The sequence below is a fragment of the Pseudonocardia sp. GCM10023141 genome, assembly GCF_042653605.1.
In genome coordinates this window covers 111,749-152,886 of the sequence record NZ_JBHSIR010000036.1, presented here as the reverse complement: position 1 = coordinate 152,886, position 41,138 = coordinate 111,749, and the positions used below count along the sequence as shown (strand labels likewise).

At 72.6% G+C, this 41,138-nt stretch carries 40 protein-coding genes (1 of these 40 cut by a window edge); 20 read left to right on the top strand and 20 right to left on the bottom strand.

Features of this window, described 5'->3' with window-relative positions; all coding sequences use genetic code 11:
* Positions 1-164: 164 nt before the first annotated feature.
* Entirely contained in the window at positions 165-1,502 is a 1,338-nt protein-coding gene (locus tag ACFPFQ_RS22940) for an alpha/beta hydrolase (RefSeq protein WP_379622109.1), read from the bottom strand.
* 117 nt (positions 1,503-1,619) lie between these two features.
* Between ACFPFQ_RS22940 and surE the strand changes: the two genes are divergently transcribed.
* Both surE and ACFPFQ_RS22930 read left to right on the top strand, forming a co-directional pair.
* On the top strand, positions 1,620-2,399 hold the full coding sequence (gene surE, locus ACFPFQ_RS22935; protein ID WP_379622107.1) for a 5'/3'-nucleotidase SurE: 780 nt from the start codon (positions 1,620-1,622) through the stop codon (positions 2,397-2,399).
* 51 nt (positions 2,400-2,450) lie between these two features.
* Entirely contained in the window at positions 2,451-2,627 is a 177-nt protein-coding gene (locus tag ACFPFQ_RS22930) for a hypothetical protein (protein ID WP_379622105.1), read from the top strand.
* An 18-nt stretch (positions 2,628-2,645) separates the two neighbouring features.
* Here the strand turns inward: ACFPFQ_RS22930 and ACFPFQ_RS22925 are convergent, their stop codons facing one another.
* The 4 genes from ACFPFQ_RS22925 to ACFPFQ_RS22910 all read right to left on the bottom strand — a co-directional run bounded on the left by ACFPFQ_RS22925 (position 2,646) and on the right by ACFPFQ_RS22910 (position 7,868).
* On the bottom strand, positions 2,646-3,035 hold the full coding sequence (locus ACFPFQ_RS22925) for a hypothetical protein (RefSeq protein ID WP_379622103.1): 390 nt from the start codon (positions 3,033-3,035) through the stop codon (positions 2,646-2,648).
* A gap of 65 nt (positions 3,036-3,100) precedes the next feature.
* The gene (locus ACFPFQ_RS22920) at positions 3,101-4,246 is read right to left on the bottom strand and encodes an acyl-CoA dehydrogenase family protein (RefSeq protein ID WP_379622101.1); all 1,146 of its coding nucleotides are present in this window, start codon (positions 4,244-4,246) and stop codon (positions 3,101-3,103) included.
* Between the two features lie 2 nt (positions 4,247-4,248).
* Complete coding sequence (locus ACFPFQ_RS22915) at positions 4,249-6,261, bottom strand: acetyl/propionyl/methylcrotonyl-CoA carboxylase subunit alpha (protein WP_379622099.1); 2,013 nt, start codon at positions 6,259-6,261, stop codon at positions 4,249-4,251.
* 5 nt (positions 6,262-6,266) lie between these two features.
* Positions 6,267-7,868 carry a carboxyl transferase domain-containing protein gene (locus ACFPFQ_RS22910; RefSeq protein WP_379622097.1) on the bottom strand — a complete coding sequence of 534 codons (1,602 nt, stop codon included), beginning with the start codon at positions 7,866-7,868 and terminating at the stop codon, positions 6,267-6,269.
* A gap of 119 nt (positions 7,869-7,987) precedes the next feature.
* Here ACFPFQ_RS22910 and ACFPFQ_RS22905 point away from each other — a divergent pair, with 119 nt between their 5' ends.
* Both ACFPFQ_RS22905 and ACFPFQ_RS22900 read left to right on the top strand, forming a co-directional pair.
* A complete protein-coding gene (locus ACFPFQ_RS22905; protein ID WP_379622095.1) occupies positions 7,988-8,452 on the top strand; it encodes a hypothetical protein in 465 nt (154 codons plus the stop codon).
* Between the two features lie 2 nt (positions 8,453-8,454).
* A complete protein-coding gene (locus ACFPFQ_RS22900; RefSeq protein WP_379622093.1) occupies positions 8,455-9,129 on the top strand; it encodes a response regulator transcription factor in 675 nt (224 codons plus the stop codon).
* Here the strand turns inward: ACFPFQ_RS22900 and ACFPFQ_RS22895 are convergent.
* A complete protein-coding gene (locus ACFPFQ_RS22895) occupies positions 9,105-11,414 on the bottom strand; it encodes an ATP-binding protein (protein ID WP_379622091.1) in 2,310 nt (769 codons plus the stop codon). The two genes, ACFPFQ_RS22900 and ACFPFQ_RS22895, sit on opposite strands and share 25 nt — an antisense overlap.
* Positions 11,415-11,504: 90 nt before the next feature.
* Between ACFPFQ_RS22895 and ACFPFQ_RS22890 the strand changes: the two genes are divergently transcribed.
* The 3 genes from ACFPFQ_RS22890 to ACFPFQ_RS22880 are packed head-to-tail and all read left to right on the top strand — an operon-like array spanning position 11,505 to position 14,442.
* Positions 11,505-12,083, top strand: a complete 579-nt coding sequence (locus ACFPFQ_RS22890) for a TetR/AcrR family transcriptional regulator (RefSeq protein WP_379622089.1) — start codon at positions 11,505-11,507, stop codon at positions 12,081-12,083.
* A 48-nt stretch (positions 12,084-12,131) separates the two neighbouring features.
* Complete coding sequence (locus tag ACFPFQ_RS22885; RefSeq protein WP_379622087.1) at positions 12,132-12,887, top strand: LamB/YcsF family protein; 756 nt, start codon at positions 12,132-12,134, stop codon at positions 12,885-12,887.
* Positions 12,888-12,903: 16 nt separating this feature from the next.
* Entirely contained in the window at positions 12,904-14,442 is a 1,539-nt protein-coding gene (locus tag ACFPFQ_RS22880; protein ID WP_379622113.1) for a 5-oxoprolinase/urea amidolyase family protein, read from the top strand.
* Here ACFPFQ_RS22880 and ACFPFQ_RS22875 read toward each other — a convergent pair.
* From ACFPFQ_RS22875 to ACFPFQ_RS22865, 3 genes are all read right to left on the bottom strand, one after another.
* Positions 14,420-15,346, bottom strand: a complete 927-nt coding sequence (locus ACFPFQ_RS22875; RefSeq protein WP_379622085.1) for a DMT family transporter — start codon at positions 15,344-15,346, stop codon at positions 14,420-14,422. The two genes, ACFPFQ_RS22880 and ACFPFQ_RS22875, sit on opposite strands and share 23 nt — an antisense overlap.
* 9 nt (positions 15,347-15,355) lie before the next feature.
* Positions 15,356-16,936 carry an adenylate/guanylate cyclase domain-containing protein gene (locus ACFPFQ_RS22870; RefSeq protein ID WP_379622083.1) on the bottom strand — a complete coding sequence of 527 codons (1,581 nt, stop codon included), beginning with the start codon at positions 16,934-16,936 and terminating at the stop codon, positions 15,356-15,358.
* Between the two features lie 84 nt (positions 16,937-17,020).
* A complete protein-coding gene (locus tag ACFPFQ_RS22865; protein ID WP_379622111.1) occupies positions 17,021-17,389 on the bottom strand; it encodes a winged helix-turn-helix transcriptional regulator in 369 nt (122 codons plus the stop codon).
* Positions 17,390-17,494: 105 nt separating this feature from the next.
* Here ACFPFQ_RS22865 and ACFPFQ_RS22860 point away from each other — a divergent pair, with 105 nt between their 5' ends.
* From ACFPFQ_RS22860 to ACFPFQ_RS22850, 3 genes are all read left to right on the top strand, one after another.
* Positions 17,495-18,310 carry an NAD(P)H-binding protein gene (locus ACFPFQ_RS22860; protein ID WP_379622081.1) on the top strand — a complete coding sequence of 272 codons (816 nt, stop codon included), beginning with the start codon at positions 17,495-17,497 and terminating at the stop codon, positions 18,308-18,310.
* A gap of 67 nt (positions 18,311-18,377) precedes the next feature.
* Positions 18,378-18,998 (top strand): TetR/AcrR family transcriptional regulator, encoded by a 621-nt coding sequence (locus ACFPFQ_RS22855; RefSeq protein ID WP_379622079.1) that lies wholly within the window; start codon positions 18,378-18,380, stop codon positions 18,996-18,998.
* An 87-nt stretch (positions 18,999-19,085) separates the two neighbouring features.
* Entirely contained in the window at positions 19,086-20,633 is a 1,548-nt protein-coding gene (locus ACFPFQ_RS22850) for an FAD-dependent monooxygenase (RefSeq protein WP_379622077.1), read from the top strand.
* A gap of 209 nt (positions 20,634-20,842) precedes the next feature.
* On the opposite strand, the gene map is transcribed toward ACFPFQ_RS22850, so the two are convergent.
* On the bottom strand, positions 20,843-21,628 hold the full coding sequence (gene map / locus ACFPFQ_RS22845; protein ID WP_379622075.1) for a type I methionyl aminopeptidase: 786 nt from the start codon (positions 21,626-21,628) through the stop codon (positions 20,843-20,845).
* A gap of 32 nt (positions 21,629-21,660) precedes the next feature.
* Here map and ACFPFQ_RS22840 point away from each other — a divergent pair, with 32 nt between their 5' ends.
* Positions 21,661-21,936 carry a helix-turn-helix domain-containing protein gene (locus ACFPFQ_RS22840; protein WP_379622073.1) on the top strand — a complete coding sequence of 92 codons (276 nt, stop codon included), beginning with the start codon at positions 21,661-21,663 and terminating at the stop codon, positions 21,934-21,936.
* Between the two features lie 33 nt (positions 21,937-21,969).
* The gene (locus ACFPFQ_RS22835; protein WP_379622071.1) at positions 21,970-22,935 is read left to right on the top strand and encodes a zinc-binding dehydrogenase; all 966 of its coding nucleotides are present in this window, start codon (positions 21,970-21,972) and stop codon (positions 22,933-22,935) included.
* Between the two features lie 5 nt (positions 22,936-22,940).
* Here the strand turns inward: ACFPFQ_RS22835 and ACFPFQ_RS22830 are convergent, their stop codons facing one another.
* A complete protein-coding gene (locus tag ACFPFQ_RS22830; protein WP_379622069.1) occupies positions 22,941-23,846 on the bottom strand; it encodes an NADP-dependent oxidoreductase in 906 nt (301 codons plus the stop codon).
* Between the two features lie 10 nt (positions 23,847-23,856).
* A complete protein-coding gene (locus ACFPFQ_RS22825; protein WP_379622067.1) occupies positions 23,857-25,011 on the bottom strand; it encodes a pyridoxal phosphate-dependent aminotransferase in 1,155 nt (384 codons plus the stop codon).
* Positions 25,012-25,208: 197 nt separating this feature from the next.
* On the opposite strand from ACFPFQ_RS22825, the gene ACFPFQ_RS22820 reads away from it, so the two are divergent.
* Positions 25,209-26,471 carry a multidrug effflux MFS transporter gene (locus ACFPFQ_RS22820; RefSeq protein WP_379622065.1) on the top strand — a complete coding sequence of 421 codons (1,263 nt, stop codon included), beginning with the start codon at positions 25,209-25,211 and terminating at the stop codon, positions 26,469-26,471.
* A 76-nt stretch (positions 26,472-26,547) separates the two neighbouring features.
* Here the strand turns inward: ACFPFQ_RS22820 and ACFPFQ_RS22815 are convergent, their stop codons facing one another.
* Positions 26,548-27,171 (bottom strand): YczE/YyaS/YitT family protein, encoded by a 624-nt coding sequence (locus tag ACFPFQ_RS22815; protein WP_379622063.1) that lies wholly within the window; start codon positions 27,169-27,171, stop codon positions 26,548-26,550.
* 115 nt (positions 27,172-27,286) lie between these two features.
* On the opposite strand from ACFPFQ_RS22815, the gene ACFPFQ_RS22810 reads away from it, so the two are divergent.
* The 4 genes from ACFPFQ_RS22810 (at position 27,287) to ACFPFQ_RS22795 (ending at position 31,817) form a co-directional block, all read left to right on the top strand.
* The gene (locus ACFPFQ_RS22810) at positions 27,287-29,287 is read left to right on the top strand and encodes a TPM domain-containing protein (protein WP_379622061.1); all 2,001 of its coding nucleotides are present in this window, start codon (positions 27,287-27,289) and stop codon (positions 29,285-29,287) included.
* A gap of 83 nt (positions 29,288-29,370) precedes the next feature.
* Complete coding sequence (locus ACFPFQ_RS22805; RefSeq protein ID WP_379622059.1) at positions 29,371-29,823, top strand: MarR family winged helix-turn-helix transcriptional regulator; 453 nt, start codon at positions 29,371-29,373, stop codon at positions 29,821-29,823.
* Positions 29,820-31,091, top strand: coding sequence for an MFS transporter (locus ACFPFQ_RS22800; protein ID WP_379622057.1), 1,272 nt, complete (start codon positions 29,820-29,822; stop codon positions 31,089-31,091). Before ACFPFQ_RS22805 ends, ACFPFQ_RS22800 begins: the two co-directional genes overlap by 4 nt.
* Positions 31,092-31,118: 27 nt before the next feature.
* Positions 31,119-31,817 carry a class I SAM-dependent methyltransferase gene (locus ACFPFQ_RS22795; RefSeq protein WP_379622055.1) on the top strand — a complete coding sequence of 233 codons (699 nt, stop codon included), beginning with the start codon at positions 31,119-31,121 and terminating at the stop codon, positions 31,815-31,817.
* Positions 31,818-31,836: 19 nt separating this feature from the next.
* Here the strand turns inward: ACFPFQ_RS22795 and ACFPFQ_RS22790 are convergent, their stop codons facing one another.
* The 4 genes from ACFPFQ_RS22790 to ACFPFQ_RS22775 all read right to left on the bottom strand — a co-directional run bounded on the left by ACFPFQ_RS22790 (position 31,837) and on the right by ACFPFQ_RS22775 (position 36,892).
* Positions 31,837-32,832, bottom strand: coding sequence for a sigma-70 family RNA polymerase sigma factor (locus ACFPFQ_RS22790; RefSeq protein WP_379622053.1), 996 nt, complete (start codon positions 32,830-32,832; stop codon positions 31,837-31,839).
* Positions 32,833-32,943: 111 nt separating this feature from the next.
* Complete coding sequence (locus ACFPFQ_RS22785; protein WP_379622051.1) at positions 32,944-34,719, bottom strand: AMP-dependent synthetase/ligase; 1,776 nt, start codon at positions 34,717-34,719, stop codon at positions 32,944-32,946.
* Positions 34,716-36,149 carry a WS/DGAT/MGAT family O-acyltransferase gene (locus ACFPFQ_RS22780; RefSeq protein ID WP_379622049.1) on the bottom strand — a complete coding sequence of 478 codons (1,434 nt, stop codon included), beginning with the start codon at positions 36,147-36,149 and terminating at the stop codon, positions 34,716-34,718. The genes ACFPFQ_RS22785 and ACFPFQ_RS22780 overlap by 4 nt, the downstream gene beginning before the upstream one ends.
* On the bottom strand, positions 36,149-36,892 hold the full coding sequence (locus ACFPFQ_RS22775; RefSeq protein ID WP_379622047.1) for a lipase family alpha/beta hydrolase: 744 nt from the start codon (positions 36,890-36,892) through the stop codon (positions 36,149-36,151). Before ACFPFQ_RS22775 ends, ACFPFQ_RS22780 begins: the two co-directional genes overlap by 1 nt.
* Before the next feature lie 128 nt (positions 36,893-37,020).
* On the opposite strand from ACFPFQ_RS22775, the gene ACFPFQ_RS22770 reads away from it, so the two are divergent.
* Positions 37,021-37,641 carry a TetR/AcrR family transcriptional regulator gene (locus ACFPFQ_RS22770; protein WP_379622045.1) on the top strand — a complete coding sequence of 207 codons (621 nt, stop codon included), beginning with the start codon at positions 37,021-37,023 and terminating at the stop codon, positions 37,639-37,641.
* Here ACFPFQ_RS22770 and ACFPFQ_RS22765 read toward each other — a convergent pair.
* Positions 37,627-38,139 carry an Lrp/AsnC family transcriptional regulator gene (locus ACFPFQ_RS22765; protein ID WP_379622043.1) on the bottom strand — a complete coding sequence of 171 codons (513 nt, stop codon included), beginning with the start codon at positions 38,137-38,139 and terminating at the stop codon, positions 37,627-37,629. The genes ACFPFQ_RS22770 and ACFPFQ_RS22765 overlap by 15 nt on opposite strands.
* A 91-nt stretch (positions 38,140-38,230) precedes the next feature.
* Between ACFPFQ_RS22765 and ACFPFQ_RS22760 the strand changes: the two genes are divergently transcribed.
* The gene (locus ACFPFQ_RS22760; RefSeq protein WP_379622041.1) at positions 38,231-39,409 is read left to right on the top strand and encodes an MFS transporter; all 1,179 of its coding nucleotides are present in this window, start codon (positions 38,231-38,233) and stop codon (positions 39,407-39,409) included.
* A gap of 34 nt (positions 39,410-39,443) precedes the next feature.
* Entirely contained in the window at positions 39,444-40,448 is a 1,005-nt protein-coding gene (locus ACFPFQ_RS22755) for a zinc-binding dehydrogenase (RefSeq protein ID WP_379622039.1), read from the top strand.
* 69 nt (positions 40,449-40,517) lie between these two features.
* Here the strand turns inward: ACFPFQ_RS22755 and ACFPFQ_RS22750 are convergent, their stop codons facing one another.
* Positions 40,518-40,721 (bottom strand): cold-shock protein, encoded by a 204-nt coding sequence (locus tag ACFPFQ_RS22750; protein ID WP_379622037.1) that lies wholly within the window; start codon positions 40,719-40,721, stop codon positions 40,518-40,520.
* Positions 40,722-40,937: 216 nt separating this feature from the next.
* Positions 40,938-41,138, bottom strand: partial view of an SDR family oxidoreductase gene (locus ACFPFQ_RS22745; RefSeq protein WP_379622035.1) — the final stretch only. Its footprint extends 543 nt past the window's final position; the window shows 201 of its 744 coding nt (coding positions 544-744); the start codon falls outside the window, past its right edge; it ends in the stop codon at positions 40,938-40,940.

Sequence of the window (41,138 nt, the reverse complement as noted above, 5' to 3'; positions counted from 1 at the left end):
CGAACTCATCATCGCCGCGATCGTGTTATGGCTGCGCACCGGCTTACAGGACACGCCCTAGTAGACCGTGCCGCGGGCCACTCCGGACCGCAGCATGGTGGCCATCCCAGCGTCAGATCGCAGGATGGCCACCATGCTGCGATGTGGGAGGGCGGGCGGGGCGCTCAGTGCGGCAGCGGCGGGGCCGGGACGAGGCCGGCGCGGTCGGCGATCCACGGCAGCGCTGCCGTGAGCGAGTCGATGGCCATCGGCCAGGAGTGACCGCCGGGCAGGCTGATGAGCTGCACCGGCAGGCCTGCCTCCGCCGCGGCGTCACGCACCCGGGCGGCCTCCGGCCCGTAGAGGGCGTCGTCGCGGCCGGTGGTGAGGATGCCGGCGCTGGCGACGTACCGGCCGGGGGCGGCCGTCTTCAGCACGTCCAGCGGGTTGACCAGGCGGAACGCGTCGTCGTCCCCACCGAAGGCGGCCTGCACGGTCTGCGCGCGGTCCCCCAGCGTCGGCTCGGCCTGCCCGGCGATGTCGAGGAAGGTCGGGTAGACCTCGGGCCTGCGCACCGCCAGTTGCAGCGAGCAGGTGCCGCCGAAGGAGAACCCGCCGATCGCCCGGTGGTGATGGCGGACCTGCAGGTGCTCGGTCTCCCACGCCGGCACGTCGACGGCGAGGTAGGTCTCGGCGTTGCCGAGCCTCGAATCCAGGCACAGCGGGTTGCCGAACGACGAACCGGTGGTGTCGGGGACGATCACCACCGGCGCGAGCCCGTGGTGCGCGGCCGCGAAGCGGTCCAGGACATTGGCGAGCTGGCCGGCGAGCAGCCAGTCGTCCGGGCCGCCGGGCTGGCCGGGGATCAGCACCAGCACCGGCAGCTCGGCGCGGATGCTGCCGAGGTAGGCGGGCGGCAGGTAGAGCCAGGCCGGGCGGGCCGCGAATCCCGACGCCGTGCCGGGGATCGAGACCTGCGCGACCTGCCCCGTGGCCGGCATGTCCGGCGGCGGCGTCCAGCCGGCCGCGAGCGACATCCCGGCCGATGCGGTCACGAGTTCCACCTCGCGCGGCAGGTCGGCGAAGGTGGTCTGGTCGGATGCCTGCAGCCCGACGGCCGACGCGAGCGTCGGGCGGTACCCGTAGAACGCGTTGACCTTGACCGCGCCCATCAGCAGCACGGCGACCACGGCGAGCACGGTCACCGCGACGCGCAGCCGGCCGCTCCCGCGAGGGGCCCACGCGAGGGCGCACCCGGCGGCGGTGACCGCGATCCAGAACAGCACGCGCAGCGGGAGCGGATCGGGGAACGGACGCAGGAGCGCCACGCCCACGGCGGAGAGCGCGGCGACCAGCACCCCGATCCCGATGCAGGTCGAGACGGTGCGCAACCACCACCGCCGACCCCGGCGCACCAGCAGGTACACCAGCGCGAGCCCACCGACCACCGAGATCGTCGAGGGCAGCACACCGGCGATCAGCGGGGCGTCCAGCAGTGGTGACGCGATCAGGGCTTCCTCCAACCGGGCCGTTGTGAGGCTAACGCCGCCCGGATCATGGGGATGCGGCGGGCCGACGCATCCACGGGACGGTCATCACGACGCCCCCTACCGTTCGTCCGGCACACCTACGGTGGAGTCGTGGCTACCTCCCGGCGCATCCGAGCACTGATCACCAACGACGACGGCATCGACTCACCGGGGCTGTGGGCCCTCGCAGCGGGCGCGCGCGACGCCGGACTGGACGTGGTCGTGGCCGCACCGCACATCGACGCGAGCGGCGTTGGCGCCTCCGTCGCGGCCGTGCGGGAGGACGGGCGGGTGCTGGTGCACACCCGCGAGATCGAGGGACTGCCCGGCATCCCCGCGTTCGCCGTTGAGGGCCACCCGGCGTTCATCGTGCACGCCGCGGGGCGGGGCTGGCTCGACCCGGAGCCCGACATCGTCCTGTCCGGGATCAACGCTGGTGCGAACACGGGCCACTCGGTGCTGCACTCGGGGACGGTCGGCGCGGCGCTCACCGCGACGCTGCACGGCTGGCGGGGCCTCGCCGTGTCGCTGGACTGCGTGTGGCCACCGCAGCAGCCGCACTGGGAGGCGGCCGTGCACGTGCTGCCCGAGGTGCTCGACATCCTGCTCGCCGCCCCCGAGGGCACGGCGCTGTCGCTGAACGTCCCGGACCGCCCCGTCGCGGAGCTTGGCGGGCTGCGCGAGGCGCGGCTCTCCCGGTTCGGGCAGGTCCAGATCCTGGTCGAGCACAGGGTCGGCGACGACGGCCGGGCCGGCCTGCACGCCACGCTGGCGGAGTCGGGAGAGCCGGAGCCGGGCACCGACTCGGCGCTGCTGGCGGCCGGTCACCCCGCGCTCACCGAGCTCCGCTCGATAGGGGAACGGGCCGGCGTGCTCACCCAGGCCGGGTGAGCCACCACCCCCAGAAGGAGTGTGACCCGGACCACAGTGCACGATCTCACGATGGGTGACGGGGACATTCGCGCTGAGTGGTCGACGGGTTTCGCGCGCACGATGGCGGAGGAGATCCGGTCGGGGCTGCGATCGGGCGCGTTGACCTGGGGCGAAGCCGATCAGCTCCTGGCGAGGCTGCGCATGGTCGTGGACCAGGCGCTCGACCTGGCGCCGCAGTTCAGCTGATCACGGGCGCCGACGGACTCAGTGCTCGTCGGCGCCGGTGAGCTCCAGTTCGAGCTTGTCGGCCACGTCGACGACGAGCCGGAACGACCGGTCGAAGCCGTCCAGCTCGGTGTCGCCGAGCGGGATCGAGTGCCGGAACAGCACCAGCCCGTTCTCGGAGACGGCACCCCCCGCGATCGACTCGCCCGCGCGCTCGAGCATCTTGCCAAGGTCGATCTGCTCGAGCCGGCCGATGGGCGAGGTGATCTGCGCCCACGGGTGGTTGTCCTCCCCCGTGACCTGGCGCACCAGCACGATCTGCGTGCGATCGCCGGGCGTGGGCAGGTTGAACCAGAGCTCGCCCTCGGCCTGCCGCATGATCTCGTAGCGAACCCGCACGAAGGACATGAGGTCGTCCCAGCTGGCCACGCGCCACCTCCCGATCGTCGAGGCGGACCGTACCGCGATCACGGTCTCGCAGGGGCACCGCCCGGCTACAGACCCAGCTGCCGGGCGATCAGCATCTTCTGGACCTCGCTGGTGCCCTCGCCGATCTCCAGGATCTTGGCGTCGCGGTAGAACCGCCCGACCGGGTACTCGTTCATGAAGCCGTAGCCGCCGAAGACCTGCGTGGCGTCGCGGGCGTTGTCCATCGCCGCGTTGGACGCCACGAGCTTCGCGATCGCGGCCTCCTTCTTGAACGGCTCGCCGCGCAGCATCTTCGCCGCCGCCGCGTAGTAGGCCAGCCGCGCTGTGTGCGCCCGCGCCTCCATGTCGGCGATCTTGAACTGGATGGCCTGGTAGCTACCGATCGGGTGGCCGAACGCCTCGCGTTCGTGGGCGTAGCGCACCGACTCGTCGACGCAGCCCTGCGCGAGCCCCACCGACAGCGCCGCGATCGCGACGCGGCCCTCGTCGAGGATCGAGAGGAACTGCGCATAGCCGCGGCCCCGCTCGCCGACCAGATTGGCGGCCGGCACGCGGACGTCGTCGAAGGAAAGCTCGTGGGTGTCGGAGGCGCACCAGCCGACCTTCGAGTACTTCGGCGCGACCCGGAAGCCCGGTGTGCCGGCCGGGACGAGGATCGCCGAGATCTCCTTGCGCCCCTCCCGCTCGCCGGTGACGGCCGTGACGGTGACGAGCGAGGTGATGTCGGTGCCCGAGTTCGTGATGAACGCCTTCGAGCCGTTGATCACCCACTCGTCGCCGTCGAGGCGCGCGGTGGTGCGGGTGGCGCCTGCGTCCGAGCCGCCGCCCGCCTCCGTCAGCCCGAAGGCACCCAGCCGGGTGCCCGCGGCGATCTCCGGCAGCCACTGCTCCTTCTGCTCGTCGGTGCCGAAGCGGTAGATCGGCATCGCGCCGAGCGATACACCCGCCTCCAGCGTGATCGCCACCGACGAGTCGACGCGGGCCAGCTCCTCCAGCGCGAGGCAGAGCGCGAAGTAGTCACCGCCCATCCCGCCGTACTCCTCGGAGACGGGCAGGCCGAACAGGCCCATCGCGCCCATCTTCGCGACGATGTCGTAGGGGAACTCGCCACGCTCGTAGAAGTCGCCGATGACCGGCGCCACCTCCTTGCGGGCGAACTCCTCGACGGTCGCGCGCAGTGCCTCGTGCTCCTCGCTCAGGGTGAGGTCCATGATCAGTCCTTGGTGGTGGGTTCGACGATGAGGAGCGCGGCGTCGCGCGCCACGGTGGCGCCGACGCGGGCGCGGAGTTCCCGGACGATCCCGTCGACCGGGGCCGTGAGGACGTGCTCCATCTTCATGGCCTCGACGACCACGAGCCGGTCGCCCGCGGCAACCTGCTGGCCGTCGGTGACCTCGACGACGGTGACGGTGCCCGGCATCGGCGAGAGGACGGGCCCGCCCGCTCCCGACTGGGCCGCCGCGGCGGCGTCGACGGGTGCCTGCTCCCGCACGCCCCATGCGCCGCCGTCCCGGCCGAGCCACAGCGTCGACCCGTCCTGCGCGCAGGTGTAGCGACGCGTGATGCCGCCGGCCGTGACGGTCAGCGTCGCACCGTCGCCACGGGCCGACACGCGCTGCGGTTCGCCATCACCGACCACCACCTCCGCGTCGGCGGCCCGGCCGCGGATGCGCACGGCGACGGGCTCGGAGCCGGCCACGATCATGTTCCAGGTGGTCCAGGCCGGTTCCCCGACGCGCCAGCCGCCGGGGACGTCGAACGGGTCGACGATCGCGCCGGTGGGCTCCAGTTCCAGCAGCGCGTGCGCCGCCGCAGCGGGCAGCACGTCGGCGGGCAGCGCCGCCGCCGTCCACTCGTCGAGCCTGCGGCCGACGAGCCCGGTGTCGAGGCGGGCGGCCCGCACGTCGGCGTCGGCGAGCAGTGCGCGCAGGAAACCGATGTTGGTGCCGAGCCCGAGCAGCACGGTCTCGCGCAGCGCGGCGTCGAGGCGGCGGATCGCCTCGTCGCGGTCGGCGCCGTAGGCGATGATCTTGGAGAGCATCGGGTCGTAGTCCGAACCGACGACCCCGCCTGCCACCACACCGGAGTCCACGCGGACGCCGGCGGGTTCGCGCAGCGCGAGGATGGTGCCGCCGGTCGGCAGGAAGCCCGCCGCGGGATCCTCGGCGTAGACCCGCACCTCGATCGCGTGGCCGGTCAGCACCACGTCGTCCTGCGTGATCGGCAGGGTCTCGCCCGCCGCGACCCGCAGCTGCAGCTCGACGAGGTCGAGTCCGGTGACCAGCTCGGTGACGGGGTGCTCCACCTGCAGCCGGGTGTTCATCTCCATGAAGAAGAACTCGTCCGGACGATCAGCGCCGACGATGAACTCGACGGTGCCGGCACCGGAGTACCCCACCGAGCGGGCCGCCTCGACGGCCGCGGCGCCCATCGCGGCGCGCTGCGCGGGCGTCAGCAGCGCGGACGGCGCCTCCTCCACGATCTTCTGGTGGCGCCGCTGCAGCGAGCACTCGCGCTCGCCCAGGTGCACGACGTTGCCGTGCTGGTCGGCCATGACCTGGATCTCGATGTGGCGCGGGGTGGTGACCAGCCGCTCGACGAGCAGCGTGTCGTCGCCGAACGAGCTGCGGGCCTCCCGGCGCGCTGTGGCCAGCGCCGCGGCGAGGTCCTCGATCCGGTGCACCTCGTGCATGCCCTTGCCGCCGCCACCCGCGCTGGGCTTGAGCAGCACCGGGAAGCCGATCTGCTCGACCGCGAGCGTCAACGCCTCGTCGTCGAGCCCGGCCCCGTCGGAACCGGGGACGACCGGGACGCCCGCCTTCGCCACCGTCTGCTTGGCGCGGATCTTGTCGCCCATGGCCTCGATGGCTGACGCCGGCGGGCCGACGAACGCGATGCCCGCCGCCTCGCAGGCCGCGGCGAACGCCGTGTTCTCGCTCAGGAAGCCGTAGCCGGGGTGGATGGCCTGCGCGCCGGTGGCGCGGGCGGCATCGAGCACGGCGTCGATGGACAGGTAGCTCTGTGCAGCAGAGCTACCTGCGCCGAACCGCGAGCTCCCGGCGGCGGCCGGCCCGATGCGCACGGCGACATCGGCGAGCGCGACGTGCGGCGCGCCCGCGTCGGCATCGGAGTGGACGGCGACCGACCGGATGCCCAGCGCGCGCAGCGTCCGGATGACCCGGACGGCGATCTCGCCCCGGTTGGCGACAAGAACGGTGTCGAACATGTCCCTCACATCCGGAAGACGCCGAAGGCCGGGTCGGCCAGTGGCGCGTTGGCGGCGGCGGAGAGGGCGAGCCCCAGCACCGTCCTGGTGTCCTTCGGGTCGATCACGCCGTCGTCCCAGATCCGGGCGGTGGAGTAGTACGGGTGGCCCTGGCGCTCGTACTGGGCGCGGATGCGGTCCTTGAACTCCTCCTCCGGCTCCGGGTCTCCCGCGCCGCGGACGGTGGCGAGCACCATCGCGGCCTGCTCGCCGCCCATCACCGAGATCCGGGCGTTGGGCCACATGAACAGGAACCGGGGCGAGTAGGCCCGCCCGCACATCGAGTAGTTGCCGGCGCCGAACGAGCCGCCGATCACCACCGTGAACTTCGGGACGCGTGTCGAGGCCACCGCAGTGACCATCTTGGCGCCGTTCTTGGCGATGCCGCCCGCCTCGTACTCGCGCCCGACCATGAACCCGGAGATGTTCTGCAGGAACACGAGCGGGATACCGCGCTGGTCGCACAGCTCGACGAAGTGCGCACCCTTCTGCGCCGACTCCGAGAACAGGATCCCGTTGTTCGCGACGATCCCCACCGGGTGCCCGTGCAGGCGCGCGAAGCCGGTGACCAGCGTGGTGCCGTACTCGGCCTTGAACTCGTGGAACCGGGAGCCGTCGACGATCCGGGCGATGACCTCGCGCACGTCGTAGGGCGTGCGGGAGTCGGTGGGGACCACCGCGTAGAGCTCGGCGGGGTCGGCGAGCGGCTCCTCGACGGGCCGCACGTCCCACGGGCGCGGGGTGCGCTGCCCGAGCGTGCCGACGATCGAGCGGACGATCTGCAGCGCGTGGGCGTCGTCCTCGGCGAGGTGGTCGGTGACGCCGGAGATCCGGGAGTGCAGCTCGCCGCCACCCAGCTCCTCCGCCGTGACGACCTCACCCGTGGCGGCCTTCACCAGTGGCGGGCCGCCCAGGAAGATCGTGCCCTGGTTGCGGACGATCACGGCCTCGTCGCTCATCGCGGGCACGTACGCGCCGCCCGCGGTGCAGGAGCCGAGCACCGCGGCGATCTGCGGGATACCCATGCCCGACATCTGCGCCTGGTTGTAGAAGATGCGGCCGAAGTGCTCGCGGTCGGGGAACACGTCGTCCTGCTCTGGCAGGTACGCGCCGCCGGAGTCGACGAGGTAGAGGCACGGCAGGTGGTTGTGCAGCGCCACCTCCTGCGCGCGCAGGTGCTTCTTGACCGTCATCGGGTAGTACGTGCCGCCCTTGACGGTGGCGTCGTTGGCCACGATCACGCACTCGCGACCGGACACCCGTCCGACACCGGTGATCATCCCGGCACCGGGCGCGTCGCCGTCGTAGAGACCGTGGGCGGCGAGCGGGGACAGCTCGAGGAACGGGCTCGACGGGTCGACGAGCGAGTCGACGCGGTCGCGCGGCAGCAGCTTGCCCCGCTCGACGTGCCGCGTGCGGGCCCGCTCCGGCCCACCCAGGCGTGCCGTGGCGAGCTCGGCACGAAGGTCATCGACGAGCTCCCGGTGTGCGGCATCGTTGCGCGCACCGGCCTCTCCGGTCGGATCGGCGCTGGCGTGCAGCACCGGGCTCGACGTGGCGACGCCCATGGTTCTCCCTCGCATCGGCTGGACGGGACCGAGGTTAACGTTCATTAACCTGGGACGCCACCACCAACAGGTGTGACGCCGCTCTGGATGTTTCCGGCGGTCTCCCGGACACTGGTGGGGTGCAGCAGGATCCGACGACCACCGAGCGACCCCTGCTCGGGCTCGTGCCACTCGGCCTGATCGCGCTGACCACCGTGCTGCTGGTGGGAGTCGCGTCCCGGCTCGTCGCGTACGACGACCTCCCGTTCCTGTCGTGGGTCGGGGTCGCCGCGCTGGCCGCCGCCATGCTGCTCGTCATCGCGCCGGGCAGGCGCTGGCTGTTCTGGGCGCGGGTCCTGTGCGTCGTCGTGCTGATCGCCGCGGTGTCCTACGTGGTGCAGCGGCTGGTGGTCGCGGCCGACCCGGCCAGCATCAGCGAACGGATCGGCAGCTACTGGTCGAGCCTGTTCCCCCTCACCCGGCCGCTCTACGACGCCGGCGGCGTGGGCCTGCACACGCCCCGCACGCCCGGCATGCTCGGGCAGGCCGCACTGCTGCTGCTCCTTGCGACGATCGGCACCCGTCCGGCGCCCGCTACCGTCTGAGGGTGCGCGTACTGCTGGTCGAGGACGAAGTCCCACTTGCCGAGATGGTGCGTCGGGGCCTCGTCGCCGACGGCCACACGGTCGAGGTGGTGCACGACGGGCCGGCCGGGCTCGCCGCGGCCTCCACCGAACAGCACGACGTCGTCGTGCTCGACATCATGTTGCCCGGCCTGTCCGGCTACCGGATCCTGCAGCGGCTGCGGGCCGCCGAGATCTGGACACCCGTGCTGATGCTCACCGCGAAGGACGGCGAGTACGACGAGGCCGACGCGTTCGACCTCGGCGCCGACGACTACCTCGTCAAGCCGTTCTCCTTCGTCGTGCTGCTCGCACGGCTGCGGGCGCTGCTGCGACGGTCCGGGGAGGCGCGCCCGACCGTGCTCACCGTCGGCACGCTGTCACTGGACCCGGCGCGACACCGCGTGTTCCGCGGTGACACCGAGATCACGCTGACCCCACGCGAGTTCGGCGTGCTCGAACACCTCATGCGCTACGCGGGCGAGGTCGTGACGAAGACCGACATCCTGCGGGCCGTCTGGGATGCCCACTACGAGGGCGAGGTCAACGTCGTCGAGGTCTACGTCGGCTACCTGCGCCGCAAGATCGACTCGCCGTTCGGGACGCGCAGCATCGAGACGCTGCGCGGTGTGGGCTACCGGATGGTGGAGCCCGGCTGATCGCTGCGCACCGCCGGGATCCCCTCGGGGTCGGTGTCGGTCATGGTCGACGGGATGCGCCACGGCGCGGTCGGCGGGTCGACCTTCGCCTCGGCGTCCGTGACCGGGGCCTGCAGCCACGGTGAGCGCCCGGCCCGCACCGGCTGCACCGGGTTCGGGGCCGTCGGCGGGGACACGGACTGGGACACGGACGGGCCTGCGTACGGCCGCGGCGCCACCTGCCAGCCGGAGGCGGGCGGGATCGGCGGCGACCCGTAGGGCGGGGTCGGCGCCGGGCGCGGACGGCGCTGCTGGCGCGGGACCCCGGTCGGCGGCGTCACCGGCGGCACCCGACCGTAACCGGCAGGCGGCGTGCCGGTCGGGCCCGGCCGGGGCCGGACGGCGTTGGCCGGGAGCGGCTGGACGGTATTGGCCGCGAGCGGCTGTGGCCGCGACGCACCGGGGGGAACCGCGTAGGGGGCCGTCGGCTCGTCGGGCGGGTCGGCCGGACGACCGGGCACGGGAACTCCTTGCTGCGCTGCATCGGATGCGGAAGTGGGCGCTGTGGACGCTGCCGGCTCGGCGATCTCGGGGCCGCCGGCCTCGAGTTGGACGGTCGCAGGCTCAGCGGTCGCAGGCTCAGCGGTCGCGGGCTCAGCGGTCGCGGGCTCAGCGGTCGCGGGCTCAGCGGTCGCGGGCTCAGCGGTCGCGGGCTCAGCGGTCGCGGGCTCAGCGGTCGCGGGCTCAGCGGTCGCGGGCTCAGCGGCCTCAGCGGCCTCAGCGGCCTCAGCCTGAGATAGTGCGGGCGGGGCCGGTTCGGGTGCGCTCTCGGCACTCGGGACCACCGCGGGCAGCCCCGGGTAGGACAGCTCGACATCACCGTGTTCGAACTGCGGTGCGGCCGGGAGCGACACCCGGAACAGCGCTCCTCCCGCCGGCGCCTCGCGTACCTCCACCGTGCCGCCGTGGGCCGCGACGACCTCCGCGACGATGGCGAGGCCGAGGCCGGATCCACCGTCGGCACGGGCCCGGGCGTCGTCGAGCCGGACGAAGCGCTCGAAGATCCGCGCCCGGTCCGACTCCGGCACGCCGGCGCCGTCGTCGCTGACCTCGATCAGGGCGAAGTCGCCGTCGCGGGCGACGGTGACCCCGACCTGCGAGCGGGCGTGGCGTCGGGCGTTGTCCACCAGGTTGCGCAGCACGCGCACGAGCTGGCCCCTGTCGCCGATGACCCGCACGGGCTCGGCCCGCACCTCGATCGGCACGCCCTCACCGCCGGGACGGACGCGCTCGGCCTCGGCGATCTCGTCGAGATCCACCTCCTCGCGGCGCGGTTGCAGGCCCCGCTCGTCGGCGCGGGCGAGCAGCAGCAGCGCGTCGACGAGCTTGCCGAGCCGGGAGGTCTCCTTGCGCAGCGCGCCCACCGTGACGGGGTCGGCCGATTCGTCCTGGAGGAGTTCGAGGCCCGCCGAGATCGTGGCGAGCGGGCTGCGCAGCTCGTGGCTGGCGTCGGCGACGAAGCGGCGCTGCACGCCCTGCGCGTTCTCGAGCCTGCCGATCATCGCGTTCATCGTCTCGGCGAGGCGGCCGACCTCGTCGTGCGACTCGGGCACCGGCACCCGCTGGGCCAGGTCCTTCTCCGTCATCGCGGCCACCTGCACCCGGATCGCCTCGACGGGGCGCAGCGCGCGACCCGCGAACAGGTAGGTGGTGGCGCCGGCCACGATGATCAGCAGCGGCACGCCGAACAGCAGGTAGAACTTGAGCGTGGAGACGGCGGTGTCGACGCTGCTCAGCGGCACCGCGAAGATCGCGACGGCGTCGGAGCCGACCGACGTGGTGGCCATCGAGGCGAGCACCACGTGCACCCGGTCACCGTCGGCCGTGGTGATGTAGGTGCTGGGCACCACGTTCACGTCGGTGCCCGTGGGCAGCAGGCTGGTCATCGGGTCGCCCTTGGGGGTGGAGTCGGTGCCACCCTCTGCCGTGATGCGGGGCGGCTGCCCGTCGCCCATGGGGTAGATCACCAGCACCTGGGCGAAATCGTCACGGGTGGCCACGTTCTTGACCGTGTTGAAGGCGTTGTCGTTGGGCGCGCCCCGGTCGTTCTGGGCGACCCGGTCGGCGAGCTGGTGCACCCGGTCGGACGCCGTCACCTCGATGTTGGCGCTCAGCGACTGCCGGACCAGCAGCACCAGCACGATGCTGGACAGCGCCGCGGTGACGGCGATGACCAGGGCGGCCGCCAGCGCGGAGGCCACGCGCACGCCGAGGCGCACTCGCATCCACCGCGGAGCCCTGGGCATGCCGACCAGCGTATCGATCCCCGCTGAGACCGCGCTGAGCCCGAACCAAGATCGGGTTAGGGCTCGTTAACGGCGGGGTAGGCTGACCGGATGGTCGGGCCCCCTGCGGTGCACACCGGGGTGAGCCGGCGTGAACAGATCCTCACGGTTGCGGCACAGCTGTTCGCCAAGCACGGCTTCCACGGCGTGAGCATCGCCGATCTCGGTGCCGCCGTCGGCGTCAGCGGGCCCGCGCTGTACCGCCATTTCCCCGGCAAGGAGGCACTGCTCGCCGAGATGCTGATCGGCATCAGCGAGCACCTGCTCGCCGGCGGGCGACAGCGGGCCGAGGCGTCCGACGACCCGCTCGCGGTGCTCGCCGCGCTCGTGGAGTTCCAGGCCGACTTCGCGATGCGCGAGCCGGAGCTGATCGTGGTGCAGGACCGCGACCTCGCCAACCTGCCGACGTTGCCGCGGCGGCGCGTTCGGCAGCTGCAGCGCACCTACGTCGAGATCTGGGCCGACACGCTGCGCCGCATCCATCCCACGCTCTCGGCCGATTCGGCGCGCATCGCCGCGCACGGGGCGTTCGGGCTGCTCAACTCCACGCCGCACACGGGCCGCGGCCCCGACGCCGTCGCACTGCTGCGCCGGATGGCGATGACGGCCCTCACCACCCTCCCCACCTGACGGGGCGCTGGATTGCGGGATTGTTGAACAATTTGTAGGGTTTGACCCGTGCGCATCGACCTCAACTCCGACCTCGGTGAGTCCTACGGCCGCTGGGTGCTGGGCGACGACGAGGCGGTGCTCGGTGTCGTGACGTCGGCGAACGTCGCCTGCGGGTTCCACGCCGGCGATCCGTCGACGCTGCGCCGCACCTGCGCGCAGGCCGCCGCCGCGGGTGTGGTCGTCGGGGCCCAGATCGGCTACCACGACCTCGCGGGCTTCGGCCGCCGGTTCATCGACGTCGACCCCGCCGAGCTCGCCGCCGACGTGATCTACCAGCTCGGAGCACTCGACGGGATGTGCCGGGTCGCGGGCACCGCGGTGCGCTACCTCAAACCGCACGGCGCGCTCTACAACGCCGCCGTGCACCACACGGCGCAGGCGCAGGCCGTGGTCGACGCCGTGCGCGACTATGACGCGACGCTGCCCGTGCTGGGCCTGCCAGGGTCGGAGCTGCTCAGACTGGCCGCCGCAGCCGGCCTGCGCACCGTCACCGAGTTCTTCGTCGACCGCGGCTACACCGCCGAGGCAACGCTGGTGCCCCGCTCCCGGCCCGGTGCCCTGCTCCACGATCCCACCGAGGTGACGGCCCGGGTGCTGCGGATGGTCACCGACGGCGTCGTCACCGCCGTCGACGGCACGGACGTGGCGGTCCGGGCCGACTCGCTGTGTGTCCACGGCGACTCGCCGGGTGCCGTAGCGATGGCGGCCGCCGTGCGGGCCGGGCTCGAGCGCGAAGGTGTCGAGCTCGGCGCCTTCGCATGAGGAGCCCCGGGTGACGATGCGGGTGCTGGCCTGCGCGGACGTCGGCTTCCTCATCGAGGTCGACGGGCTCCCCGAGGTGCTCGCGCTCGCCGCCGCCGTCCACGATGCGGACCTGCCCGGCGTCCTCGACGTCGTGCCGGCCGCCCGGACACTCCTGGTCACCACGTCGAGCGGCGCCGACCTCCCGTTCCTGCGGCGTCGGGTGCACGAGCTGGGCGAAAGCGCCCGGCCCGTCGACGCCGCGGCGGACGGCACTGCAGGCGGCACTGCGGTGACGATCGAGGTGGTCTACGACGGTCCCGACCTCGACGAGGTCGGCGAGCTCACCGGACTCGGCGCCGACGGGGTGGTGGAGGCGCACAGCGCGAGGCCGTGGCGCGTCGGCTTCGGCGGCTTCGCTCCCGGCTTCGCCTACCTCGCGGGCGGCGATCGGCGCCTGGAGGTGCCGCGCCGGTCCGAGCCGCGCACCGCGGTGCCGCCCGGCTCGGTGGGACTGGCCGGGGAGTTCAGCGCGGTCTACCCGCGCTCGTCGCCGGGTGGTTGGCAGCTCATCGGCCGCACCGCCGCGACGCTCTGGGACGAGACGCGCGACCCGCCCGCGCTGCTGCACCCTGGCGACAGCGTGCGGTTCGTCGCGGTGCCGGATGTGGAACGGTCCGAGCGGTCGCCCGTCGGGACGCCCGAGGTCGAGCCGGGCGGCGTGCTGGAGATCGTGGCGACCGGGCCGCTGGCGCTGCTGCAGGACCGCGGACGTACCGGGCTCGCCACATCGGGCGTCGGCCGCTCGGGCGCGGCCGACCGGGCCGCACTCGGGCTCGCCAACCGGCTCGTCGCCAACCCGGAGGACGCCGCGGCCATCGAGGTGGTGCTCGGCGGCCTCGCCGTGCGCGCACACCGGCTGCTGACGGTGGCGCTGACCGGGGCGCCCGCACCCGCCGACGTCGACGGCACCCCCGTCGGTCACAACGCCGTGCTGACGCTGCGGCCGGGGCAGCTGCTGCGCCTCGGCGTGCCACCGGTCGGCCTGCGCACCTGCCTCGCCGTGCGCGGCGGCATCACGGCGGCCGCCGTGCTCGGCTCCCGCGCGACCGACGTGCTCTCGGGCATCGGGCCTGCCGTGCTGCGCGCCGGGCAGCGCCTTCCGGTGGGGTCAGAGCCGTCCGACTTCCCGATCGTCGACGTCGCACCGGTGCGGCTGCCGACGGGCGACACGGTGACGCTGCGCGCCGTTCCCGGTCCGCGCGCCGACTGGATGCAGGACGCGAGCGCGCTCACCCGCACGGTCTGGACGGCGTCGAGCCGCAGCGACCGCGTCGGGATGCGGCTGGAAGGTGACCCGTTGCAGCGTCGGGATCTGGGCGAGCTCCCCAGCGAGGGCATGGTCCGCGGCGCCGTGCAGGTGCCGCCCGGAGGCGAGCCGGTGGTGTTCCTCGCCGATCATCCCGTGACGGGCGGCTATCCGGTGGTGGCCGTGCTGCTCGACGCCGACGCCGACGTGGCCGCGCAGGTGCGACCCGGCCAGCAGGTGCGGTTCAGGTTCGTGCCGGCTCCGTAGTCGGCTGCGGACGCGCGGCCGGGCGGCGGCGGGAGAGCCCGACACCCACCAGGCAGATCGCGCCCCCGACGATCGCGAGCACGGGCGGCAGCTCGCCCAGCAGCACGGCCGACATCGCGATCGTGATCGGCGGCACCAGGTAGGTGGAGACGCCGAGGCGCCCCGCGTCCATCCGCGAGAGCGCGTAGGCCCACGTGCTGAACGCCAGCGCCGTCGGCACCAGCCCGAGGTAGGCGATCCCGACCGTGGCCGCGGTCGGTGCCACCGCGAGATCACCGATCAGGACCGGCGCGAACGGCAGGCTGACGATGACACCGATGACGCAGGCGGTGAACGTGACCTGCAGGGCGGGCAACCTGCGCAGCACCGGCTTCTGCGCGAGCACGCCGATCGCGTACGTCACGGCGGCGACCAGGCAGAGCACCACCCCGAGCAGGTCGGAACCGGCCAGCTGGGACGTGGCGGCGCCCACCAGCACCGCCCCGCAGAACGCGACGAGCGCCCCGATCACCAGCCAGCGCGGGAAGCCCTCGCCGAACAGGAGCCCGGCGAACAGCGCGATGAGGATGGGGCCGATGTTCACCAGCATCGAGGTGGTGCCGGCGTCGACACGCTGCTCGGCGGCGTTGAGCGCCACGTTGTAGACGCCGAACCAGAACACGCCGCATACGGCCATCAGCAGCCATTCGCGGCGGGTCGGCGTCACCCACCGGCGTCCGATCAGCATGAGCACCCCGAGCGCGAGCGCACCCACGAGCAGCCGGCCCAGCGTCAGTGAGCCCGGCGCGTACGAGCCACCGACGGCCCGGATCGCGACGAACGCCGAGGCCCAGGCGACCACCGTGAACAGGACAGCGGCGAGTACCACCCACCGGGTACGGGCGGAGTCCCGCATCGACGTCATGCAGCGACGCTAGCCCGCGACCTCACCCGCGATCGCGCGGTTTTCGGTCATCGCGCCACCGGATCCTGCCGAATCCATTCCGGGGAAGGCCAGCCGCGTCGGTTCGAGCCGTCCGCGCAGCGTCATCGCGTCACCGAAGGTCCACCGGGCCGCCTCGCCCGGACCGGCGAGCTCGACCGCGCCCGCCGCGGCGAGCACCCGGCCGGGCACGGCCTTCGCGAGCTCGGTGAGCCGGGCGGCCTCGTTCACCGGGTCGCCGATCACCGTGTACTCGAAGCGCCGCGGGTCGCCGACGTTGCCGGCGACGGCGTCACCGGCGGAGACCCCGATCCCCACGTCGACGTCGGGCAGCTCGAGGGCCAGCCGCTCGCCGAGGCGCCGCGCCGCGGCCAGTGCCCGGCCGGCCGGGTCGTCGACGGCGACCGGCGCTCCGAAGATCGCCAGCGCCGCGTCGCCCTCGAACTTGTTGATCCAACCCCGGTGCTCCTCGACGACGCCGATCACGACCCCGAAGAAGCGGTTGAGCAGGTCCACCACCTCGCCCGGTGGGCGGTGGGCGGCCAGCGCCGTCGAACCGACCATGTCGACGAACAGCACGGCGACGTGCCGCACCTCGCCACCGAGGCGCACCTCGGCGGTGGCCGCCGCGGCCCTGGCCACGTCACGGCCGACGTGGCGACCGAACAGGTCGCGGATGCGCTCCCGCTCCCGCAGCCCAGCGACCATCGTGTTGAACCCGGCCTGCAACTGGCCGACCTCGGTGCCGTCGTAGACCGGCACGGTGACCTCGAGATCGCCGAGCTCGACCCGCTCCATCGCCTTGCGCACGGCGTTGACCGGGTCGGCGACGGCCCGCGCGGCACCGACCGTGACCAGCACCCCGCTGGCCAGCCCGATGAGCCCGACGATCAGCACGATGACGGCCAGCCGCGCCGCGGAGATGTCGCCGTAGAACATCGCGGCGACCGAGGCCTGCAGCACCCCGCTCACCGGCACCGCGGTGCCCAGAGCCCAGAACACCAGCGAGCGGGTCACCACACCGGGCAGGAAGCGACGGCCGGGGCCCGTCGCATCGCCGAGCACCCGCTCGGCCGTGCGCCGCAGGATCCGCTCGCACAGCAGGTACGACAGTGCGCAGGTGGAGATGCCGCCGAGCAGGATCGTCTCGGCAGCCGACAGGGCGAGTCGCACCGAGAAGTTGAGGTTCAGCGCGGCGAACAGCGCCGCGCCCACGACCCACAGCACACCCTGGACCGTGACCAGGCGCAGCGGCCCGTAGAGCACCATCCGACGCTCGGTGCGGTGCTGGGCCTCCGCGTCGGCGCCCGAGCGCATCCGGAACCGGCGGCTGCCCCAGTAGAGCGCGATCGGGGCCGCGACGATCAGGTAGGCGCCGAGGAGCAGCAGGTTGAGCAGCCGCATGCGGTCCGGATCGGCGATGTCGCCGGTGGGGAGCACCAGGACGCCCAGCAGCCACACGACGACCGCACCGGCGAGGTTCGCCAGCCCGACGACGAGCACGAGCGTGATCCGGACGGACACGTCGAGCACCGATGCCTGGACCCGCCGCGTCCGCGAGGGACGTCCCATGAGCAGGTAGTTTAGGCCGTTCGGAGCAGGGAGGCGGCACCGCGGGCCGATCTCAACCGGGTTCGGCGCGGGGTGACGGCCGGATCAGGCGCTCCGCGCCGCCAGCACGTCCGGCAGGCGCTCGTCGATCCAGTTCAGCAGCCCGGTGAGGTGCCTCGTGACCTCGTGGCCGATCCCGGTGAGGCTGTAGGTGACCTGCGGCGGGGTGGTGGGCGCGACCTCGCGGTCGACGAACCCGTCGGCCTCGAGCGTGCGCAGCGTCTGGGCGAGCATCTTCTCGCTCACGCCACCGATCCGGCGCCGCAGCGCGCTGAACCGTAGCGGCCCGCCACGCAGCGCCGCGAGCACCAGGACCGCCCACTTGCTCGTGACGTGGTCGAGCACCCCGCGCGCGGGGCACTGGCTGTCGAACACGTCACCTCGGGCCGAAGCGTCCCAGCCCGGTACCTGCATGCTCACATCTGCCTCCGGCACTTACCGCCAGGTACGTACTTACCAACGGTTAGCGCCAACCCTACGGTGGTGGCGAACGTCAACACCACCCTTGAGGAGCAAGAAATGATCGCCGTCACCGGAGTCACCGGGAACCTCGGCCGCATCGTGATCGAGGACCTGCTGACCCGCATCCCCGCGAGCGAGCTCGTCGCCGTGGCCCGGACCCCCTCGAAGGCCGCCGACCTCAGCGAGCGCGGCGTCGATGTGCGAGCCGGCAGCTACGACGATCCGGCCTCGCTGCGGGCCGCCTTCGCCGGCGTCGACGTGCTGCTGCTCGTCTCGTCGCCCGACATCACCACGCCCGGGATCCGGCCGATCCACCACGGCAACGCGATCGACGCGGCGAAGGCCGCCGGCGTCGGGCGCATCGTCTACACCAGTGCCGAGGGCGCCGCGAACGGCCAGGGCTTCCTGGCCGACCACACCACCACCGAGGGGCTGCTGCGCGACGCGGGCGTGCCGCACACGATCCTGCGCAACACGTTCTACATGGAGGCCCTGGTCAACCCGGGCCTGCGTGACGTCGTGTCCGCGGGCGAACTGCCCGGCGCCGACGAGGGTCGACCGGTCAACCTCGTGACGATCCGCGACCTCGCGCTCGCCGCGGCCGCGACGCTCACCGGCCCGGAGCACACCGGCGTGATCTACGAGCTGCGCGGCGCGCTGTGGACCGTCGCCGACCTGGCCGCGACCGTGGCCGACGTGACCGGCTCGCCCGTCGCCTACCGGGCCGTGCCCGCCGCGGACCTCGGCGGGATCGCGTTCGTGCACCAGATCATCGCGAGCGGGCTGTTCGACGAGACCGCGCCCGACCTGGAGAAGCTGCTCGGGCGCCCGGCCACGACCATGCGCGAGGCCGTGCAGGGTGTCTTCTCCTGAGATCGTCCCCAGAAAAATGCGCGGCCCGCAATCTTGCGGTCCGCGCATTTTTTGCTACGGTGGGGCGGTGGCCGTCAACAGCGCTCCCGGACTGCGGGAACGGAAGAAGCAGGAGACCCGCGAGGCTCTGAGCTGGGCCACCCTTCGACTGGCCGTCGAGCACGGGATCGACAAGGTACTGGTGGAGGACATCGCGGCCGCGGCCGGCGTGTCCCCGCGCACGTTCAACAACTACTTCTCCAGCAAGTACGACGCCATCACGTTCCGCCACCGCGACCGCTTCGAACGCGCCGCCGCCGCACTGCGGGAACGGCCGCCGGGCGAGCCGCTGTGGGAGGCCATCACGGCCGCGGCGCTCCAGCAGTTCGGCGTGGACACCGACTCCACCCCCGAGACGACCTGGACCACGGGCGTCGCCACGATGATGACCGATCCGGCCTTCGTCGGATCCTTCCTGCGGGCCGCGGCCATGGGCGAGCACCGCGTCGCCGAAGCGATCGCCGAACGCACCGGCGCCGATGTCCACACCGATCTGCACCCGCGCCTGGCCGCAGCCGCGGTCAGCTCCGCCGTCCGCATCGCCAGCGAACTCTGGATCTCGGCCGATCCACCGGTCGCCATCGGACCGCTGATCCGCTCGGCACTGGCCCAGATCGCGGCCGGGCTGCCCGCGCACCCCACCACCTGACACCCACCCACCTTTCCCTTCGGCCCTGACCCAGGGCCTGGTTCGCCGCGCCCGGACACCGGGCCGCGGCCGGAACGGAGCGCAGCCATGCCCGAGAACAACCCGGTAGTGATCGTCGGAGGCGGCCCGAACGGGCTCATGACGGCGTGCGAGCTGGCGCTGGCCGGCGTCCGACCCCTCGTGCTCGAGGCGCTGCCGGAGCCCTCGACCATGCCGAAGGCCAACGGGCTGGTCGGTCGCGTCGTGCAGGCGTTGGACTACCGCGGCCTCGCCGAAGCGTTCGGTTCCGCGAGCCCACCCCGCCCGACGCCCGTCTTCCAGTTCGGCGCGCTGTGGCTGGACATGGCGCAGCTTCCCGGCAACACCTTCTTCGCGCTGCCGATCCCGCAGCTGCGCATGCAGGAGCTGCTGACCGGACGGGCGCGTGATCTGGGCGTCGAGGTGCGCCATGGCCACGAGATGGTGGCGCTGCGCCAGTACACCGACCGGGTGGAGATCGACGTCAGCGGGCCCGAAGGCGAGTACGTGCTCACCGCGAGCTACCTCGTGGGTGCCGACGGCGGCAAGAGCACCGTTCGCAAGGCCGCCGGGATCGGGTTCCCCGGCCTCACCGACCGCAGCTCCATCGGCCGCAACGGCGAGGTCGCGATCGACGCGCCGGTCGCCGTCGGCGGGGGCGAGCTGGACGTTCCCGGGCTGGGCAGGCTGCGGCCCGGGACGTTCACCCGTACCGAGAACGGGCTGTTCGCCTACGGCATGTTCCAGCCCGGCCGCTACCGCGTCGCCGTGCAGGAGTGGGGCGACGACGCCCGCACACCCGAGCAGGACGACTGGACGTGGCAGCAGATCCCGGTTGCCGAGCTCACCGCGGCCGTCACCCGCGTGCTCGGCGTCGAGCTCCCGATCCGGGAGGTCGACGGCGGCGGGGCCCGGGCCAACACCACGAGCAACTCGCGGCTGGCCGACCGGTACCGCGCCGGCCGCGTCCTCCTCGTCGGCGATGCCGCCCACGTGCAGTCCGGCATCGGCGGGCCGGGGCTGAACCTGGGCCTGCAGGACGCGCTCAACCTGGGCTGGAAGCTCGCCGCTGCAGTGCAGGGCTGGGCGCCCGACGGGCTGCTCGAGAGCTACCACGCCGAGCGCCACCCCGTCGGGGAGCGGGTGATCATGTCGAGCCGGGCGCAGACGGCGCTGCTGCGACCGGGTGCGCACGTCACGGCGCTGCGCCAGGTGCTGCAGGAGCTGCTCGGGTCACCCGACAACGTCCGGCACATCTCGGAGCTGACGTCGAGCGCCGACGTGCGCTACGACATGGGCGGCGCAGGCGACCACGATCTGATCGGGCGCTTCCTGCCCGACCTGCCGCTGGGCACGTCCCGCGTCGCCGAGGTGCTGCGCGACGGGCGTCCCCGGCTGCTCGACCTGGCCGGACGGGCGGACCTGGTGGCCGTCGCCGAGGCGTGGCACGACCGGGTGGCGGTGACGGTCGCGACGAGCCCCGACGCGCCGGCCGATGCGGTCCTCGTCCGACCCGACGGGCACGTCGCGTGGGCCGGGGCTGATCCGGTCGAGCTGGAAGCGGCGCTGCACACCTGGTTCGGGGCACCTGCACTCGTTGCGGCGGGGGTGAGCTGAGCCCTGCCCAGCCACGTTGCAGGAAAGCCCGTCATGGCCTGCGGCCGCCATGACGGATGAGAATCGGCGCTCTCGCGTTCGCCGCCGAGCGCGTACTGGCTCATGATCGAACCGGAACCTGTGGGCGTTGATCACTCACCCGGCGCGGCGGCGGGCTCTTGCGTTGCAGGAAAGTGGCTTTCCCGCAACCGGGGATACGCCCGAGCCGCCTACCGCCAGCCGGGGCGCCCCGCCGTCAGCACCCGCACCCCGTCCGCGGTGATCGCGATCGTGTGCTCGGCGTGCGCCGCCCGGCTGCCGTCTGCGGTGCGCAGCGTCCAGCCGTCGGGGTCGTGGCGGTAGTCGTCGGTGCCTCCGGCGATCAGCATCGGCTCCAGTGCCAGCACCAGGCCGGGGCGCAGCTTGAGTCCTCGCCCGGGCCGGCCCTCGTTCGGCACGTGCGGGTCCTCGTGCATCGTGCGCCCGAGCCCGTGGCCACCGTGGTCGGCAAGCATCCCGAAGCCGCTCGCGCGCCCGACGGCGCCGATCGCGCCTGCGATGTCACCCAGCCGGGCCCGGGGGCCCGCGGCCGCGATGCCCGCGGCGAGCGCAGCCTCGGTGGCGGCGATGAGCGCGACGTCGATCTTGTCGGCCGTCTCGCCGACGACCATGCTGAACGCGGCGTCGGCGCACCAGCCGTCGATGTGCACGGCGAGGTCGACGCTGAGCAGATCGCCGTCACGCAGCGGCTCGGCGGCGGGGATGGCGTGGACCACGGCGTCGTTGACACTCGCGCAGATCACCCCGGGATACGGGCAGGGCGCGAAGGCCGGGTGGTAGTCGAGGAAGGTGGGCTCGCCGCCGGCGGCCGAGATCAGGTCGGCCGCCATGGCGTCCAGTTCCTCGGGACTGGTGCCGGGCACGGCATGCTCCCCGACCGCGGTCAGGACGGCGCCCACGACCTTGCCCGCTGCCTCGATGGCGTCGATCTCACCTGGAGTCTTCAACTCGATCACGCAGATAACTATACCGGTATTAGTATTGGGTAATGGTTCGCGTCCCCCTGACCCCGTCCGACCGTGAGCGTGGCGAACGGCTCGGCAGGCTGCTGCGCGACGCGCGTGCCGGTCGCAGCATCGGCGACATCGCGGCCGCGGCCGGGATCTCGGCCGAGACCCTTCGCAAGATCGAGACCGGTCGCATCCCGACCCCCGCCTTCTTCACCGTGTCCGCGCTGGCCGGAGCGCTCGGGCTGGCGCTCGACGAGATCGTCGTCGCCATCGCTCCACCGGTGCCGGAGCAGCACGTCGCACGCGGGGCTTGACCTCAACCGAGCTTCACGTTCGACGCTGTGCACATGAAGACGGTGACAGTGCACGCGTTCGGTCCACCCGACGTCCTCCAGACCACCGAGGCGCCCGAGCCGGTCGCCGGAGCCGGTGAGGTCGTGATCGACGTCGCCGCCGCCGATGTGATCTGGGTCGAGACCATGATCCGCGCCGGTGGTGGCAAGCCCTACTTCGACACCACCCCGCCCTACGTCCCCGGCAACGCCGTAGGCGGGCGGGTCCGCGCGGTCGGGGCGGACGTCGACCCGAGCTGGGTCGGGCGCGCCGTGGTGGCCCGGGTCGAGGGTGGGTACGCCGAGCAGGTGGTGGCCCCCCTCGATCAGGTCTCCGCCGTTCCGGACGGCCTCGACCTGCAGGTGGCGGCCGCGCTCATGCACGACGGCCCCACGGCGCTCGCGCTGGCCGAGCTCACGGCCATCGGTGCCGATGACGCGGTGCTCGTCGTCGGCACGAGCGGCGGGCTGGGCATCACGTCGGTGCAGCTGGCACTGGCGGGCGGCGCACGGGTCGTCGCCGTCGCGCGCGACGAGCGCAAGCTCGCCCGCATCCGGGAGCTCGGCGCCGTTGCCGTCATCGACTCCGAGTCCCCCGGCTGGGTCGAGCGGGCCCGCACGGCACTCGGCGGCTCCGGCGCCGACGTCGTGCTGGACAACATCGGCGGGTCGCTCGGCGAGGCCGCGTTCGACCTGGTGGCACCCGGCGGCCGGTTCTCCGCGCACGGCACCCCCGGCGGCCGGTTCGCGGCCATCGACCCGGCGGTGGCCGCGGAGCGCGGGGTGACCCTGTCCGGCATCGCCGACGTCCAGCTCGACGAGGCCCGCCTCAGACACCTCACCGAGCTGGCGATGGCCGAGGCCGTGGCGGGCCACATCGCCCCGGTGATCGGCCAGACCTTCCCGCTGGAGAAGGCCGCCGACGCGCACGCCGCGATCGAGGAACGCTCGGTGTTCGGCAAGACCCTGCTGCTGCCCTGAACGGGCTATCGGAGCTGCAGGGCCACCTTGCCGGTGGCATGTCCCGACTCCACCAGCGCCAGTGCCGCGGCCGCGTCGTCGAGGGGGCGGACGTCGGTGACGTGCGGATCCAGCTCCCCCGCGGCGACGAGCCTGGCCAGCTCCGTCAGCACCGCCCGGCTGCGATCGCGCTCGACGCCGCCGCCACCGAGCTCGGCGGCCAGCGGCCGGTCGGCCACCGTGACCAGCTTGGACCGGTCGGCCACCAGCTCGGCGACAGCCCGCAGCGCAGCGCCGCCGACGAGGTCGAACACCGCGTCGACGCCGCCGGGCGCCACCGCGCGGACGCGCTCGACCACCCCGTCGCCGTACGCGACGGGCACGGCGCCGTAGGAACGCAGCAGCTCGTGCTTGCCAGGGCTCGCGGTGCCCACGACCGTGAGCCCGCGGGCCACCGCCAGCTGCACCGCCGAGATCCCGACGCCCCCACCGGCCCCGTTGACCAGCAGCGTTGCTCCCGGTTCCAGGCCCAGCCCGGTGAGCGCGTCGTACGCCGTGCCGGCGGCGACCGGTAGCGACGCCGCGTCGGCGGGTGCCACCCCGTCCGGTCGCAGCGCCGCGAACGAGCCGGTGACCAGCGCGAGCTCGGCCCAGCCGCCGGTCATGTTCGGGGTGCCACCGAAGACCTCGTCGCCGACGGCGAAGCCCTCGACCCCCGCCCCGACCTGCTCGACGGTGCCCGCCACCTCCCGGCCGAGCACCGCCGGGCCCTCGACGCCGTAGGAGCCGTCGCGCAGCTTCCAGTCACCGGGGTTCACCCCGGCCGCCCGGACCCGCACGAGCAGCTCGCCGGTCCCGGGCACCGGCACCGGGACGTCGAGGAACGCCTCGTTCTCCGGGCCGCCGATCTTGTGGAAGCCGTATGCCCTCATGCCCGCCCTCTCATACTTTCGCCCTCAGTCCGGCCAGCCGGCCCACCGCGTCGGTGAGCACCTCGTCGCGCTTGCAGAACGCGAAGCGCACCAGCGTGCGGCCCAGTTCCGGGTCGGAGCAGAACACCGAGACCGGCACCGCGGCCACCCCGGCGAGCTCGGGCAGCCGGAAGCAGAACGCCGAACCGTCGGTGACGCCCAGCGACGCGGCGTCGGTGACCACGAAGTACGTGCCCGACGTCGGGTAGACGGTGAAGCCGGCGGCGCGCAGCCCGTCCGAGAGCAGGTCGCGCTTGCGCTGCAGGCCCTCCGCGAGATCGCTGTAGAACGCATCCGGCAGGGCGAGCGCCGAGGCGATCGCGGGCTGGAACGGCGCGCCGCTGACGTAGGTGAGGAACTGCTTGGCCGCCCGCACCGCCGCCACGAGCTCCGGTGGGCCGCTGACCCAGCCGACCTTCCAGCCGGTGACGGAGAACGTCTTGCCCGCCGACGAGATGGTGAGCGTGCGCTCGGCCATGCCCGGCAGCGTCGCCATCGGGATGTGCTCGCGGCCGTCGAAGGTCATGTGCTCGTAGACCTCGTCGGTGACGACGATCGCCCCGTGCTCGGCGGCGAGCTCGCCGATCAGCGTGAGCTGCTCGCGGTCGAACATCGCGCCGGTGGGGTTGTGCGGCGTGTTGACCAGCACGACCTTCGTGCGCGCCGAGAACGCCGCGCGCAGCTCGTCGGGGTCGAAGCCGAAGGTCGGCGGCCGCAGCGGCACCGCCTTCAGGGTGGCCCCGGCGAGCGCGACCGTGGCCGCGTACGAGTCGTAGTACGGCTGGAACGTCACCACCTCGTCGCCCGACTCGCACAGTCCCAGCACCGCGGACGCGATGGCCTCGGTGGCTCCGGTGGTGATGAGCACGTGCTCGGGGTCGACGTCGAGGCCGTAGAAGCGCTGCTGGTGCTCGGCGACGGCCGTGCGCAGCGCCGGGATCCCCGGTCCGGGCGGGTACTGGTTCAGCCCGCCGGTGATGTTGGCCGCGGCGTCGGCGAGCAGCGACGGCGGGCCGTCGGTGTCCGGGAAGCCCTGACCGAGGTTGATCGCCCCTGCGCGCAGGGCGAGCGCCGACATCTCCGCGAAGATGGTCGACGTGAAGGGGCGCATCCGCTCCACCAGCATGCCGCCACCGTAACCGGAGACGACACGTGGCGATCGCACCGAACCCGGCCGCCGTCGCACCCGTCGACGACGTACTGTCGGATCTGCGCAGGCGCTACCGACCGCCACCGGCACTGGTCCGATCAGGGATGGATCGGGTCACACTCCCGCGTGTCGGGAACACGCGGCCGCGGCATGGTCTTGAGTCATCAGTGACGATGACACCCGAACGGGTCGAGCAGGGCTCGGACGCTCCCCAGGGTCGGGGCCAACGCCTCAGGCTCATCCTCGTGCTCGGCGCGCTGATCGCGCTGGGCCCGCTGACCATCGACATGTACCTGCCGGCGCTGCCGTCCATCACGGCCGACCTGGCCACCAGCTCCGCGACGATCCAGCTCACCCTCACCGGCACGCTGGTCGGGCTCGCACTGGGCCAGCTGGTCATCGGACCGCTGTCGGACTCCTTCGGGCGGCGCAAGCCGCTGCTGATCGGCGCGAGCGTGCACGTCATCGCCTCGGTGCTGATCGTGCTGGCCCCGAACGTCGCCGTGCTCGGCGGGTTGCGCGTGCTGCAGGGCATCGGCGCCGCCGCCGGTGCGGTCGTCGCCATGGCGATCGTCCGCGACCTGTTCACCGGGCGTGCGGCAGCCACCCTGCTCTCACGGCTGACGCTCGTGATGGGGGTCGCTCCGGTCATCGCCCCGACGATCGGTGGCGAGCTGCTGCGCTTCACCTCGTGGCGCGGGGTGTTCGTCGCGCTGGCGATCTTCGGTCTGGTGATCATCCCCGTTGCCGCGTGGACCCTGCGCGAGACGCTCCCGGTCGAGAGGCGCCGCAAGGCCGGCCTCCGATCGACGCTGAGCACCTACCGCGGCCTGTTGCGCGACCGCACCTTCGTCGGGCTCGTGCTCGTCGCCGGGCTGACGATGGCGGGGCTGTTCGGCTACATCTCCGGGTCCTCGTTCGTCTTCCAGCAGGAGTTCGGGCTCGACCAGCAGCAGTTCGGGCTGCTCTTCGGAGCGGGCGCGGTGCTCCTGATCGGCGCCACCCAGCTCAACGCCTACCTGCTGCGTCGCTTCGAGCCGCGCCAGCTGCTGCTCGGCGCGGTGATCGCAGGATCGCTGGCCGGGATCGCGCTGTTCGGCTCGGCGATGGTGGGCACCGGCGGCATCGTCGGGATCATCATCCCGCTGTGGATCGTGCTGTTCGCCTGCGGTCTGGCGTTCCCGAACGCTCCCGCGCTGGCACTCGGGCGCCACGGTGAGGCGGCGGGCACCGCGGCCGCGATGCTCGGCGCCACCCAGTTCGGCGTCGGGGCGATCGTGTCGCCGATGGTCGGCATCCTCGGCAACGACGCGGTCGCCATGGGCGCCGTCGTCTCCGGCGGCCTGCTCGTGGCGCTCGCCGTGCTCGTGTTCGTGGTCAAGCCGTGGGAGCTCGAGAGCATCGACGCCCCGGCCACGGTCGCCGTCGCGCACTGACCGCGCCAACCGCGTAGCCACCGCGCCGACGTCTCGCCGTCGGCGCGATGGCCATTGGGTTGGCGCGGTGCGGGGTTCAGCTGCGCTCCCGCACCGCGAACAGCGGCAGGAACAGCTGCGCGAGCGGGCCGATCGCCAGCGCGTAGAGCACCGTGCCGACGCCGACCGTGCCGCCGAGCAGCCAGCCGCAGGCCAGCACCGTTATCTCCAGGCTGGTGCGCACCAGCCACACCGGCCGGCCCGTCCGGGCCGCGAACCCCGTCATCAGGCCGTCGCGGGGTCCCGGGCCCAGCCGCGCGCCCACGTACGCCGCGGTGGCGACGCCGTTGAGCACCACACCGCCGACCAGCATCACGATCTGCCACAGCAGGCGCCCCGGGGCCGGGATCCACGCCAGCGCCACGTCGACGGCCACCGCGATCACCACGACGTTGGCCACCGTGCCGATGCCGGGACGCTGCCGCAGCGGGATCCACAGCAGCAGGACCGCAACGCCGGTGATGGCCGTGATCACGCCGAAGCTGAGCGGGACGTGCTTGGTGAGACCCTCGTGCAGCACGTCCCACGGGTCGAGCCCGAGCGACGCCCGCACCATCAGCGCCATGCTCGCGCCGTACAGCACGAGCCCCGCCGCGAGCTGCGGAACGCGTCTGCCCGGGTTGCGGGTGACGGGGAACGGGCGGAGGTCGAGGACTGCCATGGACCCATCGTGGGTCACCCGTCCGGAATCGCCATGGCCAATCCGCGGCGGGTGGACTCCACCGATCCCGTCCGACCCAGCATGATGTCGATGTTCCCCACCAGCGGAGGTCGTCGTGCGCAGGCTCTTCACCCTTGTCGCGGTGCTGGCGGCGCTCCTGCTGTCCGGTGCCGGCATCGCGCTGGCCGAGCCGCCGTCGCGGCTGGCCGATCGGCTCACCGACACCGCGGGCGTGCTCGACGCCGGCGCCAGGTCCCGGATCAACACCGCGCTCGACCAGCTGCGCACCGACAGCAAGACCGTGCTGTTCGTCGCGTTCGTGAAGACCTTCAACGGCCTCGACGGCGAGGCGTGGGCCAACCAGGCCGCCAAGGCGTCGCAGCTGGGTCGCGACCAGGTGCTGCTGGCCGTCGCCGTGCAGGACCGCGCCTACGGTGTCTCGTTCGACACGTCGTTCCGCCTGTCGGCGGCGACCACCGACAAGATCCGCACCGATGACGTGGAGCCGAAGCTCTCGGCGAGCGACTGGGCGGGCGCCGCCATCGCGCTGGCCGACGGGCTGCGCACGGGCGGGAGCAGCAGCAGCAGCGGCCTGACCGCGGGCGGCATCGCCGTGGTCGGCGGGCTGGTCGTCATCGGAGGCGGCGGTTACCTGCTCTACCAGCGCCGGAAGAAGGCGAAGGGGGCGGCCACGACCGGCGGGCCGAAGGACCCCGGCGCGCCGGCGGGTACCGCGCCCGCACCGCCGCGTGACGAGTTCACCGACGTCTCCACCGACGACCTCAACTACCAGAGCAGCGACGCGCTGCTGAAGGTGGACGACGCCGTCCGCAACTCCGAGCAGGAGCTGCTCGCCGCCCGCGGCCACTTCGGTGACGCCGCGGTCGGCGGCTTCGCCACCGCGCTGGAGCAGTCCCGCGCCGACATGCTGCGCGGCTTCACCCTGCGCCAGCAGCTCGACGACGACATCCCCGAGGACGAGCCCACCAAGCGCTCGATGCTCGCCGAGATCATCCGGGCCTGCCGTTCCGCCGACGAGCGCCTCGACGCGCAGGTGGACGCGTTCGACAAGCTGCGCGGCCTGGAGGCGAAGGCCCCCGAGTACATCGCCGGGCTCAGCACCCGGCTCGACGCGGTCACCGCGCGGGTGCCGCAGGCCCAGGCGGCCTGGGCGGCGCTGCAGCAGCGCTACGCCGCGTCGGCTCTCGAACCGGTGGCCGGCAACCTCGGCCAGGCGGGTCAGCTGATCACCGCGGCCGGCACCGAGGTCGGCGAGGCCCGAACCGAGCTCGCCGGGCCCGGCGCGGCGGTCGCGGTGCTCTCGGCGCATGCGGCCGAGGACGCGCTCACCCAGGCCGAGACGCTGCTCGACGGCATCCCCCGCCGCGGCATCGAGCTCACCGACGCCGCCGCGGGGATCGCGGCCGCGCGCGCGGAGGTGGAGCAGGACATCGCCGAGGCGCGCGCCGTGGTGCAGCAGGGCGATCCGGGCGGGCTCGGACCGATCGTCGCGCGCGCCGAGGCCGCGGTCACCGCAGCCGATGGGGCCGCGAGCGCCACGCAGCCCGATCCGATCGCGGCGCTGCGGCTGCTCGCCGAGGCCGGCGCCGCACTCGACAAGGGCCTCGACGAGGCCCGGGCCGCGCAGGACCGGACGAGGCGGGCCGCCGCGGCACTGGACCAGGCGCTGCTCACCGCCCGCGCGGCGATCGCCGCCGCCGAGGACTTCATCACCACCCGACGCGGGGCCGTCGAGACGATGGCCCGCACCCGCCTCGCCGAGGCTCAGCGCCACCTGACCCAGACCGGCGGCGACCCCGTCGCAGCGCTGCAGGAGGCCCAGCAGGCCGATGCGCTGGCCCAGGAGGCGCTGCGGCTCGCGCAGAACGACGTCTCGCAGTGGTCGGGTCCCACGTCGGGCGGCGGTGGCGGCTCGGGCCTCGGCGTCGACCTGGGCAGCCTGATCCTCGGTGGCATCCTGTCCGGCGGTCTCAGTGGCGGCGGATCGCGCGGCGGCGGGGGTGGCGGCTATCGCGGTGGGTTCGGCGGCTCGTCCGGCGGGTTCGGGGGTGGCTCGTCGGGTGGCGGGCGCCGCGGCGGTGGCGGCCGCTTCTGATCGATCGGGTGTGGCCGACGGCTCCCCCGCTCGACTCGGCAAAGGTATATGCTTGCTGGCAGGCAACTAACTAGGAGAGCGTGATGCCGGACCGCTTCGACGAGGACGACGTCGCGCGCCTGCGCATCGCACTCGCCCGCATCGCCCGGCAGCTCGACCGCCAGACCCGGGGGGATTCGCTCACCCGCACCCAGGCCTCGACGCTCGCCACCGTCAACCACAACGGCCCCTTGCGGATCAGCGAGCTGGCCGACCTCGAGGGTGTCAACCCGACCATGCTCTCGCGCATCGTCGCCAAGCTCGAGGACCGTGGTCTGCTGGTGCGCTCACCCGACCCGGCCGACGGCCGCGCCGCGCGCGTCGAGACCACCCCGGAGGGGCGGGAGCTCACGCTCCGGCTGCGGGCCGAGCGCACGCGGCTGCTCGCCGAGCGCCTTGCCACGATGCCCGACACGGGCGCCACCCCCCTGCTCGCGGCGCTGCCCGCACTCGAGGCGCTCGCCGCGGCGCTGCAGAAACCCCCGGAGAACGCATGACCGCGCTCGGCGTCCGCGCCGCAGCCCCGTTGAAGCTGCTCGGCCGACAGACCTTCGCCTCGCTAGCCAACCCCAACTACCGCCGCTACACCCGCGGCCAGGCCGTGTCACTCGCCGGCACCTGGATGCAGTCCATCGCCCAGTCCTGGCTGGTGCTGCAGCTCACCGGCTCGGCAACCGCACTCGGTGTCGTGATCGCCCTGCAGACGCTGCCGACGCTCGTGCTCGGACCCTACGGTGGCGTCGTCGCCGACCGGCTCGACAAGCGCAAGCTGATGATCGGGCTGCAGTCGATGATGGGCGTGCTCGCGCTCGCGCTCGGCATCCTCACGATCACCGGGCTCGTCACGCTGTGGCAGGTCTACCTGCTCGCCTTCCTGCTCGGGCTCAACAACTGCTTCGAGAACCCGGCCCGACAGGCCTTCGTGCTGGAGATGGTGGGCCCCACCGATCTGCGCAACGCGGTGAGCCTCAACTCGGTACTGGTCAACGTCGCGCGGGCGGTCGGGCCGGCGATCGCCGGTCTCGTGATCGCCGCGGGCGGCATCGGGGTGTGCTTCCTGATCAACGCGGCGAGCTTCGTGGCCGTGGTGATCTCACTGTGGCGCCTCGACGTCGCCGCGCTCACCCCGTCGGTCCCCACGCCGCGGGCACCCGGCCAGCTCCGCGAGGGCCTGGCCTACGTCCGACGCACGCCCGCGCTGGCCGTGCCGCTGCTCATGATGGCGCTGATCGGCTGCCTGGCCTACGAGTTCCAGGTGGTGCTGCCGGTCGTCGCGCAGCAGACGTTCGGCGGCGACGCGAGCACCTACGGCTTCCTCACCGCCGCGATGGGCGTGGGAGCGGTGGTCGGCGGGCTCGCCGTCGCCGCCCGCGGCCGCACCGGCCTCGGCCCGCTCGTCGTGATGGCCACCGCGTTCGGCATCGCGATGCTGGGCGTCGCGCTCGCCCCCAACCTGGTGGTGGCCCTCGTCGGGATGGCACTGGTGGGCGCCACGAGCGTCGCGTTCCTCTCCACCGGCAACAGCACGCTGCAGCTCACGTCCGCGCCGCACATGCGGGGTCGGGTCATGGCGCTGTGGGCCGTGGCCTTCCTCGGCTCGACACCGATCGGCGGGCCGATCGCCGGCGTCGTGGTCCAGCACCTCGGAGGCCGCGCCGGACTGGTCATGGGCGCGCTGTCCTGCCTGGTGGCGGCCGTGGGCGGCGCGCTGGTGATGCGCCGGATCGCGGGACGCGCTGCCGCCGTCGCACCCGCCACGGTCTGAGGACGGCGCCACCGTAGGCTCCTCGCCGTGGAAGAGCAGGACCGTCTGGGGTACGTCTGCGGCCTGTACCGCAAGTACAGCTCGGATCTCGTGGCCGTCGTCGAGCAGCAGCGCACGTTCCGGATCGCGGCCAGGGGTCGCATGACGCCGCAACTCGACGATCTCGAGGCCGAGATCACCTACCTGCTGCTGCGCGACCGGCGCCCGGCCACGGTGATGGAGCTCGGCACGTTCCACGGCTGGTCCACCACGTGGCTGCTCAGCGCGTTGCGCGACAACGGCACCGGCCGGCTGCACTCGTTCGACAAGATCGACAACGTGGTGCGCCAGGTGCCCGCCGATCTCGCCGCCGACCGCTGGACGTTCGTGCAGGGCGACATGAAGGCCAACCTCGCCGCCGTGCCCGCGGACGTCGACTACCTGTTCGTGGACGCCGACCACGGCCAGCGCTTCGGCGACTGGTACCTCGAGCACCTGTTCCCGCTGATGCCGGCAGGCATCCCGGTGAGCGTGCACGACGTGTTCCGCGGCCGCCGGGCCCGGATCTGGTCGGAGGGCGCCGTGGTGGTGTCGTGGCTGCAGGAACGTGGGGTGCGGGTGTTCAGCGCCTCCCGCAAGAACTCCCCCGCCGTGTTCGCGGAGATCAATCGGGTGCGAGCGGAACTCGGCATCGAAGGGGCGCGCGGCACCACCCGCAACCCGATGATCTTCTTCAACCTGCCCTGAACGCAGGCCGACCCCGCCGTCAGTCCAGGTGCAGCGGCAGCCCGAACAGCGGGAACATGATCGCGGTATCGAGGAACGCGTTGAGGCCGACCACGCGGTCGCCCGCGACCTCGACCACCTGCAGCGCCCAGGCGTCGTGGCCGCTGCCGGTGTTGCTGGGGCGGTACTGCCCGAAGCCGGTGGCGCCGTTGACCTGCACCGGGACGAGCCGCGAGCCGGCGCAGCCGATGCCCGGCCCGGCCCACCACTTCTCGATCTCGACGGGCCCGGTGATCCACAGCTCGTAGGGCGGCATCGAGAGCACCGCATCCTCGTGCAGCAGCGTGACCAGCGACGCGATGTCGTAGCGCTCGAAGGCATCGGCGTAGCGCTCCAGCAGCGCCTGCTGCTCCTCGCCGAACGCCTGCGAACCGCCGCCGACGCTGAGATCCTGCGCGGCGAGCGTTGCCCGCGACCTCTGCAACGCGCTGTTGACCGACGCGACGGTGCTGCCCAGCAGCTCCGCCGTCTCGGCGGCGCTCCACTGCAGCACCTCGCGAAGGATGAGCACCGCACGCTGCCGCGGCGGCAGGTGCTGCAGCGCCGCGACGAACGCCAGCCGGATGCTCTCCTTGGCGATGGCTCGATCGGCGGGATCACCCTCGGTGGGCAGCACCCGGGCATCAGGCACCGGCTGCAGCCAGGTGGCCTCCCCGTGCGGCTCGCCGAGCTGGGCCGACTCGACCATCGCGGCCGGACCGAAGTCCATCGGCCGGGCGCGCCGGCCCCGGCCCTCGAGCATCGTGAGGCAGACGTTGGTGGCGATGCGGTAGAGCCACGACCGCAGCGACGAGCGCCCCTCGAACCGGTCGTAGGCCTTCCACGCCCGCACGAGCGTCTCCTGCACGGCGTCCTCGGCGTCGAAGGCCGAACCGAGCATGCGGTAGCAGTACCCGGTGAGCTCGACGCGGTGCTTCTCGAACTCCGGATTCCAGGTGCCGTGCACCTTCGCCGTGCTGTCGACCACCTCGGTCATCGCGGGCCGTCCCTCCGGGTGCCGTGGATCACGCTGCTGCCGGACACCCTATGGAAGGACACCGACAGTCGCAGCGGCCCGGCTCCGGCAGGCTCTCGTGTTGCGTACGGCCTACCCGCCATACAGCCCGTCGAACAGCTCCTTGTACCGGTCGTCCACGACGCGGCGCTTGACCTTGAGGGTGGGGGTCAGCTCGCCCGTCTCCACCGAGAGGTCGTGGTCGAGGATGAGGAACTTCTTGATCTGCGAGACCTTCGCGTAGCGCTCGTTCACCCCGTCGAGCACCTCCTGCACCATCGCGACGACGGTGGGGTGCGTGGCGAGCTCGGCCACATCGCCGGGCAGGCCCTGCTGCTGCGCCCACGGCACGATGAGCTCGGCGTCGAGCGTGATCAGCGCGACCGGGTAGGGCCTGCGGTCGCCGTGCATCACGGCCTGGGAGATCCACGGCGACTGCCGCAGGTCGTTCTCCAGGTTGTTCGGCGTGAGGTTCTTGCCGCCCGCGGTGATGATGATGTCCTTCTTGCGGCCGATGATCGTGACGAAGCCGTCGTCGTCGATCGTGCCGAGGTCACCGGACTGCAGCCAGCCATCGACGATCGTCTCCGCGGTGGCCGCCTCGTTGTTCCAGTAGCCGGTGAAGATGTGACCGCCGCGCATGAGGATCTCGCCGTCCTCGGCGATGCGGACCTCGCAGCCCGGGATCGCCCGCCCGATCGACCCGATGCGCATGTGGCCCGCCGAGTTGAGCGTGCCCATCGCCGCCGACTCCGACAGCCCGTAACCCTCGTACACCGGCACGCCCGCCGCGTAGAAGAACTCCAGGATCTCCGTCGCGATCGGCGCAGCACCGCTCACCGCCTGCCGCAGCTTGCCACCGAAGACCGCGCGCACCTTCGCGAACAGCTGGGAGTCGGCGAGGTCGAAGCCGGCCTGCAGCTCGGCGGGGATCGGCTGACCGGCCTCGCGCAGCTTCTGGACGGCCATCCCGGCGGCGACGGCACGTGTCCGCAGGTCTGCGGGCACCATCCCGGCGACGCCTGCGAAGATCTTCTCGAAGATCCGCGGCACGGACGGCAGGTACGTCGGCGAGACCTCCTGCAGGTCGGTCATGATGCCCTTGGCGCCGTTGCTGCAGTACGCCACCACGGCGCCCGCCCCGGCCGATCCGAGCACCGTGACCTGCGCGAACACGTGCGCCATCGGCAGGAACAGGTACACCACGTCGTTGCTGTTGACGACGTCGAGCTCGTTGCAGACCGCGCAGCAGGCGGTGAGGTTGCGGTGCGCCAGCACGCAGCCCTTGGGACGTCCGGTGGTGCCGGAGGTGTAGATGATCAGGCCCGGGTCGTCCGGGTGCACGGCATCGGTGCGGCGCGTGACCTCGGCGATGTCGCCGTCGCGGCCGCTCGCGCGCAGCGCCTCGAGCGTGGTGACGTCGCCGTCGGTGAACGTGACGGCGTGCTGCAGGGCCGGGAGCTCCCCCCGCACCTGGTCGATCTTGGCGAGCTGGGTGGCGTCCTCGACGAAGACGGCGACCGATCCCGAGTCGCCCAGCACCCAGGCGCACTCGTCGGCCGTGCTCGACGGGTAGATCGGGACGACGACCGCGCCCGCGGCCGCGATGCCCAGCTCGGCCTGCGTCCACTCGGCCCGGGTGTCGGCGAGCACCGCGACCCGGTCACCGGCGGCGACCCCGAGCGCGATCAGTCCACGGGCGATCTCGGTGGCGCACTCGTGCAGCTGCGCGTACGAGACGTCCTGCCACTCACCGTCGCGCTTGAACCGCTGCGCCGGGCTGTCGCCGAACCGCTGCGCGCCGAACCGCGACATCTCCGAGACCGTGGTGGGCACTTCCACCTGTCGATCCACGTCCTGGACGGTCATGCTCGTACTCCCTTCGCCGGTACGGATGCGGAATCAGCGGCTGCGCCGGCCGCGCGGGCGATCTCGAGCAGCTCGGCGACGCCCGCCTCGATGCCCCGCGCCAGCACGTCGATGTCGGGCACGGTGTCGTAGTCACCGGTGATCCCGAAATGGACACCGCCGTTGTAGGAGAAGATCCCGATCGCGGTGCGGATCGAGGCCCCCAGCGGGATGATCGGCGCCGACTGGAGCAGCACGCGGCCCGCGAAGTACAGCGGCCGCTGCGGGCCCGGCACGTTGGTGGTGACGGTGTGGAAGCTGGTCTGCGCCATCGTGGCGGCCCGGCGCTGCCCGGCTGCCAGCAGCATCGGCGGGGCGAAGTCACCCAGCTCGGCGAGCCGGGCACCGGCCACGGCGCCCTTCGACTTCTTGATGCCGTCCATCGACGCGCGGATCGCGGCCAGCCGCGCGGCCGGGTCGTCCAGCCCGACGGGCAGGTCGGCGAACACCGAGGAGACCTTGTTGTTGTAGGCGCCCTTCTCGTGCTCGGCACGCACCGAGACCGGCACCATGGTGCGGATGGTGCGGCTGGGCGTGTTCTCCCCGCGCCCGATCAGCACATCCCGGAACCCGCGCGTGATGGCGGTCAGCACGACGTCGTTGATCGTGCCGCCGAGCGCGGCGCGGATGGCCTTGATGTCGGCGAGCGAGCTGTGCGCCGAGGTCCAGCGCCGGTGCGGGCCGTACGCACCGTTGAGCGACGTGGCATCCTTCGGCGGGACGAGGTGGGGCGCCATCCCGGCGAAGGCCCGGATCGTCTCCACCCCGGATCCGGCGAACCCGCGGGGGTCTCGCAGCGACCCGAGCAGCTTCCACACCCGATCGGCGGGGCTCACGACGCCCGAGAGCGTGCCGCCCAGCACGTCGAGCGGGGTCGGCGCCGGCCGCGGCCGCCACGGTGGGGCGGCCGGCAGCGGCGCGGGGTCCTGCTCCAGGTCGAACAGCACCGACATCAGGTCGGTGGCGGCCACGCCGTCGACCATGCAGTGGTGGACCTTCGACACGATCGCCCACTGGTCGTCCTCGAGGCCCTCCACGACCCAGACCTCCCACAGCGGCCGGGCCCGGTCGAGGTGCTGCGACATCACCCTCGCCACCAGGTTGTCCAGCTCGGCGCGCCCACCGGGAGCGGGCACGGCGGTGCGGCGCAGGTGGTACTCCAGGTTGAAGTGCGGGTCGTCGACCCAGGCCGGGCGGCCGATGTCCAGCGGCAGGAACTGCACCTTCTGCCGGTAGCGCGGCACCAGCGGCATCTTCGCGGCGAACCGCGTGATCAGCTCGTCGTGGGAGGCAGGTGGGCCCTCGAAGACCGCGACGCCCCCGATGTGCATCGGCGTGGTGTCGTTCTCCATGTACAGGAACGAGGCGTCGAGCAGGCTCATCTGATCCATCAGTTCTCCTTCTCGGCGCGGTAGGGCGCCCAGCTGCCTGCGGGCTGAGCGAGGCGGTCGGTGATCACCCGGAGGGCGAACGGGTTGTGGCCGATGCCGCAGTGGCTGCCCCAGACCTCGACGTTCTCGCTGGTCGGACCCTCCTCGTCGAGGCACGACTCCCACGGCACGATGCCGTCGGTACGGGTGTAGACGGCGGTGGTGGGCACCGTGAGCGGCGCGTCGGTGCGGACGGTCTGCGGCTCGTGCATCGGGCCGAGGCTGCGGTACAGGCTGCTCGCGTGGGTGTCGTGCGGCCCGGAGTAGCGCGGCGGCAGCCGGAACGGGCTGGCCAGGGTGATCACCTGGCGGACGCGCTCGGGGTGGCGGCGGGCCATCTCGCGGGCGAACACACCACCGAGGCTCACACCGACGAGGCTGACCGGGCGACCCGACTCGGCGTACCCGCGTTCGACGAGCGCGACGAGCCCCTCGACGACGGGAGCGGTGGGTCCGAGGTTGCGCCCGAGCCCCCACCCGCGGGCGTCGTAGCCGAGCGCGCGCAGCACCATCCGCAGCGCGGCGGTGGACGAGTCGTCGGCCATGAACCCCGGCAGCAGCAGCACCGTGTGGCCGTCACCGCGCGGGGCGAGCAGCGCCGCGGGCGCCCATGCGGCGAACCATCCGAACTCCCACGTGGCCCGCGGCGCCTCGAGCCCGAGCAGCCATCGCGAGGGGCGCGGGAACGTCATCGGCACGGCCATGTACCGGCTCCCCTCTCTGGAAACAGCTCGCAGCTAATCCGGGTGAACAGGGGATGTCAAGACCGAGAAAACGCCGTTCACCTGCGATACCATCCGGTCGGTACGGGAAGGTCGGGAAGGTGGAGGTTGTGGAGGCACCCTGGATCGCCGGCACGTCGGACGCCGGTGCCAGCACGCGGTCGCCGCTGCCGGACCGCCTTCTGGAGGCTGCCACCCGCCTGTTCGCCCGGCAAGGCTTCGAGGGCACCTCCGTGGCCCAGATCGTCGAGGCCGCCGGCGTCACCAAGGGCGCGCTCTACCACTACTTCGACTCCAAGGACGACCTGCTCCACGAGATCTACGCGCGGGTGCTGCGGATGCAACTGCAGCGGCTCGAGGAGCTCGACTCCGGCACCGCCGGGCCTGCCGAGCGGCTGCACGCCGTGGCCTGCGACGTGATCCGCACGAGCATCGCGAACATCGACGACACCACGGTCTTCCAGCGCTCGATGCACCTGCTCAGCCCCGACAAGCAACGCGAGTTCCGCGCCGGACGGCGCGTCTACCACGAGCGGTTCCGCGCGATCGTGCGCGAAGGGCAGGCGTCCGGCGAGTTCCGCTCCGACGTGCCGGCCGACCTCGCGCTGCACTACTTCTTCGGCTGCGTGCACCACCTCGACACGTGGTACCGGCCCGACGGGCCGGTCGCGGCCTCGGATGTGGCGCGCCACTTCGCCGACCTGCTGCTGGCCGGGTTACGACCCGCCTGAGGGCCGCCAGCCCTCGGACTGCGCGACCATCGGTTCCGCGGGCGTGGGTTCCACCAGTCGGCCGTCGAACTGGGTGGACAGCACGATGTGCGTGCGGATCTCGCCGAGCAGCCCGATGCGCTCGTTGAGGCCCTCGAGGTGGCCGAGCGACGCCAGCCGCGCCTTGAGCAGGGTGCAGTACTCACCCGACACCTTGTGGATCTCGACCACCTCCGGGTAGTCGGCGGAGCTCGTCGTCTTGAGCAGGCAGCTGCCCAGTGCGCAGCGCAGCTGGATGAACGCCAGCAGCGGCTGGCCGGCCCGCGCCGGGTCGACGGTGGCGCGGTAGCCCGTGATCACACCCGCCTGCTCGAGCCGCCGCACGCGCTCGGCGACAGCAGGAGCGGACAGGTGGACGCGGCGGCTCAGCTCGTTGAACGAGAGTCTCCCGTCGCGCTGCAGCTCGGCGAGCAGCCGCCAGTCGAGATCGTCGAGTTCCACCGACTGCAAAGCGGACATGCGAAATCTCCTTCTGGTCGACAGGTCGATCCGGCTTCGGACGGCGCCATCGACCCTTCAGCGGGCCGGCTGACCTTCCTACCGTTGACCCATGCTTCGACGCCAGCAACGAACCACCCTGCCGACGCTGTTGGCCGCCTGCGCGATCGGTGGCGTCGCTCAGGCGCTGACGGGCGCGGCAGGCGGGCTGCTCGCCCAGCGCGTCAGCGGATCGGACGCCACCGCAGGGCTGCCGCAGACCGCGCTCGTCATCGGCGGGGCGGCCGCCGCGGTGGGGCTGTCGGCGCTGACCCGCCGGCACGGCCGCCGCCGGGCACTGGCGTTCGGCACCACCGTCGCGGTGGCGGGCTGCGCGCTCATCGTGCTCGCCGCGCAGGCATCGGCCCTGCCGCTGCTGCTCGCCGGGTTCCTGCTGCTCGGATCGGGGAACAGCGCCGTGATGCTGGCCCGCTACGCCGCAGCAGACCTGGCGCCCGCCGGATCGCGGGCCCGGGCGATGGCCACCGTGCTCGCCGCCACGACGGTCGGGGCGGTCATCGGGCCGAACCTGATGGTGCCCGCGTCCGCCGCAGGGGAGTGGATCGGGCAGCCGGAGCTGGGGGGCGTATACCTGCTCGGCGCGCACGGCTTCGCCACGGCCACCGTTCTGCTGGGATCGGCGAGCACCCGGCCCGAACCTGTGGGCGAGCCCCGGCAGACCGATCCGGCGACCGCGCTCGACCCGACCACCGCGCTCGGGCTGGCGGTGCTCGCGATCGCGAACCTGGTGATGGTCGGGGTGACGACGATGGCACCGGTCCAGCTGCACCACATGGGCGTCGGGCTCGGCGCCATCGGGCTGGTCGTGAGCCTGCACATCGCCGGGATGTTCGCGCCGTCGCCGCTGTCAGGATGGCTGGCGGACCGGTACGGGAGTGGGCCGACCGTTGCGGTGGCGGGCGTCGTGCTGGCCGTGGCGTCCGTGGTGGCCGGTGCCGGTGCCGGCGATCCGGTGGTGCTGACGGCCGGAATGGCGCTGCTCGGCGTCGGATGGAACGTGGCGCTGCTGGCCGGGAGCGCGCTGCTGACCGCGGGACCCGTCGCGGGCAAGGCGCGCCGGGAGGGTTGGGGCGAGGTCGGGATGGGGCTCGCGGCCGCCGGTGGGGGTGCCGCGGCCGGCCCGGTGATGGGCGGCGGTGGCTACCCGCTGCTCGCGGTGGCGGGGGCCGGCGCGGCGGTGCTCGTGCTGCCGATCGCCTGGGCGCTCCGCCGGGCCGTGACTCGCTCTTGACCTGCAGTCGAGTTGAGGTCACAGGCTTGTGACCATGGCCATCGAGAAGATGCACGCGATCCGCCAGCACGAGTTCGGGGATGCCGATGTGCTGCGGTACGAGCGGGTCGACGCACCGGTCCCGGATGCGGGACAGGTGCTGATCCGGGTGGCCGCCGCCGGCGTGCACCTGATCGACACCACCATCCGGGCCGGGACGGGCGGTGGCCCGATGCCAGTGCCCGACCTGCCGATGACACCGGGCCGGGAGGTCGCCGGCACGATCGACGCCGTCGGCACCGGCGTCGAGGAGTCGTGGATCGGCCGCACGGTCGTGGGCCACCTCGGGGCCGCCAACGGCGGCTACGCCGAGTACGTGGTGGCCGAGCTCGCGCGCATCCATCCCGTGCTGGACGGGCTCGACCCGGCCGTCGCCGTGGCCGTCATCGGCACCGGCCGCACGACGGCTGCGATCGTCGACGCCGCCCGGATCACCCCCTCCGACGTCGTGCTGATCACGGCGGCCGCCGGCGGGATCGGGCTGCTGCTCGTCCAGTGGGCGAAGCACGCCGGAGCCACGGTCGTCGGGGTGGCTGGCGGTGAGACCAAGCTCGCCGCGGTCCGCGCGGCAGGCGCCGACGTCGCGATCGACTACCTCGACCCGGACTGGCCCGCCGCCGTGACCACGGCACTCGGTGGGCGGGCCGTCAGCGCTGTGCTCGACGGTGTCGGCGGCGCCGCCGGACGGGCGGCGTTCGACCTGCTCGGCACCGAGGGGCGGCTGCTGGTGTTCGGTTGGTCGGCCGGCGCGCCGGTCGACGTGCGCACGATCGACCTCTTCGGGCGCAGCCTCACGGTCTCCGGGGCGATCGGCGCGCGGGTGCTCGCCCGGCTCGCCGAGTTCGAGATCATGGCCCTGCGAGCGGCAGCCGACGGGATCGCGGTGCCGGTGGTGGGTCAGCGGTTCGCGCTGTCGGACGCACCGGACGCCCACCGCGCGGTTGCCGGGCGCGGCACCATCGGAAAGACGGTGCTGGTACCGGCGGGATCCGACCGGTGAAATGCCGAAGGGCCCCGCTCAATGGAGCGGGGCCCTTCGGAAAGAACTCAGATCACGCTGATCCGAAGATCAGATGACGGTGACGCCGGTGGCCTGCGGGCCCTTCTGGCCCTGACCCACGTCGAACTGCACCTTCTGGTTCTCCTCCAGCGACTTGAAGCCAGAGGACTGAATCTCCGAGTAGTGCACGAAGACGTCAGCGGAGCCGTCCTCGGGGGCGATGAAGCCGAAGCCCTTCTCGGCGTTGAACCACTTCACGGTGCCACGAGCCATGTACTTGTCTCCTGAACAGATGACGATGCGGCCACCGCTGGTGCGGTGGTACCGAGTCTGTCTGCAACGGGAAACCCCTCCGGAGAAAATCCGGAGTACAATGTTCGTGCCCGCAACAAAACTATCAAAGACCGCGGGTAGTGAACCACACACCGGTCGTCGCCGCTGCAGGCGACCCCCGTTCGGGGAGAAGTTCGGGGGGTGGCGCCGGCGGATTCAGCCCCGCCCGATGAACGGCATCGTCGTGGCGGTGATCGTCAGGAACTGCACGTTGGCCTCCAGCGGCAGGCCCGCCATGTACAGCACGGCCTGCGCCACGTGCTCGGCGTCGAACGTCGGTTCCGGACGGACGCTGCCGTCGGCCTGCCGGGCCCCGGTAGCGATCCCGGCGGTCATGTCGGTGGCCGCGTTGCCGAT

What these genes read in the sequence shown, in the direction of transcription:
- ACFPFQ_RS22865 (WP_379622111.1), bottom strand. Translation starts at nt 17,389, where the DNA reads ATGCAGGTACCGGGCTGGGACGCTTCGGCCCGAGGTGACGTGTTCGAC.
- ACFPFQ_RS22755 (WP_379622039.1), top strand. Translation starts at nt 39,444, where the DNA reads ATGGCCATCGAGAAGATGCACGCGATCCGCCAGCACGAGTTCGGGGAT.
- ACFPFQ_RS22895 (WP_379622091.1), bottom strand. Translation starts at nt 11,414, where the DNA reads ATGCCCAGGGCTCCGCGGTGGATGCGAGTGCGCCTCGGCGTGCGCGTG.
- ACFPFQ_RS22870 (WP_379622083.1), bottom strand. Translation starts at nt 16,936, where the DNA reads ATGGGACGTCCCTCGCGGACGCGGCGGGTCCAGGCATCGGTGCTCGAC.
- ACFPFQ_RS22775 (WP_379622047.1), bottom strand. Translation starts at nt 36,892, where the DNA reads ATGGCCGTGCCGATGACGTTCCCGCGCCCCTCGCGATGGCTGCTCGGG.
- ACFPFQ_RS22820 (WP_379622065.1), top strand. Translation starts at nt 25,209, where the DNA reads ATGACACCCGAACGGGTCGAGCAGGGCTCGGACGCTCCCCAGGGTCGG.
- ACFPFQ_RS22790 (WP_379622053.1), bottom strand. Translation starts at nt 32,832, where the DNA reads ATGACCGAGGTGGTCGACAGCACGGCGAAGGTGCACGGCACCTGGAAT.
- ACFPFQ_RS22920 (WP_379622101.1), bottom strand. Translation starts at nt 4,246, where the DNA reads ATGGACCTCACCCTGAGCGAGGAGCACGAGGCACTGCGCGCGACCGTC.
- ACFPFQ_RS22815 (WP_379622063.1), bottom strand. Translation starts at nt 27,171, where the DNA reads ATGGCAGTCCTCGACCTCCGCCCGTTCCCCGTCACCCGCAACCCGGGC.
- ACFPFQ_RS22850 (WP_379622077.1), top strand. Translation starts at nt 19,086, where the DNA reads ATGCCCGAGAACAACCCGGTAGTGATCGTCGGAGGCGGCCCGAACGGG.
- ACFPFQ_RS22765 (WP_379622043.1), bottom strand. Translation starts at nt 38,139, where the DNA reads ATGTCCGCTTTGCAGTCGGTGGAACTCGACGATCTCGACTGGCGGCTG.
- ACFPFQ_RS22840 (WP_379622073.1), top strand. Translation starts at nt 21,661, where the DNA reads ATGGTTCGCGTCCCCCTGACCCCGTCCGACCGTGAGCGTGGCGAACGG.
- ACFPFQ_RS22780 (WP_379622049.1), bottom strand. Translation starts at nt 36,149, where the DNA reads ATGGATCAGATGAGCCTGCTCGACGCCTCGTTCCTGTACATGGAGAAC.
- ACFPFQ_RS22785 (WP_379622051.1), bottom strand. Translation starts at nt 34,719, where the DNA reads ATGACCGTCCAGGACGTGGATCGACAGGTGGAAGTGCCCACCACGGTC.
- ACFPFQ_RS22890 (WP_379622089.1), top strand. Translation starts at nt 11,505, where the DNA reads ATGGTCGGGCCCCCTGCGGTGCACACCGGGGTGAGCCGGCGTGAACAG.
- ACFPFQ_RS22880 (WP_379622113.1), top strand. Translation starts at nt 12,904, where the DNA reads ATGCGGGTGCTGGCCTGCGCGGACGTCGGCTTCCTCATCGAGGTCGAC.
- ACFPFQ_RS22750 (WP_379622037.1), bottom strand. Translation starts at nt 40,721, where the DNA reads ATGGCTCGTGGCACCGTGAAGTGGTTCAACGCCGAGAAGGGCTTCGGC.
- ACFPFQ_RS22760 (WP_379622041.1), top strand. Translation starts at nt 38,231, where the DNA reads ATGCTTCGACGCCAGCAACGAACCACCCTGCCGACGCTGTTGGCCGCC.
- ACFPFQ_RS22830 (WP_379622069.1), bottom strand. Translation starts at nt 23,846, where the DNA reads ATGAGGGCATACGGCTTCCACAAGATCGGCGGCCCGGAGAACGAGGCG.
- ACFPFQ_RS22835 (WP_379622071.1), top strand. Translation starts at nt 21,970, where the DNA reads ATGAAGACGGTGACAGTGCACGCGTTCGGTCCACCCGACGTCCTCCAG.
- ACFPFQ_RS22800 (WP_379622057.1), top strand. Translation starts at nt 29,820, where the DNA reads ATGACCGCGCTCGGCGTCCGCGCCGCAGCCCCGTTGAAGCTGCTCGGC.
- ACFPFQ_RS22930 (WP_379622105.1), top strand. Translation starts at nt 2,451, where the DNA reads ATGGGTGACGGGGACATTCGCGCTGAGTGGTCGACGGGTTTCGCGCGC.
- ACFPFQ_RS22910 (WP_379622097.1), bottom strand. Translation starts at nt 7,868, where the DNA reads ATGGGCGTCGCCACGTCGAGCCCGGTGCTGCACGCCAGCGCCGATCCG.
- ACFPFQ_RS22860 (WP_379622081.1), top strand. Translation starts at nt 17,495, where the DNA reads ATGATCGCCGTCACCGGAGTCACCGGGAACCTCGGCCGCATCGTGATC.
- ACFPFQ_RS22875 (WP_379622085.1), bottom strand. Translation starts at nt 15,346, where the DNA reads ATGACGTCGATGCGGGACTCCGCCCGTACCCGGTGGGTGGTACTCGCC.
- ACFPFQ_RS22915 (WP_379622099.1), bottom strand. Translation starts at nt 6,261, where the DNA reads ATGTTCGACACCGTTCTTGTCGCCAACCGGGGCGAGATCGCCGTCCGG.
- ACFPFQ_RS22805 (WP_379622059.1), top strand. Translation starts at nt 29,371, where the DNA reads ATGCCGGACCGCTTCGACGAGGACGACGTCGCGCGCCTGCGCATCGCA.
- ACFPFQ_RS22825 (WP_379622067.1), bottom strand. Translation starts at nt 25,011, where the DNA reads ATGCTGGTGGAGCGGATGCGCCCCTTCACGTCGACCATCTTCGCGGAG.